This window comes from Methylobacterium sp. 17Sr1-1 (genome assembly GCF_003173775.1).
In the GTDB taxonomy this organism is placed as follows: domain Bacteria; phylum Pseudomonadota; class Alphaproteobacteria; order Rhizobiales; family Beijerinckiaceae; genus Methylobacterium.
The window spans coordinates 1,057,439-1,115,109 of record NZ_CP029552.1 but is presented as its reverse complement, the minus strand read 5'-3'; the positions used below and the strand labels follow the sequence as shown (position 1 = coordinate 1,115,109).

The following is a 57,671-nucleotide window of genomic DNA, read 5'->3' as shown; positions in this document are numbered from 1 at the left end:
GTCCTGTTTCCCGACGCTGGTCTTGGGATCCGTTTCCACGCCTCGTTCGGCGTCCACGTGCACCGGCAGCGTCAGGGGCTGCGCAGCAGGTGCAGGCTGAACACGCCGAGCTCGTCCAGCCACACCGCCTCGGGAATCCAGCCGCTCTCCCGCGCGATCTCACGAAAGGCCTCGGGCGCGTATTTGTAGGAATTGTCGGTGTGGATGCTCTCGCCGGCCGCGAAACGGTAGATCTCGCCGTCGAGGCGGCATTCCGTGTCCCGGGTCGCCACCAGATGAGCCTCGACCCGGAACGGCTCGGGCAGAACCCGCGCCTCGTGCCGGAAGACATCGAGGTCGAAGGTCGCGCCGAGCTCGCGGTTGGCCCGGGCGAGCAGGTTCAGGTGGAGCGCCGCCATCAGGCCGTCGGCACCACCATAGGCTCGCAGCAGCCGGTCGCGGTCGCGGGTCGGATCGACGCCGATCAGGAACCAGCCCGACCCGAGCGTCGCCCGGGCGCGCTCCATGAAGGCGACCGCCTGCGGGCCCGAGAAGTTGCTGATGCTGGTGCCGGGAAAGAAGCCGAGTACCGGCCCGCCCGCGAGGTCGACCGGGAGCGTGATCGGTCGCGAATAGTCGGCATGGACAGGGATCATCTCGACGCCAGGATAATCGAGGCTGAGATGGTCAATGGCGGCCTTGAGGAAGTCCCACGAGATGTCGAGCGCCACGTAGCGGGCAGGCTGCGCGAGCGCGTCGAGGAGGACGCGGATCTTGCGACTCGCGCCGCTGCCGTACTCGACGACGGTGGCACCGGGCCCGATCAGGCCGGCGACCTCCGCCGCGACCGCGGGCAGGAGCGTCATCTCGCGGCCGGTCGGGTAGTAGTCGCGCGTGCCGCAGATCCGGTCGAACAGCGTCGAGCCCTCGACGTCCCACAGGTACTTGCCCGGCAGGGACCGGGCCTGCGCCGACAGGCCGGCGCGGGCATCGCGCAGGAAGGCGGCGGTCTCGGCGATGTCGGTGGCCTTGGGCATCGGCATGGTTGCGCTCCGCATCTCAGGTCGGCCGCATCGCCGTCAGCACCGCGAGGGCGATCCGGTCCGCCGCCCCGTAGGCCGGTCCCGCGAGTTCCTCGCCGTAGACGTCGGGATCGACCTCGTCGTAGGCGCAGGACAGCCCGGCCTCGGCGCACAGGTGTTCAGCCGACTCGCGGAAGGCATCCCGGCCCGCGACGATGACGGTTCCGCTGAACAGGACCAGCGTGCCGCCGGGCGCGAGCCGGCGCGTCGCCGCCGCGACCACCGCGAGGGGCAGGCCAGACCCGTTCTCGCCGCCGCCGTCCCGGTAGGCGCGCCCGGCCGGGTCGACCATGAAGGGAGGGTTCGAGACGATCAGGTCAAAGTCGCCCGCGACGCCCGAGAGCAGGTCGCTGGCTCGCGGCGTGACCGAGGCGACGCCGGCCGCGCGGGCGTTGAGGGCGGCCGCGCGCAGGGCGGCCTCGTTGATGTCGACGAGAATGACCTCGGCCGCGGGCGCCCGTTTGGCCACCACGATGCCGGCGGCACCCGAACCGCAGCCGATATCCACGACACGGCGCGGAGGCGCAGGGCGCTGCCCCAGATGCCCTGATACCGCCCGGACGAACCGGACGGTATCGGGCCCGAAGAACACCGCGTCGGCGGCGAGGGGCGGGAAGGCCGAGTGCAGGAACAGCTCGCCGTCGAGGCTCGACAGGCGGACCGTCGGACGCCACAGCGCGCCGTCGGGCACGGCTGCGCCGGATTCCCGCATCAAGCCGAAGATCTCTCGTGGCAGCAGATCCGGCTGGAACGGCCGGCTCCAGCCAAGGACGTCGCGGAGATCGCGTGCCTCGGCGTTGCCGGATCGGCGGTTCACCGTCTCGTGCGTGGCGGGCGTCACCGTGGTGAAGGCGTATCCGGTCGCGCGCACGGCTTCGACGAGGGCGAGGAGCGCCACCTCGTTTCCCGGAACCAGGAAGGGGTTCGGCACCGTCATCGGCAATCCGCCTTTCCGGCGGGACGGATGCCGCACCCTGCGCAGGGCCGACCGTCCGAGCCGGCCCACCGATCGCGCCTGACGTTGATATCTCCGGCCTGCGGCCCGCGCTGGCACATCACGTCTGGACGACCTCCCTGCTCCGATTCGGCCGAATACTCCAACACAGTATGCTGGAGGATCCACCGCAAACGCCTGAGAAATGCCTTGGTTCGCAGCCCCGGCCCCGGCCATGCACAGCAGCCGGCGTGGCGCGTTCCGCTTACCCCGAACCCATCCCTCTTGCGGCGAGACCCCGGCTTCACCGGCCGGGCTGGCCGCAGTGGGCCGCGCGTCGGCGGGCTGGGTGATCAGCCGCGACCGGCGCCCAAAGATTGCGCCGTCCCAGATCCGGCTCAACGCGACGGCGATGCAGTTGCGGGCTCCGATCAGGAAGTGGACATGCGCAACGCCCCAGAACGCCCAGCAGGGTAAGGGCCTGGGCTGCCTCCAAGCCGGCGAATCGCCCGCCGAGGATGGCGACGCGACAAGTATCCGCCATGACTCGTTCCGGGTCGTCCCGCTCGGACCGGCTCAACGGAAGCTGCCTGAGTTGGTTCCGGCTGCGTCCCGGGCTTTCATCTCGAATATCAACATGCAGCGAATTTTAAAGAAGATGGAAATGGCTGGTCGCACCGATAGCTGGAGAGGGTTTCGACTGGGTATCCCAGTGGCTTCTTGAGTGATGTACGACGGTGTGGGTGGCATCTGCATGTGATTAGGCGTGGAATAAGGACCCCGTTTCCGGGGTGATCGGCGTCCAAACGGGGTTCATCCGCACTTTCGGTGCTTACGGGTGCTTGTCCAGCCAAGCTCTGGGGGACCCGGGTTAGGCGGCATGCAGCACTCGCTGGCGGAGCAGGTCGAACTTGGCTCGACCATACATGCTGCGCTTGATCAGCTTGAGGCGGTTGACCTGCCCTTCAACGTGGCCGTTGCTCCAGGGCTCGGCGATCGCCGCGCGCACGGCATTTTCATCCTGCCGAAGCCCGGTGACGAAGCCACCGAGTTCGCTGGCAGCAGCCTCCAGCCAAGGTGTCAGTCCGGCCGGATCGTCCTGGTGCAGGAGATCGGCAAAGGCGCGTACATCCTCGGCCGCCCGCTTCAAGCGCGGAGCCGCATTGCAGAGTGCCTGGGTGAAGGCCCGATCCACGGGCGATAGCACGGCTGGATCGCCCGTCAGCCACCGGGTGATGCGGCGTGTCGAGGGGATCCGGGCTGAGGGCGGTCGAGCCGGGGCCTCCGACTGCTGCCGTGCGACCCAGCGCCGGACGATGTCGTAGCCGCCCGTGAAGCCCTGCGCGCACAACTCGCGATGGAGACAGGTGGCGCTGCGCTGACCCTCCTGCCAGCGCGCCTCGACGACGGAGATGTAACGGTCGAGCTGGCTCGGACCTGGGGCACGACGGTAGGGCACGAACTGGCCAGCCCGGATCCAGCGACGCACGGCGTTACGAGATGCTCCGAGACGGCGGGCGATCTCCTTGGTCGGTTGACCTTCGCCATGGAGCCGTAAGGCTGCCTCACAGCGATCACGTCGCCGGCTGCTCGTCTCCGGGGCGGGCTCGGTCTTTGCTGGATCAGGAGGGAGAGAAGGCTCGGGCCTGGAGTGGATCGCCACGGCTCTGATCTCGGACTGGTGACGCTCGACGATGCTGCGCAGTGCCTCGGAGGCATTGACGAGCAGGTGCCAGCGATCTGCAACCTGCATCGCCGCCGGGGCGCCTGTGCGCGCAGCCTCGGCGTAGGGTCCGGCGCGGTCACGGCTGACGACGGCGACGCTCGGATGGGCGGCAAGCCAGTCCCGCACCGGTGCCGCAGAGCGACCAGGCAGCAGGTCGATGACGCGCCGCCGTTCCAGGTCGCAGACGATGGTGCCGTAGGACTGACCGCGCCGCCACGCCCAATCATCGATGCCGACCACGCGCGGCGCCGGCGAGGAGGCGATGCCGCGTCGACGGACCAGGCGCAGAACCGTGTCGCCGCTGACCGGCATCGCCAGTCGTCGCGACAAACGAGCACCGGGCTCGCCGCCGAGCACCATGCCGATATCGGTCTGCGCCTCAGCCAATCGTTCGCTTCGACGCGCTTTGCGTGAACCCATCCCCACTGCTGGTTCGGCGAAGATCCGCCCCGGGCAGTGGCCGCAGCGGAAGCGGCGCACGCGCAGGTGCCACGTCACAGTCCGATCTTGCCACGGCAGGTCCTTGAGGGTTCGCCAGTACGTGCTGTGAACGCGAGTCGAGGATCGGCCGCAGCTCGGACAGGTCGCCTGGTGAGCGGTGGTGTGGGCGGTGATCAGCAACCCGGCTGTGTTCAGCGTCAGATCATCGACGTGAAGGCCGTCCGGGACCGACGGCATCGACGGGTTCGAGATCGGCATCGTGCTGCCCTACGGCTGCCATGCGCATCAACGCCCGATCCCCTCCACCAGCACCGAAAGTGCGGATGAACCCCGTTCCGATGCCGTTTGACAGCTAGGAGTGCGCTAGAGTGCTTTCTGACCCCCCAGCAAACCGTTACGGGCGCAGGGCAATTTTTTGGGCTGCGCTAGCACTGCGCTAGGAAATATTGCCGTTCTGGCGCAAGGGCAAGGCAATGAAAAACCCCGCTAACTGCTTAGCGGGGTTGAAAAACTTTGGTAGCGGAGGAGGGATTTGAACCCCCGACACAAGGATTATGATCTGGACGCGAGTGTGTCTAAGTCATTGATGAAACAAGCTGCGCCGGTGAGCTGCGCTAGCACTGCGCTACCTTGCAGCAGCTGGGCTGTCCTTCTCATGCTCCACGCCCACGATGCCGAACGCACTGATACGCTGAAAGCAAATCACCCGGGCGGGTGCTATATGAGCCTGAGACAACTCCAACCCCTGGCGCGAGACGTGCCTTCACCGCTTGTCATAGCAAAGAAGTACCTCGGACGGATTGATCGTTGGTTAAGTCCCATGCCGATGACCTCGAGGGAAGGTTAGTTCATCGCTGGCATCAAGTACGCCACCAGCTTCCTTTTGACGGTCGTACTCTTTGCCGATGTCTTGGCATACCACTCTCTTTTGACCGTGTTCGATTGATTGCCGCCCAGAAGCTCTACCTCAGTATCAGTCCACCGAGTAATAAAGCCGACGTGACCATTTCCGTTCTTCCAGGCGGCGTCGGCAAATGGCGCATCACGGAACACTCCGATACAGCCGTATTGCGGCTTCTCCAATTCTATGAAATGGCGGTCCTTGTTCCAGAAAAAGGATCGGGCTCCGGGGTGCCCAGTGCCCCTGTAGCCTGCTCTCTCAAGACAATAGTTGACGAAAGAGGCGCACCAGTGGACTTCGTCACCTCCGTCCTTCATTGGATCAAACCAGGGTGCGGCCACTCGGATGTAATTCAAGATCCGCGGGTTCTCTCCTGGATCGGCCCACTCAGAACGCTCGATCGGAGGTAGCGATTCCTCTCGGAGTGCGACTCGCATCCAATCTGTTGCAGCAGGGGCGGCCGAGGACGCTGGCCCTGCCGCTCTGGCGGAAATCGACGCCCGCGGCTTGTCGGCAGAGTATTGCTTGCCAGGCGTCCAGCCCTCAATCTTTTGAATAGATTTCGCTACGTTAGACAGATCGGCATCGGTTAGACTCGACAGAACAGTCTTAGTGTCGATACCAGTGCGCTTGGCGACGAAGTCGACGTAATGCGCCGTGTGATTCTCACTGGGGGGTGCATATCGATTGATTGCTTCCGTCAGACTCAGATTCCGATATGAGGGCGCGCGTAGTAGCGACATCACGGCCAGCAGGCCGACCTCCTCACTGGGAAAGATTGCGAACCTCGTGTCGGCACCGATCGCACCATGTTCGATGGCGAACGACCCGCTGACGATGTTGCCTGGATTGTTGTTGCGCCAGGCGCGGGAGCCACCTTCTCTAATGATCTCTGTCGCATCCGCGCGTCGATAGATTACCTGGAGCGGTATCGGCGATCGCGCGGCAACGAAGGTCGCTTCGTCCTTACCAGTGCCCGGACTTCCTTCGCCCGACTGCGAGTCCCCGCTTCCTTTAGAGCCATCCGTGGGCGGTGCGTCGGCTACGACCGTGTAAAGTTCATCTTTCGGTCCTATCGTCACCGGATTGTAGCCCTGTAGGCGCAAATCGGAGAGAAGATCCTCAAGCTCTTCTTCCGTAACGTCGGTAATCGTGTATTTCTTCACTTTCTATTCTCCCTGTACGATCACGGAATGGCGAGCTCCCGGATCATCCTCGACTGAGCCTCAAACATGCCCCTGCTCGGTCGCAGGAAATCCCCGATTGCCATCCCGATGTTATTTGAGGACAACCAATTCTCGACCTGGTTTAGATTCTTAGTGCTCGAGTGCATGAACGCTCGAATCCGGGATGCATGCACAGAAGTGGCAGAAGGTACTATTTCGTGAGCTGGTTGGGGGCGCCCTGCTGACGGGGGCTGAGCAGCCGATGTTGTTCGCGGTATTTGTCGCGGCGGCGCTGTGGCACTCGTAATGCCGAGTTCGGCAGCAATTCGTCGCTGCGCCGCTGCATAGACGTCCGACCGAACGAAGATGCCGACTGGGGCATCAATGCTATTGCGGACAAGCCAACTTTCGACGGCCGCGCGGTTCTCAGGGCTTGAGAGCCAGAAGGCGCGAATCCTCGGCCCCAGCGGTGTCACTCCAAACCGTACCGTGACCGCTTGATCCTCTACGATGGTCGCGTTTCGAAGCCTTACACCAGAATCCTCTGATAGTCCGACAAGTGCTCCGGTTAGGGTGCCAGCGCGGTAGTAGGATTCGATATCGCTAAGCGCGAGTTCAAGCGGGTATACGTCTATACCTAACGCCAATCGCTCGATGATCCGGGCCCTCAAGAGCTTGCGTTGTGTGCGCATCTGCTGCTCCAAAAGGGCTATCGTCCTATCAAGCAGGATATCTCTATCATATGCTTCCCTAACACCAGTCAGCCCAGCTGCCGCCGTCGCGAGAATCGTCTTGAGTTCTGTCGATGCTACTGTCGCTGCGGAGGTCGTCAGTCCGAGAGTAGCGACCGTCGTGAGGAATGGAATTTCCTGTCGCTCTCGGGTAAGTTGCGCTTCATATTCTGAATATTTAAGATCTATTCCGTACATTTTGCTGTGTACGATGGCGTCCCGGAGTTCGCGCTTTCTAACCCCACCCGCAGTTGCATAGGCCAAATAGCTCTCTGGCCCGGACGCAGCCTTGACGAACTCACCCTCAGCTTCAATAGGATAAATCCGCTCAGGCCCCCCTCGCAACGAGGGTGTACAAGCCGCTAATAGGATAGCAAAAAGTGTTAGTAGCACCAAGCGCCGCGGATCTAGTTCGACCACATCAGGAAGCGTTCTCGACATAGCGCAAGCATCTCGAGTGGTATCCATTTCAATACGAATTGAGCACGCTCAGCGCGCCACTTGCAATGGGCAACCGCAGCTTGTTCGAATAGGTTGGTTACTGTTGCGTCGTAAGCACAGCCCACCTCGTTCGACCGATTTCAGGACCGATCCGCCGATGCAAGGAGGGTCTGCTGAGCGTTCCAATGGTCTTTTATTCTCATGAAGCCGATTTTCCCCAGAAGTCTTGCCCAATCATCTTCCGATCTTAATCCTTCGGTGTAGCTGCCATAGCTTTATCAATAAACAATGCTAATCCGGACGAGGTAAAGCGGCTCGTTAGGCAAGGTCACGCCCGGCCTTCACGCCAGCCAATCTTAAGCCGCGTGGCCGGCGCGATCTACGATACCTCAGACATGCTCATATTATCTTCTATGATATAGATCTTTCACCGTCAAATGCCGACAGTGACGCCGGAAATATCTGTCGCGTTTAAGCGCATCCCAAAAAAACAGGAATAAGCCTCACGGCACACCAACCATTTTTCGCGGCGCTACATATTGATGCTTCCTATCGAAGCAGCTACATTCTCTGCTCTACCCAGTCAGAGAAAGCAATTTTTGTTCGCGAAGGAGCAACTAGAGATGGCAACTCCGGCATTTAACTGGGCACTTGCATTTGCTGCGCTGTTATTAGTATTCACTATTATAATTATTACCAAATTTCGATCAAGCCACTTTGTATCATCAGCATTAACTAAATCCAATTTAAGATCAGGATCAAGTGGTGGGTCGAGCGGCGATGGGATCGGAAGCTCGTCTATATGGATAGGTACGTGGGTGCTTGGCTTTGGCATATTTGGCTTTGTAATAATCCTTTCATGGAGTTACGGCCAAGGCGGCGGAGAGGGATTTACGGCTAAGTTCTGGAGTATCTTCGGTACCGACAGCATGGTAGCGATAGCTTCAGCAGGGATAGGCGGATTATTAGGTTTTATATTTGGGATACCAAGAACGCTGGATCCCTCGACACGTGTCGCGGTCGCGGCGGCGGCAAGTTCGGCCAGCCCGGGCGCGGGTTCGCAGGCGGCTCTGGCCGCCAACACCAATCTAGAACGGATTTCTGATTGGTTCACAACACTTCTGATTGGCGCTACACTGGTTCAGGCACAGAATGTGATCGAATGGATAGGAACACTCGGCACTAAATACAAGGCGGGAGATGCTGCTCTAAGCAATGAGGCGATGGTGCCGCTAATTGTATTGTATTTTTCTGCACTATCTTTTCTAGGAATTTATTTAATAACGAGGCTTTATCTTACTTTTGCTTTGCAACAAACGCTTGCGTTACTCACCGGGGTGATCGATACGGCAGCGCCCATAATTCTCACGCAAAGTCTCCCCGATGCGACTTCTGGGTCGATGTATGCAGCGTTTCAACTCCAAGCTACAGGAGGTACTTCGCCTCTTCGATGGTCTTTTATTCCACGACTTCCCGATGGTATAGAGCTCGACGGGAGCACTGGCCTCATTTCTGGTACGCCGTCAAATCCCGTCGCGAAATCGACTTACCAGATCGTGGTTGTTGATAGCGCAATACCCCCAAAATCTGCCGCAACTAATGTCGATCTAATAGTCAAATGATATGTGTCTTCTCGGAGCAGCGCGGTACGATAGTGTCTGTCAAGTTTCTGTCGTTAGCCTCCTAGTGCATTGACGCATTCAGAGGATTCGCGGGGGGGCCTGAACCGTGCGAGTCTGAAGCATGGCTCAGAAAGTAATTTCCCACGGTGTGCGCACGAGGGCGGCGTGACCCACGAGCGGGGCTCCTGAGGGGTGTCCGCCGGGCCTCTTGCCGGGAGCCGATTTCGCTGACTCCGTCGTGAGATGAGCCGCGGCGATCTTGAGCGTTTGAGCAAGGAGGAGCTGATCGAGCTGGTGCTGCGCCTGCAGCGCCCGGAGAAGACCTCGCGCATCTCCTCGAAGCCGCTCTCCACCGACCGCAAGGAGCGACGCGAGCAGGCCAAGCCTGGCGGCGCCAAGCCCGGTCACGAGGGGCATCGCCGCACGCTCAGCCCCGACCCCGACGAGGTCATGGCCCACCGCCCGGGTCAGTGTTCCTGCTGCGGCAGTGCCCTGGCGGCGGATCTGTCGGCCGAGATCGTCAGCGTGTGCGCGCGGATCGAGTTGCCCGAGGTGACGCCCGTCGTCACCCAGCATCAGCGGCTCGCGGTGCGCTGCCCGTCCTGCGGCACCCGAGTTGTCGCCCCGGTGCCGCAGGAAGCGCGCGGCACGCCGTTCGGACCGCGGCTGCACGCGGTGGCGAACTACCTCGAGACTTTCCAGGCTCTGTCCTACGAGCGGCTGCAGGCAGCGCTGTCCGATCTGTTTGGGCTGACCCTCAGCCAAGGCGGGCTGATGAACCTGCTTCGCCGAGCCCAAAGGCCGTTCCGCGCCGGTCGCGAAACTGCGGTCTCGGCGCTGCGCCGGGCCGCGGTGGTCGCATCGGATGAGACTGGCGTGCGCATCGAGGGCAGCAACGCGTACCATTAGGTCTTCCGCTCGGACGAGGCGGTGGTGCATCACGCCGCCTCGACGCGAGCTGCCGCAGTGGTGCACGCGATGATGAACGGGCACCGGACCGCGGTGTGGATCTCGGACCGCTACACCGCCCAGCAGGGGCACGGCGAGCGCCACCAAAACTGCCTGGCGCATGTGGCGCGCGATGTCGCCTATGCGGTCGAGGTCAGCAACGATCCCGTGCCGCTGCGCCTGCAGCTCTGGCTCGGGTCGGTGTTCAGCCTGGCCGAGCGTGTCACCAACCTGGCCGCCTCGACCCTGGCTGGCAAGCGCCGGAGGCTAGAGCGGCGGCTGTCGGAGATCCTCGCCGTCCCGAGCCAGTGCGATCTGACCCACGCGCTGCAAGCCAAGATCGGGCGGGCTCGCCAGCAACTCCTGGTCTTCCTCGACCATCCCGGCCGCGTGGCGGTCACCAATAACGGGTGTGAGCGGGCGCTACGCCCGGCGGTGGTACAGCGGAAGGTGACGATCGGCGATCGGGCCATTTGGGCGGCAGGCGAGGCGGACGTGGGCACCGTTGCCAACATGGCCCGGCTCTCGGGCGCGAACACCTTTGCCACCATCCGCAAGATAGTCAGCGCCTGAGCCCATCGGCATGGACGTCCGTAATTACCCCTGCGGAGCCCTGGCCCTTCGAGCTCATCTGTCAGACCTAAACGAAAGAGCTCAAACGCTTCAAGCTCGATACGCCACACCATATGTCAGAACCAGACATCTGCGTCGTCGCGGAAGTTAGATTTTTAACAGATAGTAGACAGTGATATTTTACGATCTTGCTTCAGTTGCGCCATCCAGCCGATGCACCAGAGACCGGCTGAGCACCTCCCTATTTAAAGAGCAACGAGATGAGCTACCCTCACCCGATATTAGTTGATGCAACTCGCGCCTTGTCAAGCAGTCACCGACGCAGTTGCTTTGGGCGAAGCAGCTGTTGCAGGGGCTGCTTTCGCTTTTCTTGTAATGCATGAGGCGCTCTAGACGTTCGTTGGAAAGCTCGAATCTTCCAGTCTCCTTATTGAAAGTTCCATATAAAAAAAACTCTCCAAGTTTGTGCGACTCCTTGCTCACTTCGTAACAGGACGAAATTGTACCGTCGCTCATAACCACAAAATTTGGCTCTTGACCAGTTGCTCCACAAAAATGCTTATGGGAAGTGGGGTTCACACATCCAGAATATGTAAGATTTAAGCCAATCTCTTTACCAAATTTCTGAGCTTTTATTAGTTCACTAGCGAAATCTAATTCAAAATTTCTATCGATTGCTTGTAATCCAACGCCACGTCCGCTATTAAAGAGAGGCTCAAGTTGAACGTCCTTTACCAAAGTTTCGCTTTTTATATATTCGAGAAATGGAATTATGCCGCCAATAGACGATCTCATTACGGTTAGTCTAACAGCACATTGAACACCGTCAGCTTTAAGACGCTTGAGATTTTTGCTTACAATCCCGAACGAACCCTCTCCAGAACTTGTGGGCCGTTGTGAATTTTGGATAGATTCAAGTCCGTCTAAAGAAATAGAAATACCGTCGAAATGTTTTGTTATAAAATCATATTGAGCTGTGCTCCACATTCCATTCGAGGTTAAGAATAAACCCAAACCGATTGACAGCTCATTTGCAACTTGTTGTGCGTAAATCACAGTATTCTTAAATAGTGACCATTTAAAAGTAGGTTCTCCTTCGCCATGAAAACTTACGCCGAAATTCCCAAAATTTCTGGAACGTGCATTCGATGCTACGAAATCTATCGAAGCCCTCGCAATGTCAAACTCCATCGATCCAGCTTCTTCTCCACCATGAATGTAGCAATATACGCAGCGAAGATTGCATTCTTTGGTTAACGATAAGACAACAGATGTTGGGGCATAGTGTGAAACAGCATCCTTATCCGCGTTCAATGATCTATTATGGCTGGGAGATTGAAAATCATCACTTCGAAGCTCAGTAAGGAACTCTAGCCAGTCCTTTCTTCCATCGAATTCGGTAACTGCATTACCGTTCAGCATTTCTCTGACGGCAGACGCTGTACGCGTATCTAATTCAACTACAATATCTCTAAGCGGGGCGTATAAGAAATGGCGTCCGTCGCGTTCATGAACGAAGACATTATGAGTTGTCGACATGGGGTTCTCCTCACTTATATAGAATTCGTCCTAAGAGAAGTAACATGCCTCGTATATTAGTGTCCAGCATCACTGGTGTCTGATGCGCTATACGACTTTGATATAGGCTACGTAGATCGCAAAAAGGGGAGAGCTCGGAAGGATAAACCGGATTCAAATCACTTCCGATGCTTAATTTTGCCGTTCAAGAGGATCCTTGCGCCGATGGCACTTGTTGTCAAGCGTGCGTGCTCTGAAGGGCCAGTCAGTAGTGTCTAACCTAAGGACATGGGACGAGATCTAGGCTTGCGGGTCGCCCGATTTAATGCTAATATACAGAATAACCGAGACTAAGATATGAAATCATAGGAGTCCTAGATGGACATGAAAAGCGATGAGAGCTTACAGCCACCGATCGATGAAGTGAATGAAAGAAGACGATTGCTCATATGGGCTGGAAAGCTGGCTGGTACCTTGGCCGTAACAACGTTCGGAGGCGAAGCTTACGCTCAAAGGAGCGGCTGTGAGCCTGTAGCTAGTAGTCGCCCTAGCTGCACGTGCGTAGGGAACACGTGTAACAGTAATGCACCTGTAAGATGTAGCTGTATTGGTAATTGCCCGTCATATCAACCACCGAGTAGATAGCGGAGGTTTCAGATTTCGCCTGCACTCAATGTGAAAAGCTCTGCGACTTTGCTGCCGCAGCCTAGATCGTAGTCCCGAAAATTGTCGTCACCGTTCGCGTTCGGGTACTTGTGCAGGAACAGTGTAAACTAGTGCATTGACTCAAACTGATGGTGCAGCGTTGCCGTTGACAGCATCAAGGATGGCGGCGGCCGGCTTGGTCCAGACGAAGGGCTTGGGCCTGTCGTTGTGCTCGGCGATGCAGCGGTTGATTGCAGCCTGAAGGTCGACGATCCCGCTGAAGCCGCCACGTTTCAGCCTGCGCCGGGTCAGGGCGGAGAAGAAATTCTCGACCGCGTTCATCCATGGAGCCGAGGTCGGGGTGAAGTGGAAGATCCAGCGCGGATGCCGGACCAGCCAGGCTCGCACCTTCGGGTGCTTATGCGTGCCGTAGTTGTCGAGGATCACGTGGATCAGTTTGCCCGCCGGCACCGCCGCCTCGATCGCGTTGAGGAAGCGCAGGAACTCCTCGTGGCGGTGACGCTGCATGCAGCCGGCCGATCACGGTGCCCTCCAGTACATCGAGCGCGGCAAACAGCGTCGTGGTGCCGTGGCGGATGTAATCGTGGGTCTGTGTCTCGGGGCGACCTGGTGTGACGGGTCGGCTCGGGCGGGTACGCTCCAGAGCCTGGATCTGGCTCTTCTCGTCGAGCGAGAGCACGACGGCGTGGCGCGGCGGATCCATATAGAGCCCGACGATATCCTCGACCTTCTCGGCGAAGGCCGGATCGTTCGAGCGCTTGAAGCTGCGCACCCGATGCGGCTGCAGGCGGTGCGCGTCCCAGATGCGCTGGACCGACCGTAGGGAGATCCCGACGGCCTGCGCCAGGGCGCGGCCGGTCCAGTGGGTGACTTCACCGGGCGGTTCGGAGCAGGTTAGGGCGAGCACCTCGGCGACGGTGTCGGTGGAGTGAGGCGGCTTGCCGGGCGGACGGGTCTAGTCGCGCAGCAGACCCTCGACGCCTTCTTCGGCGTAGCGCTGTTGCCAGCGCCAAACGGCTGGCCGGCTGACGCCGGCCTGTTGGGCGACGTCGAGGACGGAGAGGCGTTCGGCCGAGAGCAGGACGATGCGGGCGTGCTGGATGTGCTTGAGGGGCCGCCCCCGATCGGCGACGATGGCGGACAGGCGCGCCAGGTCGGCGACGCTGGGGATCACGCAGACAGTCTGAGCCATGCCTCAGACTCGCATGGCTCAGGCCTCACGTGAATCCTCTGAATGCGTCAATGCACTAGGAGACTGGAGCGAGCTGCCAGTTGCCGGTCTGGCCAACTGGAAGCGTATGGCGCAGTTAGAGATTGCGCAGGAGGTGGAAGCGATCGAGGACTTGGTGGGCCTGCGGGGCGCCGAAGCGCGTGCCTTCGACGAAGACCTCAGCGCGGTCATGAGCGACAATGGCGATGTCCGGATGCTCTCGCAGCCAAGACGCGACGCTCTCGACGGCGCGGTCGGGCAGAGGTTCGAGAACAGTGTGCCACTCCAGGTCGATGATTAAGGTGCTGTAGCTGAAGCCGCGCGGCCACACCCACTCATCGACGCCAGCGACGTGCGGTTCGGGATGGCTCGGCAAACCTCCGGCACGGAGGAGGCGAAGGAGCACGTCGCCGCTGACGGCATGGCCAGACGCTGCGCCAGCCTGGCTGCCGGCGCGCCGAGCGCGAGGGGGAGGTGGCGCTGGAGGTCGTGCAGGCGCACCGAGCGGCTGGCGTGCGGCCGGACGACGTCCCCACCCTACTCGCCAAAGGTGCGCCGTAGGCAGGCTGGGTTAGTGCAGAGCAAGCGCCGCACTCCGAAGCGCAGGGAGACGACCGGCCATGCCAGGGCAGATCAGCGGAGGTGCATTGGTAGGAGCCTTGCGGATGGCACGCGAGCCCTCGTCGGCCAGGGCAGCACGTTGGCCTCGAGCGCAATCTGACGTGGATTACAAGGCGATCGGGTGTGGGTTCGATGCCGACCACGCTGAGCCGGGGCGGCACGAGAGATAGAAGGCAGCGAGGCATGCCGCTCTCCGGAGCGCGCCCTGTGGTTATGACACGCCGACCAGCAACCGCCCCCGCGCCACACGAAGTGAGGAAGAACCAGGAAGCGCCCGGCGTCGACAATGACCACCTCGCGAGAAAACCCGCCTGCTCCAGCGCTGTGGACGGCGTGCGGACGGACATCATCGCTACAATCGGGCTGCACCAGGAGGAACACGACCACAGCCCTTGCTTCGATTTCAAACTCGGTACTAATCTGCAGAAGCAGCACGCGTTCGCGCGGAACAGAAGCGGGTTCGGGAGGGATCTTTGAATCGACGCCAGCCTCATGACACCGTGCCGGCGCCAGCGTCGGGGCGTGCGACGACTTTATCCCGACGAGCGCTCATCGCTGGCGGCCTCCTGCTGCCTTCTAGGTCGATGGCCGATTTGTTCGACGATTACCACAACAGCGTTTCGAAGCGCCTGTACGTGTCGTTTCTTGCTAGAAACAGCGAAGGTAGTTTGAGTAAGCCAGGGCACAGCTTCGTAGCCGTTGGGACAGAACTAGACAACGGGCTTCGAGTTTATGAGAAAATATTTGGCTACTATGTAAAAAATGACAATTTTTTTGAAGAGATCAAAGCGGTCTTTAGTAGCACGATTGGTGACATCACCTACAAGTTGTCGGATGTTTCCTGGAGCGTGGAATTGTATGTTCCAACAGATGAAGCTGGTCATATGGCCGTAATAGGCGTCATGAACGAGTGGTCGAAGAATGACCCAAAATATCAACTTTTTGCAAATGGCGGAAAGAACTGCTCAGTCTTTGCAGCTGAAGTCGCAAGAGCACTCGGATTAAAAGTGCCACAAGGGGCCGGTTCAAAATTTCCAGTTCGATTTATCTCTGAGTTACGAGATATGAATGGGGGGTAAGCAACTAAACGATTTCATTTTAGTTAAAACGACCATGATCTGTGCTTCTGGTCGAGCATGCTTTGCAACAGATGAGCCGCGATTTCTCGGCGCGCGTGCAACGTATCTGATTGATATCGACAGGAGAACAATGTGGTCGGGCAAGTCTGGTTTCGGATACTGGCGCTCGTGCGCTGCTGGTGGCAGGAGCCGATCGGGATTGTCGTGCCATTACTAGCGGCAGCCATCGTACTTTTCGCTCCCCAGATGCCGGACATGTGGGTTGCATTACAGAACGAGCAAAGCGGCGTTTGGGCACCGCTGAAGTTCGGTCTTGCGGCAGCCCTGCTCGGATTCACTTCTTGGTATTGGACGCGTGCCGCCCTGTTCGCGCGGATCGATCAGGATGATTACTTCACTGCGGAGCACTGGAGATCACTCGACTCACATGCAACATCAGGCAAGACGATCGATATCTTTGCGGCAAGCTGGGCTAGAAAGTGGGCGCCCCGTCTATCCGTTCTCGTTGTAGGCATTATTGCATTGTTGCCGGCCATCTGGGTTGACCGGAGCTCTGCAGCTGCTATAACGGGCGCACCGCTCCTAGGTATCGCTGGAGGAGCCGTCGGTGTTCTATTCGTTACACTATTGACCACGTTACGAGAGTGGCGCCGCTGGTACTACGGTGTCCGTGCACCGCGATGGATGTGGTGCATCCGGACCTCGTCGATCTTCGCTGCCGCACCCTTCGGTTGGCCAGTGGCCGTCGCTTGTCTGGCAGCCAGCTTAGGAGCCAGCTTTGTTCTCGGGATGTGGCCGCAATGGGTGCAAAAGTTCTTCCCGGCGCCAGTTGCCGCGCTGTGTGCACTCGCATTCGTAGTCGGGCCACTTGTTCTCGTTCTCGGCTTCATCCGCGATGTACTTCACCTTTTGCTGAGATTGATGTTCTGGGCCGAGTGCAAGTTAACGCGGCGAAAGTTCTCCAAGCCACCTCGCCGGATTTTGGAACCGCTTCGCGACGGGCTCGGGCCATTCATTTTGCTGATCTGGCTCTATGCTAATCCGTTCGGTGCAAATTTAACGGCGTATCATGTCCGCCTAGTCGACCATCTTGGCCAAAAGCAGGCATGCGCTGGTCAAGATTCACGCCCGAGCATGATCGTTGATTGCCGCCCTGATCTCTCCGGTGCACTTGAAGCCTGGAGCACTGCGCGATTTCCGGATTGGAAGAGGGACAAGCCCATCCCTGTCGTGATTGTCGCAGCGGAGGGCGGCGCGAGCCGCGCGGCGGCATGGCTTCTCGCTGCGATGCGCTACCTACAAGATCGAACAGACCAGGAATTTGATCGATACCTCTTCGCGATTAGTGGCGTTTCAGGTGGCAGTCTCGGTGCTGCTACCTACTTACAGGCTGCTGTCACATACGGAGAGACGGGCGGAGTTCTAAACTGGCGAAACAATCCGAAGGCTTACAAGGGGGCAACACAACTCGCAGGAGAAGACCTTCTCGCGGAAAGCGTAGCGACCTATTTTATCAACGATGTCTTTGGCCGCCTGATTGGTTCAGTTTGGCCCTTCGATGATCGTGCCGTAGTGCTCGAGCACACCTTCGAGCGGTTCTGGGCGGATCCCAGAGGGCTGGACGTCGGGCGCGAACAGGCTGTTGCCGGATTCCTTGATCTCTACGGGCGCAAGAAGGGCCTGCCCCAACTTATTCTCAACGGAACCGACCGGCAAACAGGCCAGCGGCTGATCACCGCGACGTTCCGGTTCAGCGACGGTGACGACATATTCGCAGGCAGCGATGATTTTCTCTATGTCTTAGGTCACGACGTACCAATCGCTACGGCGGTGACCAACTCCGCACGATTCCCCTATATCTCGCCGGCCGGCCACTTCCGTCGCCTGAGACCGTCGGCGGACTTCGGAGATAACGCCGTGCTCGACGGCGGGTACTTCGACAATTACGGTGCTCGCACGGCGTCGGAGCTTGCGAGAGCCATTGCTAGGAATCCGCTGTATAGACCGATCGTCGTCGTCATCAGTAACGATGCCGATGGAATTCGCAAAACCGATTCTCCCAAGAAGGGGGACAAGGCTCCTTATGTATGGCAATCGGCGATTCACTGCCGAAAATCGATCCCTTTGACGCCAGAACAGGCTGTTCTCAACAATCGTGCTATCGGACACAACGTTTTCGAGTTTTTGGCCCCGATCGTTGGACTAGCGGCAATCCGCGGGTCGCACAGCCGCGACGCCCTCTACATTCTGCAGCGCGAGCTCTGTGACGCCACGTACGATGGACCGACTTCCGACTCGTCGCGGCGGCCAGATCGCTTCTTCCATATCGCACTATCGCGTCCGACGAACGAACGTGAAGCGGCGCCTATGAACTGGGTTCTGAATGATCGCGCTAGGCATTTCCTTACTGAAACAGCGTTTCGACCCGAGCCAGAAGATTTCAATAATCAGCAGATTGCCGGCCTTCTAAAAACTATTAATGAAATAAAGATTAATAAGCTTTTGAAGGAGCCTGATACCAACGGGCGTTGATGATCATAAACGATATATCAAGTCGCGCAGTCTGAGGACCATCTCGATGCCGTTAAGGCAGCCACCAGCCGGCCGGTCCAGATCGCCACACTGGACGCAGACCACGCGATCTCATGACTGTTTGTGCACCGGGAGGCGGGCACCATTGAGTTTAACGGGGCTACCGCTACACGATCGTCAACGACGAGCCCGTGCTCGTGCATCCGCATACGCGCCGGATCGTCGAAGTCATCGAGTAGACGAGTAATGGCGCCTCAAACGTTGAGGCGAAGAACAATGTGTGTTCCGCACATAGCGCCGGGTGAGGGCCGATCCCCTCACCCGGCGCTTTCCTCCACGCCCGGATGAAGCCTACCCGGTCATCTGTCTCGCGTATGAGGTCCGCTGCACCATGGAACGGTTCGGCGCTCCTGATCAGCCCCCACGAGGTGGCCCGAGTGGAATGTTAGTTGAGATTGATCGATCGGCGCCAAGCGCGGGCCGGCGCGCGACGTGCCCCAGATCATTGAGCGCTGGTCGTCCGTCCCCACAAGGCCTTCCCACGTCATAGCTTGTGCCGGCGCGGGAGGGCTTCGTGCCGGAGCCTTCCTCAATCCACGACCTCCAGATCGTTCACATTCACGTCGCCATCCTGGGTGGTGAAGCTCGGTACCCGGCTGTTCGACTGGGAGACGCCGCTGATTCGGTGGTCGCCGCTATCGTAGGTGGCCAGCTTGCCGTCGGTCTCGACGAGGAGCCGCTGCTTATCGGGGAAGAACGCGTAGCGCATCCCGTTCTGGCCACCGCTGGTCGAGGGCTGCCCGAGTTCCTTCGGCCACCAGGGCTCCGAGCCCTTCATTGGCTCCATCGGCTTCATCGGTTCCATGGGCTTCATCGGTTCCATCGCGCTCGGTCCTCTGGCGGGATGTCTGAAGCCAACGCTACGCTCGAAGCGATGAAAGGTTTCCCAAAAAAACTAGGACGACGAGGTCAGCTGTTGAGCTTTTCATTGGGGGAAGTTGAGGTAGGCGCCGGGATCGCTGCGGAAGCGGGTGAGCTGGGTTCGGCCCTGCCTGCGGATATTTTGAGTGACCCGCATTAGCGGAGCTGCTCGTTGCAAGCTTGAAGCTGTCGTGCTGGGCTCAGAATGCCCCAAGACCAGCGGGGCAGCGCGGGAGTATCAGGACCAGCGGGGCAGCGCGGGAGTATGTCGAGCAGCATAACGCCCCTCGAACGCGCTGTATGACGGTCCTAAACGTCTCCGCGCCGGCTGCCCTCCCCTAACATGACCATCAGCAAGGCACATCATACGTGAGGCACTGCCCGCACGGCGCTAAACTTCATCATCTTTGCCGTCTGATTGTTAACTACGCCCAATGCGCTTTACGCTGAGTAACAAATTAGAAATCCGTGTCATGCAGGTATCGATCAGCAACACGGAGGCCCCGCTCGATGTCGAAGTTTTTCGCCACCAACAAGCTGTTTCAATTATGTGTTATGTGGTTGTTCCTTATCACGTCCTTCGCCTACGCGGCGGGTGATAGGGAAGCCGCGACTTGGTCTCTCCTATATGGCATCCCCGCAGGTTACATCTTAGCGGAGTTTTGGATCGCCTGCCTTATTCAGGGGGAAACGAAGAAGTGGATCTTGTTCCCGGCGATCCGTGGTTACCTCCGCCGGCAACCTGCCTGACGCGACGCCTGAAGCCGGGCCTTGGGAGCCTCGAAGCGCATTGGATAGAGGCGGCCATGGCCGTGCGGGCTCCTCTACCCCATGTCATGAACATCGGAGGCACTTTGAAGGTTCGCATGGGATAGCGGTGCTGCTCCATGAGAGGGAAGCTGTCGCGCTGGGCTCAGAATACCTCAGGACCGACGAGGCGAGGCATCAGCTGCCCCACTGCTGGAAGCCCATCGAACGCGCTGTACGACGCTCTCAGCGCTTCAGCGCTGGGTGCCCTCCCCCACGCGGGGCATAGGAGCTAACCAGCCCTAAGGGTGCGGCTCGCTGGAGACCCCCTCGACATCTCCCAGCGCCCGCAGCTCATGGCAGCAGCGAAGCCCCGGAAGGCTCCGCTGCTGCTGCACACATCGATCAGCGCAATAGCTGAAGGATGCCCTGGCTGGCCTGGCTCGCCAGGGACAGCGAGGACACCGCCAGGGACTGCCGGGTCGACAGGGCCTGCGAGTTCGCCGCCTCCTCGTTCATGTCGGCGTTCGTGAGGTTGGCCGCCCCCGTGGTCAGCACGTTGATCATCTCCTTCGTGAAGTTCTGCCGGTTCTGAACCGTCGACAGGTTGGAGCCGAACGTGGAGGAGATGGATTTGAGGTTCGCCAGCGCGTTGCTGAGCGCGTCAGCGGCCTTGGTGAGGTCGGCGTTGTTCTGGATGCCGATATCGGCGCCCGACTGAGCCGTGGCGCTGTCCTTGAACTCGCCGATGCCCAGCGCGGAGGAGGAGAGCGACGTGCCCTGGATGTCCAGCTTGGACTTGGCCGCGCCGGTCTTCTCGTTGAACGCGATGCTCAGGCTGTCGCCGGCCAGCAGGTTGGTGCCGTTGAAACCGGCGTCGCGGGCAGCCTGATCCAGCTGGGTCCGCAGCGCGTTGAACTGACCCACCAGGGCCGAGCGCTGAGCGGACGTGCCGCCGGCCGCCGAGGGCGTGGCGCCACCCGTGAGCTTGGCCGTCTCGGTGCCGTCCACCGCGAAGGCTCCCGACGCGGTCTTGCCCAGGCCCACCGTGAGCGTATCCGATCCGGTGCCGGTGATCTGCAGCTGGCCCTGCACGTCGATCGTCGCGGTGGCGATACCCGATTTGTTGATGTTGCTGACGAGATCGCTCACCGTGTCGGTGGAGCCGATGTCGAACTTGTAGGTGGTGAAGCCCGCGCTGAGCTGCATCTGGTTGGCGTTGCTCGTGTTGATGCCCACCACGCCAGGGGTACTCGAGGTAGCCGCCGCAGCCGTGCCGGCGAGCGTCTTGCCCATGGATACGTCGTAGATGCTCTTGCCCGTAGCGGTGGCCTCGCCGGCCGTGGCGAGAGCCCGGGTGCCTTGCAGCTTGGGCAGGTTGGGAGTGGCATTGGACTGCGCCTGGGTCACCACCGACTGCATCTGCTTGACGACGGTGGTGACCGCATCGACGCCCTTCGCTGCGGCCTGGATCGTCTGGATGCCGCTGGACTGGGCCGAGCGCCTGGCCGAGGGCGACGACGCGCTCCCGGGTAGGCGGATGGGTGTCGGTCGGGTGGGCCTGCTCGGCCTCCAGGTGAAGAGCCGGGTCGTCGAGGTCGCAGGCGACGGCGCGCGCGAGCACGGCGGCCACGAGGTCGGGCGGTGCTGCGTCCGGCGCCTCGGCCGCTGCAGCGAGGGTCTCGGCGATGCGGGGGGCGACCGCGCCACTGCGCAGGAGCGCCCTCGCCGCCGCCTCGGTCGAGGTCACGCCTGCTCCCGCGGCGTTGGCAGCGAACTCTCGCACCCGGCTCCCGTGGCGCACGGCGAGGTGGAAGCGCTCCATCACGAAGCGGCCCAGCCGCAGCGATGGGCCGAGCAGGCCGAGGGCGTGTCGCTCGCGCGCCGCCACCGCGTCGAGCGAGCGCGCGACCCCGGCATAGATCGGCAGGAAGCGCTGGCTGTAGGCGGTGTCGCCGCCGGCGTAATGCGCGAGCTCGTGGGAGATGATCGCCGCGACCTCGTCGCCGCGCATCAGCGCGAGGTGCGGCAGCGGCAGGTAGAGGATGCGGCCCGAGAGCCGCGTGCTGCCAGGCTCCAGCATCACCGGCCCGGCGGTGACGAAGAACCCTCCCGTCAGGCCGACGACCACAGCCTCGGGCTTCAGCGCTCCCATCCGATCGGCGAGCCCCTCAACGAGACGCCACAGGCCCGGTGCCTCAGCAGGCGCGATGAGCCGGCAGAGGATTGGCAGCGGGTCGGGTTCAAAGGCCCCAAGAGCGCGGCGCAGGCCAATGAGCGCACCGCCTGCCGCCAGGATCGTGGCGCCGACCACGACGATGGCGGCACCTAGGAGTTTCATCCCGTCGCCGGAGAGGCCACTCTGGAGCAGCAGCCCCGCCTCGAAGACCACAACGGCGACGAAGCCGACGGTCGCCGCTAGGATCTGGGCCCCAAGGGCTGCCGGGAGGAGCCGGCGCACCAGCGAGAAACCGCGCACCAGCGCGTCGCGCGAGCCGCGCCCGAGCCGCCCAAGCGACGCCCCAACCAGCAGCACGAGGAAGGAGAGCCCGGCGGCGATCCCCCCGCCCGCGATCGCGACCGGCGGCAGCCACCGGCGCCAGTCCATCACCGTAACGAGCGTTCCGGCCCCGTCCCGGGCCTCGCGCGCCTTCGCCACGGCGAGGGGCCCACCGTAGTTCCTGCCGTCGTGGCGGAACTGCAGACGGTAGTCGGGCCGCCCATCGCGCGGCGTGCGCGCCTCGAGATCCGTCACAACCCGGGCGAGGCGATCGTGCTCGGCCGCGAACTCGGCCCAGTCGTCGGCGCCGCGCTGCCGCTCCCACAGGCCCAGGAGCAGGATGATCAGCGGCAGAAGCACGGTGGCGGCGATTAGACCGGCGAGGGCGCGCGGCCGCGAGGGCACGCTCGATATCGTTGGCTCGGGGATGGTCGCCTCCTGAGCACGGGAGATCAGATGCCGATGCGGCACGGGACGCACCAGACGATCGCAAGACGACCGGGCGACGCCGTCAAAGGAGCGCCGATTGAAGGACCGGCAAAACGGCGGGAGATCGGGCGCAGCACGTCCGACGTCTCAACTGGTGGCAGGATTTCTACCGGCTTGGGAGCGTAGGTCAACCAGATGTTTCTAACCGAGCTTGCGAAAGGGGGCGGCAATCTGCAGTGTGGCGACGATCTGGAAGGCGCATGGCCCTACACCTTGGCGCAACGCCAAAGCCGGCCTCGTCACCACCGACCTCGTGCCGCTCGACGACGCGCCCCGGCCATTGTTCGATGCCCTCGACCGGGAGAGACCCGGAGCGTTGATGGCGGCGATTAACGCGCGCTTACGTCATAAAACTGGTTTTACAGATCATTGACATAGATCCAGCCAGAAAGGCGTTCTTTAATAGTTAACAATCAAATAATGGTATGCCGCTTAACGTGTTATGAGAGGCTATATGAGGATTAAAGGTGACCAATAATCTTTTAACTTAAGATATTGTAAATGAATTCAACGCGAATTTTACACACTGTAACTCGAATGGATAAGCGAGTTAGATCGCTTGACCTGAATTCCGCTGGTGGATTATGCGCCTATCAATTAAGTCATGCCTCATCGGCCTGTTCTGCATGACCGCCGCGATCTCTGGTGCTCAGGGTCTTATCGCAATAAGTCAGCTTGGATCTATACAGACGCGGATCGAGGAAGTAGCAACGAATTCCATTCCTTCAGTTGACGCGCTCCACCGCCTTAACACACTCACGCGCGATTACCGCGTCAAGTTTTATCGACTGATAGTCGCCTCAGATGATAAGACCGGCAGCGCAGAGAATATGAAAGTAGTAAAAAATACCTTAAGAGACATCACAGTTCTTAGAAAGGCATATGAGCCGTTGATTTCCTTAGAGGAGGAGCGCTCAATCTATAAACAATATACCGAACGTTGGGACATGTACCTGAGAGAGCTTGAGCCGATTTTCGCCGCTGCTGAACGCGGGCGCAGGGACGAGGCCCTTGCGAAATTGGCAAGCGGGGCGCGCGCTGTTGAGCTCGGCAAAGAGATTGGCGAGCTGTTGCAGAAGGGTGTAATTCTTAACAAGCAGGTTGCCGATGCTGCGGCGCAGAGCAGCCTGGTCAGCATCGGCTGGGCCGTGCACGTCGCGTACGTGTCGATGGGCATTGCCATCGTGACCTCGGTCTGTGCGATGCTGTTCTGCTTGTTGGGCATTTCACGCCCACTCGTACACATATCTGCCGCCATGCGTCGGCTCGCGGGGGGGGACGTTGCCGTCGTGGTGCCGAGCGCGGGGCGGCAGAACGAAATCGGCGCGATGGCATCTGCGGTTCAGGTGTTCAAGGATAACTTGATCCACACCCGCACCCTCGAGGAAGAGACAATCCTCGCCCGCGCTTCAGCCGAGGAGCAGCGCCGCGCTGGCATGCGCCAGATAGCGGACGTCTTTGAGCGAGCCGTTGGCGGCATCGTCCGCCAGGTTTCGGCCTCGGCCACCGAGCTTCAGGCCACCGCTCAGACTATGACCGCCACTGCAACACAGACCGCGGCCCAGTCCACCGCCGTCGCGGCCGCCGCCGAGGAGGCTGCGTCCAACGTCGGGACGGTTGCGGCGGCTGCCGAGGAGCTCGGCACTTCGGTCCAGGAGATCAGTCGCCAGGTCGACGGCTCGGCCCGCCTCTCCCAGACCGCCGTCGCGGAAGCCCGGCAGACGGCGCATCAGGTCCGCGCCCTGACCGAGGCCACCGCCCGCATCGGCGACGTGGTCGGTTTGATTTCGTCGATCGCCGCGCAGACCAACCTCCTGGCGCTGAACGCCACCATCGAGGCGGCCCGTGCCGGTGCCGCGGGCCGCGGCTTCGCGGTGGTCGCCGCTGAGGTAAAGGAACTCGCCGGCCAGACGGCCAAGGCGACTGAGGAGATCACGAGCCAGATCGCGGCGATCCAGGCCTCGACCGGCCAGGCGGCCGGCGCGATCGGCCAGATCACGGCGCGGATCGAACAGATCAGCGAGGTCGCGACCTCGATCGCGGCGGCGGTGGAGGAGCAGGGCGCGGCGACGCAGGAGATCGTCCGCAACGTCTCACAAGCCGCCGCCGGTACTGGCGAGGTGACCGGCAATATCGCGGGCGTGGCGGGCGCGGCCGAAGAAACCGGAGCAGCAGCCAGCCAGGTGCTCGCCTCTGCTTCCGAGCTCTCGCGCCAGTCCGAGTATCTCGGTGCGGAGGTCGCCCGATTCCTCGCTACCGTCAGGGCCGCCTGAGCGGCTACGGGCGCGCTGTTCGTACCGACGGACAGCGCGTAGGACATGGGCCGGCTACCGCGCGCCCGACAAACCACTCGCGGTCTGGACCACGGCCGTGGGCAGCAGCGCGCGCTCGAGGCACGCCTGCATGTCCCGCTCCTCGAACGCCGGCCATGACACGTCCCAGCCGATAACGAGGATCACCCGCCGCTCACCTGCTCCGCGCAGTACTCAGACACCTCCCCGAACTGCCCAAGGATCGCGACGCTCCCAAGCTCGCCGGTCTCGTCGTCCGCCCCGTCGCTCAGCCGCCGCGCCGGACGTCCATCCCGGCACCGCGCCACGCCTTCGAGCGCAGGCCCTTGTTCTGGAAGACTAGCGTGACGGTGGCGCCACTGCCGTGGTCCGGCCAGAAATACGTCTCGAAGGTGCCGACCCCGGAAATTGTCACGGTGCCGTCGATGGTGCCGCGGCAACCGAGCAGGCCCTCAACCTCCGAGAGACGCATCTCAGACTGGAGCAGCTCGAAGGCACCGCGGCTGACAGAGCAGTGCGTCCGCTCGGTCGGCAACTGGGGTGTGGCGACAGGCGTCAGCGCAGAGTGCCGCAGGACAGGCAATGCTGGATCGGCGGGCGACGACTGCGTGTGCCGGGCTTGGGCGGGCGGCGCGTCATCCCACTCATTGGGGGAGGCTGACTGCACGGCGACTGCTTGTGGCCCTTCTGCGTGCGGGGTGTCGCCGGGTGCCATGACGGGTCGCGCGCCTTCGGCTGCGACGCCGCCGCGCGATGCGGGAGTGAAGGCTGGCCCCTGCCGCAGCCGAACGGCACCCGCCATAACGCTACCGCGGTCGGACCCGTGATGCGCCTGATCTTTGGTCGGCTCAATGGGGGCGCGGGCGTGCCCAACGACGATGGCCCGGCGCAGGGCTATGTCTAGGCCGCGTAGATCGCGGGCAAGGCGCTCGCTCTGCCTAATGTCAGCCGGCCCAGAGCGGATCTCGCAGGTTTTGAAGGCGGAAAGGGCATCGCGAACCTCGCCCTCGGTCCACTGTCCGGCCGGCTTACCGAACAGGTCGGCCTCGCCCTGCGGCACGGCGGATACCGAAGCAGCGCTGAGCTGGCCGAGCCTCTCTTCCACAAGGGTGCGGTGCGCGCCGCAGCCGCCGGCCGCTGCGAGGGCAGCGCGGAACGGGGAGGATCCGGCAGCGAGAGAGGTGCAGCACGCGGCTGCGAGCAGGGCCAGTGCGAGAAGGACGCGCATGAGGTTGGCTGCCTAGGGCTGTTAATGCTACCTAAGCGAGTACTTTTGAGTAAATGTACTCTTACCTTCTGGATCCAGCAGCCGGGTTCTGGCTATCATGCCTTACCGTCTGTTGACGGCGTTGGTCGGAGTGATTGCACCCGGCTTCCACTACCGGCATGCAACCGCGAGCTCCTAGTGGGCTCGATCGTCACTGTCACCGTGGCGCCGCTCGCCAGTTCGCCCTCCCCGCTCCGCACAGGCCTCAAGCGCGGCCTTGACCGGGAACCCGAAGGCTGTTTGTTCTCTTTCCGTTCTAGCACGACGGAGGGCAGCGGGTGGGTCTTTTCCGGGTCGGCGATCAGGCGGCGGACAGTAGTGGGCTCGTGCGGATCCCGTTCATGCTCCCCACCCTGTGCGCCGGCTTTCCGTCGCCTGCCGAGGACTTCATCGAGGGCGCGCTGGAACTGCCGCGCTGGCTCGTCCCGAACCCGCCCGCCACCTTCATCTGGCGCGTCCGCGGCTGGTGCATGAAGGGTGCCGGGATCCACGACGAGGACTTAGCCGTAGTCGATCGCTCGCTCTCGCCCACCTCCGGCGCCGTCGTGGTCGCGGTGGTCGGCGGCGAGATGAGCCTGAAGCGCCTGGTGATGACCGGCAACCGCCTGGCCCTCACGTTCGACAACCCGGAGATGGACGAAGAATTCGCCGTCGAGGATCTGGAGGAAGGCCTGCTCTGGGGCGTGCTGCTGTTCTCGGTGCGCTGGCACCACGTGAAGGCCCGCGCGAGCCTCGTGCGATGAGCCGCGCCATCGCGCTTATCGACGGCAACTCCTTCTACTGCTCCTGCGAGCGCGTGTTCGACCCGAAGCTTACCGGCGTGCCGGTGATCGTGCTCTCCAACAACGACGGCTGCGCTATCGCCCGCACCGCCGAGGCCAAGGCGCTCGGGATCCGCATGGGCGAGCCATTCTTCAAAATCCGCGACCTGTGCCGCCAGAAGAACGTGCGGGTGTTCTCCTCGAACTATGCCCTCTACGGGGACATGAGCGCCCGGGCGAACACGGTCTATCGGCAGTTCGCGCTAGACGTGGAGATCTACTCCATCGACGAGAGCTTCCTGGACCTGTCCGACGTCCGCGAGCGCGACCGGGTGGCTTTGGCGCGCGACCTGCGCTCGACCGTCCGGCAGTGGACCGGCCTACCCACCTGCGTCGGGATCGGACCGACGAAGACCCTCGCGAAGCTCGCCAACCACATCGCCAAGACCGTGCCCGAGCTCGGGGGTGTGTGCGACCTGTCCGACGAGGTGGAGCGCGCTGCCTGGATGGTCGGGATCTCGGTCGGCGAAGTCTGGGGCATCGGGCGTGCCTCGCTCGCCCGCCTGGAGGCCATGGGCGTCGACACGGTAGCAGACCTGCGCGACCTCGATCCCCGGCCGGCGCGCCAGTCGCTGACGGTGGTGGGCGAGCGCATCATCCACGAGCTGCGCGGTCGGGCCTGCCTGCCGCTCGAGATCGTGCCGGCCCGGCGCAAGGGCTGCGCGGTGACGCGCTCGTTCTCGGCGCGGATCACCGAGCGAGCGGTGCTCGAGCAGGCTGTGGCGGCGCACGCGACAAGGCTCGGCGAGAAGCTGCGGCGCGACGGGCTCGCCGTCTCGGCCGTCACCGTCTTCTATCACACGAGTGAGCACGACCGGGGCGACCCGATGCGCTCAATCTCGAAGGTGGTGCACCTGCCTGAGGCGACGAACGACACACGCCACCTGATCGACGCTGCAATCCGCGGCGTGGCGATGACCTGGCGGGAGCAGGGTCCGACGCCCTGGCGCTACAGCAAGGCCGGGCTGGTGACGACCGACCTCGTGCCGCTCGACGAGGCGCCCCGCCCGCTGTTCGATGCCCATGATCGGCAGAGGTCCGGGAAGCTGATGGCGGCGATGGACGCCTGCAACAGCCGGTTCGGACGCGGCGCCGTGGTGCCCGCGCGGGCGGGGTTGGTCGAGAAGCGCACCTGGTCGACGAAGTTCGAGATGCGCTCGCCGCGCTACACCACCAGGCTTCACGAGATCCCGGCGGTGAGCGCGATCGGTGAAGCGGCCATTAGGCGGCCAGCGTCTTAGCTATCAGCCTTCTGGCCGCTGGTTTCGCGGCTGAGATAGGTCTTCGTGACCGGCTCGATGAGACGATCGATCGCCTCCGCCGCCTTCTTCTCCTCCTCGATCGAGGTCCGAAAGCCGGAAGCCTGCGCACCCTGGCCAGCGGCTTCTGCAATCACGATCAGGGAGCGGTAGGCAGCGATTTGGTCGTATTGGTAGGCATAGCCAGCATAGAGGTTCTTCAGCGTCTCGTCGCCCGCCACTGCATGAACGGCGGCACCGACCGTGCCAACGATACCAGCGACAGTCTCCTTGAGAGAGGAGGCACTTTCACCGACAGCGCTCAGGGCAGCGTCGAGACGAGCGAGTTGGCTCTTGGTCGTCGGAATGTGTGCTCTCAAGACGGCCGCGTACTCGGGATAGTTCTCGAGCCCTGATACCTGCCGCTCCATCTGCTCAAGTCCCTGCTTCTCCAGAGCGCGGGTGTTACGCAGAGCGGTCACGTAGATGCTGTTGATGTCGGAAGTCATGCCTTCGTCTCGTTCGTTTGATGATGCAATCGCGCATCAACCACAAAGGGGCAGGCTGGTTCGCTGAGGAATGGTGCGACTTCCTGACCCTCGGGTGAGCTCTCAAGGAGACGCCTATGACGTTTTGGCCTTCGTGCGGCTCGGCATCTCATCGGCGACGACAAGGGCTCGCGCGATCGCAACAGTGTGTCGCCCTTGGTGACGCGCAGCATTGAGGTCTTCCTGCCGCGGCTTCCCTTTCTTGGCGCCGACGATCGTCGAGGCGCCATAGGGCGAGCCCGCCTCCAGCATGGCCTCGTCGGTGTAGCCCGTCGGCAGGATCACCATGCCGAGGTGCGCCATTGGAGCGTAGAGGGCCAGCGTCACCACCTCCGAGCCACCATGCGGCCAGGATGCAGCGGCGAACGCCCCTCCGACCTTGCCCGATAGGGTGCCGCGCTTCCACTGGGGGCCAAGGCGGTCGAGGAAGTTCTTCAGCTCGGTCGCCGGCGCCCCGAAGTAGGATGGGGTGCCGAACAGGATCGCGTCGGCCCACTCTGCATCCTCGTGCGTCGGCTCCGGGTAGAGGGCGTTCTGGCGGTCAGCCTCCTCACGCCACCCCTCGACCTTGGCCATGTCCTCGTCGGATGCGACCTCACGCGCGCGCCGCAAGCGCACCTCGGCACCAGCTGCACGCGCTGCTTCCCCAGCAGCTACCGCCAAGGCCTCGACGGAGCCTGTACGGGAATAGAAGACGACCAGCATACGAATCTGAGGTTCGACCATTGTCCTGCCTGCTCGTGGAGAGAGAGAATTGTGCCGGACAACAGAATTGAGCCCTTACAGCTCCCGCGCTGTTTGCGCACACCGCAACCGATGCATGGTCGAGCCTGGCTGATCGGCGAAAGCCTGAGGGTCGACGATAAGCTGCCTGCATGGGCACGGACGTAGGCGGCTTAGTCGTTAGCCCGGGCGTCCGCGCAGCAAAGGGACGAGTAAGTCTTGATCGGCTACGATCCCGGCCATGTGCAACCTCTACAGCTCAGCCCGCTCCCAGGACGAGATCCGGCGCACCTTCGCGGTCGACCGCGACGAGACCGGCAACCTGCCGCCGCTGCCGGGCATCTTCCCTGACCAAATGGCGCCCGTCGTTCATGTCGCTGGCGATGAGCGTGTGCTGACGATGATGCGGTGGGGCTTCCCACCGCCGCCGAAGCTCAGCACTCAGCCGGTCACCAACGTGCGCAACGTCGCATCGTCCTACTGGCGACCCTGGCTCAAGCCTGCGTTGCGCTGCCTGGTGCCGGTCACCTCGTTCAGCGAGTACGCCGACACGAAGCCGCGCAAGACCCAAGTGTGGTTCGCCCTCGACGAGACCCGGTCCCTGTTCGCCTTCGCGGGGATCTGGCGGCCATGGACGGGCTTACGCGGGCCGAAGCGGGACGAGCTCGTGTCGGGGGAGAACCGCCTGTTCTCGAGTTGATGGCTTTGCGCAGCTGATGCCGGTCAGCCGCCACGGCATCGCGACGCGGACTGCGCGGCGGTGGCCGGGTGAGATCGGGCAGAGATTGGAGCCGGCGTAAGCTGACACTCAGGGTATATATTGTCCATGGAACGCAAACAACTTCTTTGCATCGTCATAATATCCTCTCCATATAATGGATGATCTACGGTGTGATTGCCGAAATTAATTTGCGCAGAGCGAGATCGGTAGTTGCTTGACGTTCTCCAACTAGGATGAAAAGCGCCGTCGCATCGATCGCGGTATTCGGAGCGGGATTGCTATGTGGATTGCCCTCCCCGTCAGCGTAGCCGATAGGGATGCCGTAATTAGCGCCGAGCACCGCCTGCACGACACGCTCCCACGCAAGGCCACTGAATTGCACATCGAACCGTAAGCACTCGTCCCCTTCGCTGGAGAAAAGGCGCTCAATGACCCATTCAGTGCCAGGGGCAACGATCGCGCGGACGATCATTTCAGGATAGCCGCGCAGGGGGCGCACGATTGCCGACGCGCCGGCCTTCTTTAATCGCTCGCGGTTGAGATCATCGACACATTCCGCGACAATCCGTGCTGTGATCCCGCGCTCCCGGAGCCGATGGATAATGTCGAAGGTGCGGCTGTCGGACAGCCGGTCCCCTTCGTGCTCTGCGAGGATGACGAGTACCTGGGCATGGTCGACGCCGGCCGCCTCTAGCGCTGCCGGATCATCGAATCGTCCCTTCAGCTGCACAATCAAGGGATCGTCTTCGAGGTCCGGAGGAAGGCCATCGGCGAACGCCTCCGTTAGGATCAGAGAGGGGACGGTCGCGTAGTTGGCATGCGAACGGTGCAACTGGTCGAGCAAGCGCCGCAGGTAATCGCCTGGCTCGTCCGCAGGAGCGTTCACGAAAACGATGTGATCGCGCATGTTCCACCTCCACTCGCCGCGCCGCTTGCGATCGCGCCGCAGGATCCTGAACTCGAAGAAGGCGCTTCCGGCCTGGGTCAGCAGGAAGATGCCACTGAGATAAATCAGCACGATGGTGGAGGCGCGCCCTGCTGTGGTCTTAGCTGAGAAGTCGCCATAGCCCGTCGTCGTAATCGTGGTGAATGTCAGCCAGATCGCCTCGCCGAGCGCCAGATGCTCGAAGGCAATCATGGAGACGACATGAAGGCCAATCAGTACGAGTAGGCCGACAACGGCGAAGCGGATGCGGTTCTGCAGGTCGCGGACGACGCTGCGCCGAAACTTGAGCGGCCTCCGTCGAGTGGCCCTGAGACGTGTCATCGTTCCTAGTCCTGCTCTCTGGTGCAGCCCCCCCTGCACGCAGCCCCGCCAGAAGGTCATCTATTGCTCGAACCGAAAATCGTTTGAAACTGTCAGGGCTTTCGCTGTTCGTTCGTAGGGCTAGTCACGCACCTGACATCGATGGGAATTCTGAGCAAGGTGGCCAAGCCGAAGCGAATCGTCGGGTTGGGCACGTGCGGCCAAGCCCGCTACGCCAGAATGGCCGACGGAGAGACGATTTGGTGGGGTCAGTGGAGGATGTGCCTGACGCCGTAGCATTCGCCGCAGCGGCCCTGGCGGGCAAGGACAGCTTAGGGCAGCCGTCGTCCCTGGGGGTCGGCGGCGTTATAGCTCATACCCACCATCTGACTACGCCGAAACTAAAATAGTCGCGCGGCACGACTTGTAGAGTTCAGCCGCTGGCTCCCGCTGTTTCTCTGTCGACCGGGTACTCACGTTCTGGAACAGAGCAGTTGGGCGCAGCGCCCGCTGCGAGCGAGCCTGAGAATTCCGGTCAACAGTTGACGCTGCTTTCAGGCCCCACCGATAGGTTCTGTCACCTTCCCGGTTCCAGCGCATTCCGGACAAGGCTCATTGTGGATCTTGCCAGTGCCGTTGCAGCTTCGGCACAGGTTCTCACCCGTGCCTGGCGTGCCGGGTGCTGCCTTATCTCCGGGTTTGGCGGGATCAGCCGTCGTCATCGTATCTGCCTCTTGAATGCTGCGGGAAGATCAAAGGCTAGGATCGGGCACTACTCCTTGCTCCTTTTCGGATGACGGAGTCGGTCCAGCCTCCGAGAGCGCGCCCTCACCCTGTTTGTGGGTGTCATGCTCTGGTTTCTTGTTACCGGATCGGGCGGTGGCCTTTGGGCCTCCGCTCACGTCCGGCTGGTGCCCTCCTGATCTCCGGGTAGTTGCCTCGTCCGCCATGGCGCTCTCCCGTTCTCTAGTGCATTGACGCATTCAGAGGATTCACGGCAGGCGTGAGGTATGCGAGTCTGAGGTATGGCTCAGACTGTCTGCGTGATCCCCAGCGCCGCCGACTTGGCGGACCTGTCCGCCATCGTCGCCGATCGGGCGCGGCCCCTCAAGCATATTCAGCGCGCCCGCATCGTCCTGCTCTCGGCCGAACGCCTCTCCGTCCTCGACGTCGCCCAGCAGGCCGGCGTCAGCCGACCCGCGGTGTGGCGCTGGCAACAGCGCTACGCCGAAGAAGGCGTCGAGGGACTGTTGCGCGACAAGACCCGTCCGCCCGGCAAGCCGCCCCACTCCACCGACACCGTCGCCGAGGTGCTGGCGCTGACCTGCTCCGAGCCGCCCGGTGAGGTCACCCACTGGACCGGCCGCGCCCTGGCGCAAGCCGTCGGGATCTCGCTGCGGTCCGTCCAGCGTATCTGGGATGCCCATCGCCTCCAGCCGCATCGGGTGCGCAGCTTCAAGCGCTCGAACGATCCGGCCTTCGCCGAGAAGGTCGAGGACATCGTCGGCCTGTACATGGACCCGCCGCGCCACGCCGTCGTGCTCTCGCTCGACGAGAAGAGCCAGATCCAGGCCCTGGAGCGCACCCGTCCGAGCCGATCGCTCATGCCAGGTCGCCCCGAGACCCAGACCCACGACTACGTCCGTCACGGCACTACGACGCTGTTTGCCGCGCTCAACGTGCTGGAGGGTACCGTGATCGGCCGCTGCATGCAGCGTCACCGCCACGACGAGTTCCTGCGCTTCCTCAACACCATCGAGGCCGCGGTGCCGGCCGGCAAACTGATCCATGTGATCCTGGACAACTATGCCACCCACAAGCACCCGAAGGTGCGAGCCTGGCTGGCCCGGCATCCGCGCTGGATCTTCCACTTCACCCCGACCTCGGCCTCGTGGATGAACGCGGTCGAGGGCTTCTTCTCCGCCCTGACCCGGCGAAGGCTGAAACGGGGCAGCTTCAGCGGGATCGTCGACCTGCAAGCAGCGATCAACCGCTACATCGCCGAGCACAACGACAGGCCGAAGCCCTTCGTCTGGACCAAGCCGGCCACGGCCATCCTCGATGCCGTCAATGGCAAAGCTGCACTATCCGAATGAGTCAATGCACTAGCAATTACGAATGCCGTCCACACCACCAACTCGCCGGCGGTTCGACAGTTCGGGATGTCCCTTGGGTCCTCCAGCCATCAAACGCACGTCAGCTAATGCGTGCGTCAGGGCGCGTAAGCTCGAGAGAGCGTCGAATGTCTCGCGGAAGTGGCGTTCGTTGAGCCTGATGGGTGCTCGATACCATTGGTGCACCGGTGGCCGGACGTGGTTGGGGAGCTGAGCAATCCGGATGCCGGTGGGCCGGTCACCAACTGACATGCATTTCCGGTGTACGATGACTGAATATTTGATCGGAGCGAATTGTAGGGGCGGCCAGGATGCGCGTACATGAGCTCTATGGCGCTGAGTTCGTCGACATAGCCGACGCCATTCCGTTCTGAACATAGGTTAAACGGAGAGGTTCAATGAACGATAATGCCGACGCCCTCCCGCATGATGTCACGCTTACCGCCGACATCGTGTCCGCTTACGTGGCCAACAACAGCGTGACGGCCCACGATCTGCCGACGCTCATCGCATCGACGCACGCGGCACTGACACGGCTCGGAGCACCGGCTGAACCCGAGCCCGTGAAGCTTGAGCCACCGGTACCGATCCGGAGGACTGTCACTCCCGACCACATCATCAGCCTCGAGGACGGGCGACCCTATAAGACGCTCAAGCGCCACCTCGCCGGCCGCGGGCTCACCCCTGAGCAGTACCGTCAGAAGTGGGGCCTACCGCCGACATACCCCATGGTCGCCGAGCGGTACGCGGCGCAGCGCTCCGAGCTCGCCAAGAACTCGGGCCTCGGCCAGTCGCGCGCCCGAGCCGCAGCCGCCAGTGCCTCGCGCGACGCTACGGTCAGCAACAAGCCAGCCCGACGGCGCAAGGCCAGCGCGAGCGAGTAGAGATACAGGAGGCTCACCGCCCGTGCCGCGCCAGGATCTCGATCCCGGGTGCGGCACATGCGGCTGAATGATCGCTGAAGCACATCGTGGCGGAGATCATCGACCTCACCTTTCGCCGAGTGCCTGAAGCCGACGTGCGGGCCTTCCAGAGCTAAGCCGTGCCCAGGATGCATATCCCGGGTTTGCCGTGGCACAGACGATCGCGAGCGACGAACCGGTAATGCAGTAGCGCTGCGGCAACTACTCCTGCGCAAGCCCTTCAGCCCTTCAGCGCTGCACGGCGCGCTGATGCGAACGCGCATGCGCCAGCCGAAACTGGCATGTAGGGAAGTCGGCGGCCTTCAACGAACCGAGGACCTGCTTATCAACCCTACCGCCAGCGCGGCCGCCCTCCACATAGGCAGCACCACAGAGCTGACGGCATTCCTTCCGCGCGGCCTCGGCCCGCTGATCAATCCATCTGGCGGGGTCGACCAGATGTACGCCCTTCGCCGCCTTCTGGCTCGCCTCGATCCGGACCAGCGGCAAGGCGATCCCGCCGACGGAGATCTTCCGGATCAGCATCTCGGGCGTCAGGTGCGAGCAATAATCCCGGCACACGAGGCTGATCGAGATCACGGCCGCGCCGCCGTACTGAGCCAGCAGAAGGAATGCCGTGACCATGGGCTCGGGTCTTGCGGCTGGGTGGACGTCGGTTGCGGACTTGCGGGCACGCGGCATCGGTTAGATCCGGCGCCGCTCAGGAGACCCTCCGAGACCGTGTTGATGCCTCTGAGCCTAGTCCGCATGCTGGGCCGCCCACTCCTCGAACGGCTGACCGGCAGCCTCCACGAGGCCGGAGTGGCGATCAAGGGCCCGATCGATCGCCATGCGGTCCCACCGGTGGGTGCCCGGCATCGCTACCGGCAGGATACCGCGCCGGACCCAATCATCGAAGACCTCGACGGTCTCGCAGCCGGTAGAACACGCCACGGTCCAGATCGAAGTAGGAGCGGCCGGCCGCGGCCTCCCAGCTGGCCGTCAGCACCGCGCCGGGCCTGCTCGCCGTCGAATAGGCGAGCAGGATGAAGCGGGCGAGGTGGCGCATGGTGTAGCGGCCGACGGTCGTGTTGCCGGCCTTGCCGCCCTCTGCTGCTGGGCGATCACCCTCCCGGGCCCGCCAGGCGGCCCAGACCAGCCGAGCGACCTCCGAGCGCGACAGCCAGCGCTCGCGCGCCTCGCCCTTCTTGGGCAGGGCCACCTTCACGAGCTCGCGGTGGTAGCCCTCCCGGTGGTGGTGCCCGATCGCGGCCGAGAGATCCTGCAGGTCCCGCCGAGCGCCGCCTGGGGATGGCCGAGATGCCACGTAGGCCCTGCAGGTTGCCCCGGTGACCTGGGCCAGGGTCTTCGAGCTCCACCATGCGGAGAGACGGGCGATCCTCTTGGCGATCCGTTGCTGGTCGGGATGAGGCGTCACGACGTCGTCGACATAGATGCTCAAGACGTCGGCGAGCGAGATGGCATCGAGATCACGTTGCGTGCGCGCCGGCTGCTGGGCCTCTCTGAGATAGTCGGCGAGGGCTTGATGAGCTTCTGCAACTTCGCCTGCAGCGCATCCTGTGGGGTGCATTTTGGCACCATCTCGGATGACCCGTCGGGCGGCGCGAGTGACGCGACCGGCGGCGTCGCGGCGCGCGGGGACGAGGTAGAGGCGGGGGCTTTCGGCGGGACGCGACACAGTTCGCGCATCCGCTCGATCGCGGCGAGCGTGGTGAAATCCTTCCCGGCGATCCGTTCGATGGTAAGGCGCCCCTTGGCGGCCTCTCGGCGAAGGCTTGCGGCCGTCATCCCGCCTGCTGGAAAGGCGAGGCGAGCGGCATCGGCCAGCCGGAGCGGCGTATCGTCGGAGATCTGAGACCTTGCCAGAGGCTCCTTGGCGGGAGGCTTGGTCATGTCACGCTCCAAGCTTGGCGAAGAGGCTGTGGCCGGGCTGCGCGCCGAGGAAGATGATCCACCCGGCGCGCCCTGCTGAGCCCATTTTCGTGTTGCGCTGGTGTTGCGTGGAGCAGCCTACGCCACGCCGTAACCCGTTGTAAAACCCGCACCCGTGTTGCAGGCAATTGCAACACGCATCGACAGACTAACGGGCATGAAAAAGCCCGCTAAGTCATTGACCAAGCGGGCTAAACGGGTGGTAGCGGAGGAGGGATTTGAACCCCCGACACAAGGATTATGATCTGAGCTGAAAGCCCCCTACCCTTTTGATCGGATAGAGCTTTTTTCCGGCTGCGCTAGGCGTGCGCTAAATCGCTGTTCCATGGCAAGAAGGTTGGTGGGCGGATACGCCAACGTCACGGAAGCTGCCGACTTCTGTCGAGCGGTAGCGTTTATACCGAACGGCGGCGATCACGCCCCCCAGTGCCAAAGCGATTACGCAAGCGTCCAAGAGTTACGCCATTATCCCGCTCACACTCAGATTACCCTTCTGTCGCATCCGACTAAATGTGCATGGGGAAGTAAGTGCGCGGAACTTGTGTCATGTTAATATGAATTAAAAATGCTTACGTGTTAAATTTATAAATCTATTTCCAAGATATTTTACTTCAATTTTGATTACAACAGAGGCTGATCAACGGTCCGATGCGTTACAGCGGACCGCTGCAAAAAATGACAATTTTAGATTTAACACGACAACTGTATCTTATTCGGCCAAAGACCTAAGCACCATCATTCTTCGGTCAACAGTAGGATATAGATCAGACGACGGAACTTCGTTAATGCTGCCGCGAATTTTCGTGAGCAATTTATTATCAGCGTCCGAAAGAGAGCTTGCAAGTGCGTCTCTCATATTTGTATCATTTCTAACGATTTCGACACTCCGCCTATATTCAGCAATCGATATCGTCTCCCCAGGTAAATTTTGAACATCATCAATGCATGATCTGTAAACCTCATTGGGAGGAGCTTCGTAACCGAGCAAGAGCTGCTCGACGAGAAGATGCTTCAAAAAAACAATTCTTTGAGAAATTTCAATTAATTCGGCGTCTTTTATAATCAATGAGCCTAGCAGTTCACGTATCGTCCCAAAAACGATCACACTCAAATTTGTTGATTTTTCCTGATCTAGATACTCAGCCTGCAGCTGCATTCTCGCATTTTCAATAGTCGTATTTTGTGTAAATGCAAACCGCGTATCGGGCCACTGCTTAACTGATGCCAGGACGTCTTGTTTCAAATACATGTCGTTGTCTTTATTGGTGAAAACGCTTGGTCCACACACCGTTCCAGTTTCGTATTTTATAGATTTATCTTTGTTTGGGCCAAGCGACATCTTAACTGAGCGATCGATCACACCACAAACTCTGAATACTGAAGAATGATTGTTTACCTGCTCGATATATTCACGCCTAGCCATATCAAGAGTTGTTACATTCAGATCCACCTTTGATGTTTCAACAAATACTCTCGAAATCAAGATTTTATTCAAACGATCAATCTCTTTACCATAGAGATCTACGATATTGCTAGCCCCAAGAGATCTTAAAATCTTTATATCGCGCTTGATGGATTTTCCGGCCTCGATCAAATCATCAATACGAGGACGATCTTGCTTGATTATTTCTTCTTTGACATGTTTTTTGTGGATACTGAATATTTTATCGAACCGACTGAGTAGATTTAAGTATGCATCAACGCCTTTTGCCCACTCTCCTGGATTAGGAGAAATTTTGCTATTCCAATTACCGGCCGTGCTATTGTAGAATGATAATAAATAGCTATAGTTTTGACCGCCGTCGATCGTGAGATACAACCTGCGTGTGACATCATTGAGCGGGTCCTCGCCCAGCGCTCCACTTCCAGCTACAATATCGAGCTTAGCAACTTCCGTTGCATATCTCTTAAAACTAGCCAGACATGAAGTATAGCTTTCGATTGAAAGGTGCATAGATGAAGCTCCGACTAAACATCTATCTGCGTCAATTGTTAATGGGGATTTGACCAAATAAGCTAAAGCTGTATTATTAAGCCTCTGATTTATCCACGCAGATCCAGAGTTCAGCTTAATTAATTCAATAATAGATGAGAGTTTTTCGTCAAATCCATCAAACCTTCCAGTGACATAAGTTGAGAATTCATTCAAAAAAGAGAATAAAGTCGAAAAACTTCGTTGATTAAATTGGCCGATTGTCTTAACTTCCTCTCGCAACTGACCGATTTGCTCCAATATTATTTGCTCTTCAGACGGTCCTATTTTTCCAAATGACTGTATCAAGCTGTTTATGACACCTACAGCGCTTAGTGCGGCAAGCACGACAACAGTTGTAGATCCAGCGGCCATCAATATGCCTAAGTTAGCTAGCTTTGCAAAACTTTGAACCGCATTTGACAGATTGCGAACAGCAACGGGGTCATTAGCAAAAGCAATTTCGATAACTGCAACAAGAGCTTGTTGTGACAGATTGATTTTCTCTGATGCTTCTTGTCTAGACCGTTGTACATTTTGATTTTTTTTGACCTCTTCAAAATAATTTTTGAAATCATTCCTAATTAAAGAAAGTCGTTCATCCAACAGCTTCTGCACCGCTTCCTTCGTCATAATTGATTTGGTAATATTATTTAGATCTTTTGTTAATGAAGATTTTAATGATAATTCAAAGCCTAATATAGCAGTATTCAAATCAGATATCCTACCTCCAAACTCGCCCAAGGTCTTGTGAATACCTCCATATTGTAGCCTTAAGTCCGAAACGTCTCCCTCCAGCTGGGCATCACCGAGAGCGTCACGAAGGTGTGTCCCATATGCTGCCATGCAGTCGTCCGTCGCGATTTTGAAGCGACCCATGCTTGCAAGGCCATTTGTGCTCATTGCAATAACGTCAATACCTGTTCCACCGCTTACATCAAAACCAAAGTTAGCAATCGCTGTCTTCATACAGCCCGCATATTGAGGATCATCCCCCGGAGTTATGACAAATTGCCCGTCAGGGTTTTTCCTCTCGTTAAACCCTGTCAGAGGCAGCATCCCCTTCGGCAATACTATAATCGGCCCTTTTTCTGATTGTGATGCCATTAATTCTTTGACCTGAGTTTGCAGTTGGTTATACTTCTCTTTTGAAATTGGGTCAGCCCAAGACTGAGTAGTGTTCGCAAATATAACGACTAATCCTATGGCGCGAAACACAATCCTACGCATCTTCCCCCCCTCGCAAATCTAGCAGCAAGAGTGTTCAGCATATTGTAGATTGTCAAGATTATTTTCGGTAATTGCTCACCCCCGGTGTCCGGGGGTGTTAGGCAGTCTCTGGGAGCGTGGGCGTATTGAGGGCTTCGCGGGTGGCGTCGATGGCCCTGGCGGCGTGTCGTCGCGCGGTCTCGATGACGGAGCGGATGTCGGGGCGGGCCTTGCGGATCATGGGCTTGAGCTTTGATCCCGGCTGGATGCATCGGATCGGGGACCAAAAGGCCTTTGAGGCGACGCTCCAAGGCGGCCTCGTAGGTTCTCAGGGTGGTGTGCTTGAGCCTCGGCCGTCGTCCCCCGATGGAGCAGGCGCGCTTGAGCTGGCCCTTCAGGCCGGGCGCCAGCACCATGTCGCCGGCCTCGCGGGCGTACTGGACGTCGCGGATCAGGTGGGCGAGGCAGACCTGATGTCCCCTGCTGGCCCCACCTCCTTGCGCGCCGAAGCGGTCGGAGGTCTAGAACGCGGGCCGGCGCGCGACGTGCCTTAGATAATCGAGCGCTGGTCGTCCGTCCCCACAGGGCCTTACCGCGCCGTGGCTTAAGTTGGCGCGGGAGGGCCTCGTGCCGGAACCTCCCTCAGTCCACGACCTTGAGGTCGTTCACATTGACGTCGCCATCCCGGGTGGTGAAGCTTTGTGCCCGGCCATTCGACTGGGAGACCCCGCTGATGCGGTGGTCGCCGCTATCGTAGGTAGCCAGCTTGCCGTCGGTCTCGACAAGGAGCCGCTGCTTATCGGGGAAGAACGCGTAGCGCATGCCGTTCTGGCCACCGCTGGTCGAGGGCTGGCCCAGCTCCTGCGGCCACCAGGGCTCCGAGCCCTTCATCGGCTCCATCGGCTTCATGGGTTCCATGGGCTTCATCGGTTCCATCGCACTCGGTCCTCTGGCGGGATGTCTGAAGCCAACGCTACGCTCGAAGCGCCGGAAGGTTTCCCTTAAAAACAGCGCTGCGAAGTCTGCTGTTGAGCTGGTCGTTCGAGGCCGTTGAGATACGAACCGTGACCCCTGCGGAAGCGGGTAAGATGGTTCGGGCCTGCCTGCGGATGTTGAATGACCCGCATTAGCGGAGCTGCTCGTTGCAAGCTTGAAGCTGTCGTGCTGGGCTCAGGATGCCCCAGGACCAACGAGGCAGCGCGGGAGCATGCGAGCAGCAGGACACCCTCGAACTCCCTGTATGCCCCCCTAAACGTCTCCGCGCAGGCCGCCCTCCCCTACCCTGGCCATCGGCAGGGCACGTCACACGTGAGGCGGTGCATGTACAGCGTTGATCTTCATCATCTTTGCCGTCCGATTGTTAACTACACTCCAGGCGTATTCCGCCGAGTAATATATTGGAAAGCCGTGCTGTGCAGATATCAATTAGCAACACGGGGAACATGCTCGATGTCGAAATTTTTTGCCACCAACAAGATTTTTCAGTTTAGCGTGATGTGGTTGTTCGTTATCGCGTCCTTCGCCTACGCGGCGGGTGAGAGCGGGAAAGCCGTGGCGTGGTCTCTCCTGTATGGCATCCCATTTGGCTACATCGCGGCGGAGATATGGGTTGCATCCCTCCTCCAAAGGGAAATGAAGAAGTGGGTCTGGTTTCCGGCGATCCGTGGATACCTGCGCCGACAGGTTGCTTAATACAACAGCGTACCTATTCAATCGCTAAACAGAGCATTTCCAGGACGGCCCTTCTACTGCCACCGCGATTTTTACACCGCTGTTAGCCAGCTAGAGCAGCCGGGGTTGCGCGGTTGGATACATCACCAACGACGAGATGTAAATCTGGTGACAACAAGCTTCGTTCCGGTAACGTAAGGCTCAAACATCATTTGTCCGTTGACGGCAAAGAAAGACGAGATCCATGCACTTAGTAATCGACGATACATATGGACCTAAAACCAACGGGCAGTCGCGCTACGTGACAGGGAACCGAAGGACTTGTGTCGCATTGCGTTTCAAAGATGACGAGGTCGAATATGTACGAAATCAGTTAAAAGAATGCCTTGCGCATGTTTCATCTATCATCGGAAAGCCCTTGACGGAGTTTCATTTCACCGAAATTTTCAATCGACGTGGCCAATGGGCACAGACTGAGGATGGATTAAATCTAAAGATATTCGGATTTTTTGCAGAACTGTATAGCATTAAGCGCTGGCCCGTAATGCTCCAGACGGTGGATGACAGGACTTTCGTAGGGCATAACGTTAGTAACTGGGCAGGAAAGATCGATGGACTTGATCTAACTGATCGTTATACTCAGAGCTTGGTACTGCTCTGCATGCGATTTCAGAGGGAATTCCCCGAATGCGAAGAGCCGCTCACGGTATTAGTGGATCAAGGCCTAGGAAAGCCAGGCGCCCCATTCGGGAAAACTCTGTTCCGAAAGTGGAAAGGCCAATTCCGAGGCGAGTACGTTGCCTCGACCGAACCTCTTATGCAGTTGACTGACTTTGTTGCCTATTGCATCAATCGATCTACTATCCTTCAAATCAAATCAAATAGGAGCAAAACAGATTTATATTTTCTAAAGATGATCGAAATGATGAACTTAAACACAACAGATCTACAGTTTCACAAACTACCAGCGTCCTTTGATGCTCAAGATATCGATGAGCTTCATCGACTAGACCGTGTGGCGAAGGGGCTTGAACCAGCAAAAGACGACGATGAGGAGTTAGATTGAGAAATATTAGTGATTAACGCATCCGAAGGACGCTCAAGTTCACGCCATAGGCCGTGCGTTCTTCTATTGGAAGCGTTTAGCTAACCTCAGTTAGCTATCTCCTGCTTCGCCTGAGAGGCCTGTCACCAGTAGAGATGCCTCTTCGGAGCTGAAGCTGTCATGCTGGGCTCAAGATGCCCCAGGACCGACAGGGGAACGCAGCAGCTGCCCAGCACCAGGACGCCCCCCGAACGCGCTGTACGATGCTCCTGGCGCATCAGCGCTGACTGCCCTTACCTTCGCGGGGTATAGGGGCGAACCGGCCCTTGGGATGCTGCTTGCTGAGGGCGATCTCGACATCTCGGTGCGCCCGTCGCTCATGGCAGCAGCGAAGCCCCGTGAGGCTCCGCTGCTGCTGCACACATCGATCAGCGCAGCAGCTGAAGGATGCCCTGGCTGGCCTGGCTTGCCAGGGACAGCGACGACACCGCCAGGGACTGCCGGGTCGCCAGCGCCTGTGAGTTCGCCGCCTCCTCGTTCATGTCGGCATTCGTGAGGTTGGCCGCCCCCGTGGTGAGCACGTTGATCATCTCCTTCGTGAAGTTCTGACGGTTCTGAACCGTCGACAGGTTGGAGCCGAACGTGGAGGAGATGGATTTCAGGTTCGCCAGCGCGTTGCTCAGCGCATCAGCGGCCTTGGTGAGGTCCGCGTTGTTCTGGATGCCGATGTCGGCGCCCGACTGAGCCGTGGCGCTGTCCTTGAACTCGCCGATGCCCAGCGCGGACGCGGACAGCGACGTACCCTGGATGTCCAGTTTGGATTTGGCCGCGCCGGTCTTCTCGTTAAACGCGATGCTCAGGCTATCGCCGGCCAGCAGGTTGGTGCCGTTGAAGCCGGCATCCCGGGCGGCCTGATCCAACTGTGTGCGCAGCGCGTTGAACTGACCCACCAGGGCCGAGCGCTGAGCGGACGTGCCGCCGGCCGCCGATGGGGTTGCACCGCCCGTGAGCTTGGCTGTCTCCGTGGCATCCACCGCGAAGGCTCCCGAGGTGGTCTTGCCCAGGCCCACCGAGAGGGTGTCCGAGCCGGTGCCGGTGATCTGCAGCTGGCCCTGCACGTCGATCGTCGCGGTGGCGATGCCCGACTTGTTGATGTTGCTGACGAGGTCGCTCACCGTGTCGGTGGAGCCGATGTCGAACTTGTAGGTGGTAAAGCCCGCGCTGAGCTGCATCTGGTTGGCGTTGGCCGTGTTGATGCCCACCACGCCGGGGGTGCTCGAGGTGGCCGCCGCGGCCGTGCCGGCGAGCGTCTTGCCCATCGATACGTCGTAGATGCTCTTGCCCGTAGCGGTGGCCTCACCGGCCGTCGCGAGCGCTCGGGTACCCTGCAGCTTGGGCAGGTTGGCGGTGGCGTTGGACTGCGCTTGGGTCACCACCGACTGCATCTGCTTGACGACGGTAGTGACCGCATCGACGCCCTTAGCGGCAGCCTGGATCGTCTGGATGCCGTTGGAAACGCCATCGAGGAGATCCGACAGCGCGGACGCACGATCGCTGAGGCCCACCGCCGTGAAATAGTTGACGGGGTTGTCGAGGGCGGAATTCACCTTCTTGCCCGTGGAGAGCCGGCCCTGATTGGTGGCTGCCAGCGCGGCAGTGTCCTGCAGAGACAGCAGGTTTTGGCGAGTAGCAGCGGAGAGCGTGATGGAAGACGACATGAGCTGATCCCTCGGAATGGCCTCGCGTGGATCGCGAAGACTTCGGGGATTATTGCTGTCCGTGCTCAGTTGGGCGGTAAATAATTTGCGGCAAGCGCACTAACATTCAGATGAAGCGTACTATTCTGCCGACGATGCGTACTTGGCGGCGTGATGGCGATTGTTCCGATGCCGCCTGGACCCAATGGGTAAAGGCCGACTTGGCATTTGCTGTCGGCCTAGATAACGCCGGAATGCTATAACGACTTACGGAGATAGAGGTGACGAGTTTTTCTGGGTATTAAATCAAATATATTTTCGATAACTTTTACATCGAGGCTGTTTCGAAGCGGTACCAAATTTTTTGGAAGCCCGCCCCCAAGGACTAGACAAACTGCAACCCCCTCACCAAGACCGGCGAAGCTAGCGTGAGCTTCTAAGACGGCGCGGTACTTAACGCATTGAAACAGGCCCCTGATTAAATCCTGTGCCGGTGCATTTTTGGGTTTCACCTCGACAGCGCATATTCGCTGCCTATTATGAAAAATAACGTCGATCCTATCGCCGGACGGGATGCCTCTTTCAATCTGACCCTTTGGATGATTGACCGCAAGCCCGACGATAGCTGGATTTTCACTGATGAATTCTTTCAATAATTTGTGTTCCGGCCCTTCACCCTGACCTTTGCAGCCAGATGCTAGCTCAATCAAATCGGCCACATAATTTGGGGCAGGGATCAGATTTAGCTCTGATAGGACATCGTTCCAGTATGGATATTCGTAAATTTTTGTTCTGTATTGCTCAATTGCAGATCTTCTTTCCGAGCTATCACTCCATGTATAACCCTCGTCATTTAGAAACCCGTCAAAACCAGATCCCGGCAAGCCTGTTTGTTTATTAACAACAAGTGATTGAATATGTGGTATGGTCCCGCCCCAGCTTTCTGCTAGCTCGATCAGGGCCCTTCCAACACATCCTAGCGGATAATTCAACACGCGGGGGTTCGTCATGCTTAGCTCATCGGCGAGGGCTTCGTATGATAGAGGCCGCTTCGAAGCCGCTTGCCTTACCAAAATAGGCAATATCCTTCGTGCCCGCTCTTGGTACAGTTTCTTGCCGTGCAGATCCTGGGCGATCTCGTAGGTTTTGGACATTGTTTCTGCACTCGCCGTTTCTAAAGCCGATAAGTCAATATCGCGCTCGGCAATAACGAATGGAAGATCTAAATTTCGCGTAAGGCGGATCCCGTCTTGACCTGCCCGTTGCCAGCATCGAAGTGGCAACGCCGCTACAATCTTATCAGCCAGGTCAGCGGCAATGCTAAGCGCGCTAAAGCTCTCTCAGCCATCCCAACAATGGGGCATCAGCAGGCTGTGGTGCTCGTACCTGGGGACCGGGCTGCACCTCGCTGGGGTTCATTCCATACTTACGCCGGAAGGCCCGGCTGAACACGAGATCGTTGTGGAAGCCGCATTCGTGAGCGAGCCGCGCGATCTTGGGCCGCCGGCCCTCGCTGTGCCGCAGCCGCCGCATGGCCTCAGCCAGCCGGCGGTCCCGGATATACGCGTAAACGCCGCCATCAGGGGCAAACAGCTGGTACAGCGGCGTTCGGGAGAGCCCGAACTGGGCGCTCAGCATGGGCAGGTCTACCTGCGCCAGATGCTGCTCTATGAACTGCTGCACGGCGAACCGCAGCTGGGTTTCCTCCGGGGGCGCTGCCATGGCGCTGCCGCTGACCTCCCAGGCCAATGCCCGGCACAGGTCCACCGTAGCCGGCACCAGATGGTGCGTGAGCCCGGGTGTCGCCGACACGGCGCATTCGTTGAAATGCCGCAGGAAGTCCGACAGCAGCTGGGCCAAGGGGTAGGCAGACCCGGGGAGAACGCCGCCGTGCCGGAAGGCGAGTTCGTCGGCGCGATCCCCGAAAATGCGTCGCGGTAGGAACAGCGTTGCTCCCCGGCCCTGCCCCGTTTCCATGCGGATGGGCCTAGCCAAATCCAGCACGAGGAGATCGCCGGGAGCGGCCTCGACGGGACTGCCACCCACATCGACCCGGATGCTGCCGCTGACCGTCGTCCTCAGCACCAGATGATCCAGACCCTGATCGCGTATGCGTTCCGGGCCTCGCCTCACCGATTGGGCTGGCACCTCATCCGCGGCGAGCACCATCTGGCCGAGGTGCTGGTAGCGCTGAAATGCCGTGATCGGCACTTCGGCCTCCGTGGGAACCGTGGCATCGAAGATGGGGGCGAGGCTGGTGATCCAGGCCCGGCGGCGTCGACCGGGTTCGGCGATATGCTCGAAGCGATGTTCGAGGATCACGGCGTGGCTGCCGTGGTGAGCTGCCGGCCGCAGCGGGTGCCCTGCGGCTCAAGCTGCACCTGGGAATGCCGGGCGCTCACGCACACGCGCGAGAGTGCATCTCGGCATGGCGATGCCGAAATCTGGCCAATCTGGCTCATTTTTCAGAAGATCACTCTGTCTTGGCGGTGTCGCGAGGACGAGTGGAGTTTGCGTTGAGCGTGTTGCTGCGCCCGTTATCGATCAGAAGGCATGCAATGCATTTGCATATGCTGCGTACTAGAATGCCTACGTTACGTACTTGCGCCGGCTGTACGTGTGGGCCGCCGTAGATCGCGCTGCGGCAGTCTGCATCTGATGCTGCCGGCTATCTGCGACCAAAACCCGATTTCGCGCACTTGCTGTGCTGGGTGAGCCGACGCGCGCCTAAGCTGTTGTGGGATCGCTCGTTTTTTCTGCGGGATCGGCGGTTTTGACGACACTGCGCCACGCGGAGATCACCGCATCTCGGGGTGACGGCGCCGCCCCCATGTACGTGCGCCGTCACCGCAACGGGGTCACGCCGCCTTCTTCTTGCGGCGCTCCGCCATCATGAGACCCCGGGCCACCGCAGCCTCCTTGATCTGGGCGTCCAGCTCCCCTGCCCTCACCGCGTTGATCAGGGCGTCGATGATCGCCGGTAGCTTGTCGAGGGTGCCGATGCCGATTGCGGCCTTGCCCGGCTGCAGCGGCATGGGCTTGCCACCGACCCGGAGGATGAAGTGCGTGGTACCGGCTTCGTCCTGGAACCAACCGCGCCGCACACGCCGGTTGACCTCCATGCGTACCCGCTGGCCCTGGGCGTCCTTGCGCATGCCAAGGGTCTTGGGGGGCTGGTACACCCGGCCTTCGAGGGTGGCCGTCACCATCTCCTTCTGCTCGGCGAGCTGGCCCAGCAGCTTCTCCCGCGCCCGCGCGAGGGGGTCGTTGGCCGACACGGCGGGAGCAGCAGCGCTGAGCTTGAGGGTCTTGAGCACCGACATGTGTGTGTCCTTTGCTTGAGCACGACCAGTTCTCATGTCCAGAACATTACTGCCGTTGTCCTGCTGTTCAACCTGAGATTAGAACGTGATGATCTAGGACGCCGCTCCATCCGTGATTGATCGCAAAATGCACCAGAACGCACAAGGACACTGTCCAGTCAGGATCCAATTCTTAAGTAGTTGATTTTGCGCTCTAATTTTTCGCAATTTCGGGCTCTTTAGTGCCACTGCGGTGCATGCTCGCCCGCGGCACCCTCTCCCAAAGCCATTACGACCCAAAACCAGATGGGTAGACTGGAAGTCCGCGAGTGGCGCTCTCCACGGAGCGTCAGCGAAGTGGCGCCGCGAGCAGCCCTCGTCTGGCAAGACGAGGTGCGACAGCGCCTAACCGGCGAAGTTCCCGCGAGTGGGTTGCGAGCAGCGCGAGCAAACACGCCGCGAGAACTCGCAGGTAAGGACGGTGATATTTGTGCTAGTTTGGGTGGTAGTGGGTTGTGTCTATCTTCTACTTCGTAGAAGATGGATCCAATCTATTACTTCCATCTAGTGCGAATGTTACCTCCTCTAAATATACATACAACTAACCTATTATTGCAACGCTCGGCGCAGCCTACTGTGACAACGCCATCAGATCCTCGACGGAAAAGAAAATATCGCAAACTGGCGTGGTGCGCCGCTAAAAGGGTATATCGTCTAACAAGGAGAGCCAAATGACACAATTCAAATCGGAACGCGATCAGGAGTTGGAGAAATTTCTTCGAGGTCGCTATGAAAGCAGCAAGGCATATCAGGAAAGCGAGGGTCGAGTTTTTGATATTTCATGGGATGAGTACCTCGTCTTGTGGAAGCGTCAACGGTATTTTTACAACGTGCTCAAGCAGAAAATGCTGTTTGGAGATCCCATGGGTTTCATGCTTAGCGATGATGGCTACGTCCTAAGCTGGAAAAACAAAAATGCTTTCATGGACGGCATCTGCAGCGTCCATACGATGGAAATCAAAACAAAGGAGATGAGCAAGCGCGTGTGCCACATGCAAAGCGGCGACACTCACAGCCAAGAAAGCAAGGACAAAATTAGGGATGCGCGAACCGGTACCAAGCAGTCAGACGCCACCAAGCAGGCCATCAGCGCTTCCCTCTCGGGCGCTCCAAAAAGCGCTGAAACAAGAAAGAATATGAGTGAGGCGGCTAGTAGGCGCTGGGCGAAGGTGAGGGAAGACAAAGCAACAGCAATGGCTGCAATGCTTGGTAGTCACCCTCTTCCGCAAAATGTTGTGGTTTCAAATTTGTAAGCCGATCTTCTAAGCACGACCATATCCCAAATTGGAGACAAACAATTGAATGGCCCGGCTTGCATTTTTGCTCCGGGCCACTGTCATCCTCAGACCCCGGTCGTCAACTCAGTGGAAAGGCTCACTGATATCGTTTCCTTACCAATCTAGCTACTATCTGCTCAGATGGGAGGTTTCGACATGGATACGACTATTAAGCTATTGGACGAGGTGGATGCCATGCAGAAGCTAGGCATGCGCAGTCATGGCCGGTACGTTTATGCGGTGCAAGGCGACAAAACGCAGGAGGTAATCGATTGGGTGACCGCCGAGCCACTTCGAATTTGCATGTGCGCGGTGTGGGATGTCGGTGTTTTGCTGGCTGCTTATGTGATGTTCGATCGAGAGGCCCAGACAGAACGGAGAATGAAGGAAATCAATCACGCGCTGGAGATGTTCGTTATGACATTCCACGGCGCGGATGAATTTAATTGGCAGGTCCCCAAGAATGTCCCTCGGGCAACAAGGCGACCATAAACGAAATATTTGATATAATTCGCCTTCCGTTATCTTCTGACTGATCTATGCGGTCGCAATTCGGTGGCAGCAGCGCAAGGGTGCATCCGAATAGCCACCGCGTAAGTTTCTTGCGATGTGAGCCGGGAGCGGAGCACCGGCATTTGATCGGATGACCCGTTATCGGCCGGATTGCGTCGCAGTTCTGGCGAAAGAACGAACCAAGAAATATATTCTCGTTCATGGCACCAGCGCTGCCCTGGATCGGCGGTAACCGCCTTGCCAAGCTATGGCAGCGGCAACGGGTCGAGAACCCGAGAGGAAGCGTGAGCGTAATGGGCCCACCGAGGCAGGTCGACAGAGCCAATCCTGTCGAGGCTCTCGCGGGCACGGTCGAGCGTGTCACCTTCCACTCGCCAGAGACCGGGTTCTGCGTGCTCAAGGTGCAGGCCCGAGGCAAGCGCGACCTCGTACCGGTGATTGGCCACGCCCCTGCCATCGGCGCTGGAGAGTGGATCACCGCCACCGGTGTCTGGATCTCCGATCGCACTCACGGTTTGCAGTTCAAGGCCGAGACGCTGAAGGCCACGCCCCCTACGGGAGCAGCAGGCATCGAGAAGTACCTCGCCTCCGGCCACATGCGAGGGATCGGCCCTGCCATGGCCAAGCGCATCGTGGCCGTCTTCGGCGAGAACACCTTCGAGATCATCGAGGCCGAGCCTGATCGGCTCAAGGAGGTCACCGGCATCGGCCCTTGGAGGGCCGCGAAGATCATCGCGGGCTGGGCCGAGCAGAAGGCCGTGCGTGAGATCATGATCTTCCTGCACGCCCACGGTGTTGGCACGGCCAGGGCCGTGCGCATCTTCAAGACCTATGGCCATCAATCCATTCAGGTGATGACCGAGGACCCCTATCGGCTCGCCCGCGATATACGCGGCATCGGCTTCCGCACCGCCGACGCGATCGCCATGAGGCTCGGCATGCAGCGGGATGCCTCTCCCCGGCTGCGAGCGGGTGTCTCCTTCGCCTTGCAGACGGCCATGGATGAAGGGCATTGCGCGTTACCGGCTGAACGCCTCACGGTGCTGGCTCAGAAGCTGCTGGAGGTCGAACCCCAGCTGATCCGCGCGGCCATCGCCGAAGAGTTGCTACGCGGGGAAGAGGTGATCGCCGACACGATCGGCGACGAACCCTGCGTATTCCTGAAGGGCCTGCATGCGGCGGAGCGCAGCATCGCCGAGCGCTTGATCGCGAGAGCCGCGGGATCGGCTCCCTGGCCTCAGATCGACCTGGAGAAGGCGCGGCCATGGGTGGAGCAGAAGACCGGCAAGGTGCTCTCTCCCTCCCAGGCCGAGGCGGTGCGCGTGATGCTGGCGTCCAAGCTCTCGGTGATCACCGGCGGACCGGGTGTGGGCAAGACGAGCACGCTGGACACCGTGCTGCGCATTCTCATCGCCAAAGGGGTTCGCGTGGTCCTCGCCGCCCCCACTGGCCGCGCAGCTAAGCGGATGACGGAGCAGACCCGGTTGGAGGCCAAGACCATCCACCGACTGCTGGAGATCGACCCCAAGCACGGCGGCTTCTCGCGCAACGAGGAGACCCCTCTGGATTGCGACCTGCTGGTGATCGATGAAACGTCAATGGTGGACGTGCCGCTGATGAACGCGCTGCTCAAGGCCGTTCCGGAACGGTCAGGGCTACTGCTGGTGGGCGATGTCGATCAGCTGCCATCGGTGGGCCCAGGGCAGGTGCTGGCCGATGTGATCGCATCCGGGCGTATTCCCGTGGCACGTCTCACGGAGGTATTTCGGCAGGCCGCCGAGAGCCGGATCGTGGTGAATGCCCATCGGATCAACGCTGGGAAGATGCCCCAACCGGCCGGGGCCGGCGAGCAGACGGATTTCTACCTCATCGAGATTGCCGAGCCTGAAGAGGGAGTGGCCAAGCTCATCGAGGTGGTGACGCGGCGTATACCCAAGCGGTTTGGCTTCGATCCCGTTCGGGATGTCCAGGTGCTCACGCCGATGAACCGTGGCGTGCTCGGCGCCCGCAACCTCAACCACGAACTCCAGGCGGTCCTGAACCCCAATCCGCCTGCCATGGTGGAGCGGTTCGGTTGGAAATTCGCCCCTGGCGATCGGGTGATGGAGACGCAGAACGACTACGACCGCGAGGTGTTCAACGGCGACCTCGGCGCCGTGCTGCGCATCGACGATGATGAGGGGGCGCTCGTGGTGGAGTTCGACGGGCGGGAGGTGGTGTATCCCTATGGGGAACTCGACACGCTGGTGCCCGCCTACGCGACGACGATCCACAAGAGCCAGGGATCGGAGTACCCGGCGGTGGTGATCCCGATCGCCACGCAGCACTGGACCATGCTGGCGCGCAACCTGCTCTACACGGGCGTGACGCGCGGCAAGCGCCTGGTGGTGCTGATCGGACAGCGCAAGGCGATCGGCATGGCTGTGCGCGGGGGCGCTGCAAAGCGCCGGTACACGAAGCTGCGCGAGTGGTTATCCATCGCGGTCGTGGAACATCAACGGCGGTGACGCTGCCGCCGGCAGCAGCTCTCCGGCGCGGGCTACGCGCGCCATCGAGTACCCATAGCGGAGCGGTTGCGGCGTTCGTCGCGGACCCTCGACATGACGTCAGGCCAAAGGGTCCATCGCTCGGCACCGCCCGCGGGTATGAGGATGCCGGCATGTGCCGCAGCGCTCATCCAGGCCTTGATGGCCTCTGCGGGTAGAGCGAAGGAGGGATCGACCTGCTTCAAAGCCTGGGCGTCAGCCGTCGTGAGCCGTGCGAAGCGCGACCGAAGCCAACCTCTCTGTTTGAGTTGCCGGAGGGCATCTGCCGGGGTGATGACAGGTCGTCCCCCCGCGAGGGCTCGGTCGATCATTTGCTCCAAGATCGCGGCCTGCCAATCGGAGGGCGAGACCGTAAAGCAGCCAATGCCCGGGACGGCCATGCCGATCGCCTGAGGGAAATCGGTGGCGAGGCGACTAGCCGCCATCGTGATCGATCGGCTTGTTCGCGCCTCCGCGTGAGCTGCGCGGTATGTTCGAGCCAACGACACAGCATTTACCGCGGCAGACGGCTTGAGCAGGTCCACACTCGCTGGCCGGAGCGCGTTGGATAGCAGCAGCCTGGGGTTGTGTAGCCAGCGCCGCGGTGCCTCTTTGAGGATTGCTTCCTCCAACCCACTACGGCTCACATCTCGCGGGGCCCACGACAGGTCAATCTCAACCGCCGCCACGTTCAGCTTGACGAACTTCGCGATTTTGGTCGCATCGCAGGGGTGTGTGACGCGAAACTCCACCAGCAGGTCGCGGCCACCTCGGCGAGCGATCACGTCCGGAACGATGCCGCTCAGCCGGTGCTCCAAGGCCACTTCATCGAGACGAAGGGCTCCACCGGGGTAGCCCTTGCCACCTGCGCCTTCCGTCTCCTGCCAGCCGGGCAGGACCAGCTCCAAACGTCGAGCGAGACATGCCTTAGCGAATTTATGAAGGGCTGTCTCGGGCCCGGTCGCGCAGCCACTGCCGTCTGCCCAGCCGTAGTGGCCGAAATGGTGATCGAGGTGTTCGCCCCGGCGAGCAACCAAAGGTGCGCCACAGCCGGGACACCGACATCCGCAGGCCAGCCCAGAGGCGACCTCAGTGATGTGGACGATGGCACCGTCCGGCGTCTCACCGAAGACGAGGCTGCTGTCACCATGGGCTTTCATAGGGCCTGGAGTTCCGCTCCTTCGATCCAGCGCGGCCTTCTTGCCACCCTACCCTATCATGCCTGCCTTCCAAATGGATCGACGGCACGGTCGGCGACCGTGCCGTCGAAGGAGCACGTTGGTATCCGTCTCGATCTCACGCGGCGAGCACGCGATCGTAGAGGGCTTCTCCGGAGAAGAAACGCGAGAGTTGCTGCTCGCATGCTGTCAGGCTGTACCCACCGCTGACCACGCGATCCAGCACGGCCGAGAGATGCGCCACCAATGCCGGCTTGTGCCGCTGGTACGCCGCCCAGCTGGCTGTCCACTCCGCGGGGTACCGGAACTCCTCGGGGTACATCTCGCGGTAGCTGAGACGATCCGGCACCATCGGCACTGCCCCCGCCAGCATCCCCTCATAGCAGCCGATGCCCAGGGTCTCCTGCAGGCTGCACGAGAACACCACCCGGCTCCGAGCGAGCAGGTCGTGGTAATCCCCTTTGGTGAGAGCCATCTCCTGGCACGTCAGGAACCGCCAGCCGGGGAACGACCCCGCCAGATCCTTGAAGATCTCCAGCTGTTTCTCGGGTGCCAGCCGGTGGGGGAACAGCACGATGTTCTCCTTGGGCTGCCCGAGGTGCGGCTGTAGCTCCGCCGCCAGGTACTCCATGGGCCACCCACACACGGCCACTCGCGGATCATCCGCCGCCACGCTCACCCCTGCGCGGAACAGCTCGGCATGGGCTTGCGTCGCGAACATGCTGACATCGTAGGCCTCGAACAGCGCGCGTTCCATTGCCTTCGCCCATGCGACGTCCCGGGGTGCGATCCGGCCGAGGAAGTCGTTGGGGTCATAATGACCGGCGTGGAACAGTCCGATCAGGCGCACTGGTTTCTGGAGCAGCGCGCTCATGTACCGGATCTGATGCACGCCGGGATGCCATGCGTCGGTGATCAGGAACGTGTCGCCCGGCTGCACCTCCCCCCGCTGGAACCGCCGAGCGACCTCGGCGATCTGCGTGCTCTTGAAGATGTTGGTGCCGGCGAAATCGAGGAAGGCGCCCGCCAGGGGCACCGGCGGGGGCATTTCACCCTCGATCTGGATCACGCTCGCCGGCACGCCGCGTGCCGCGGCTGCCTGCGCCAGCTGCACGGGGAGATGGTGCAGCCACTGCCCCGTGTAACGCTGCTCATGGCCCTCGATGGGCAAAATCCAAATGGTCACTTGCGTTGCTCGCTGGCCGAGTACTGCGAGTAGCTACCGCACTCTCCGTCCTCGCTTACCTCGATCCAAACATCGCGGCCGGGGTAGTTAGCGGCAATGTTTTCGTACAGCTCGTCACTAATTGTCTCGCAGCTCTTTCCATCCAGCTGGAGTATACTGCTTTGATATAGCCCCTCCAGCCATTCGAGAAACGTATGGAATTCTACTTCACGATCACCGTGCCATACCTGTATCCACACACGGAATTTGAACAGGTGGCGGTGGGTGGCGGAAAGGTACGCGCGGTCCCCAGATGCCTCGGGCCAACGATGGAAGCCGGCGCGCTGGAACGTCACCCAGATCATTCGAAGCGGGGTAGCGGATGCGATTGTTGCAGCAGCGGTCATGTTCATTCAGCCGGGGCTAGAGAGCTACGCTTGTTGTGCAGATGCCAGAGAACCAGCCAGATCACGAATGTGGCCAGCATTTTTCCTGCGTAGTGTGAGATATAATTGGGCCAGGTGAGCTCATTAAGCCCATACAGTATGAGGGCCCCGTCGAACAACGTTGCGACGGCGGACGACCAAAGGATGCGATCTTTGAGATCCTCTTTTTTGAGGAAATGGAAGGCTATCTGGTCGATCCCCTCACTTACGAGAAACGCCAGTGCACTATAGTAGGCCAGGTCTCGATCTACGCAGAAATATACGATGATGGTCGCTATGAGCATGAACGCTGCGACCCAATCGCCGATGAGCCTTTGCGTGTAGTCGCGCATTACAAATATCAGGCCCACCAGCAGCGTGCCGGGAATGAGCGGAAACGACACCGGCGGGTTGCCGCTGAATGGAACTTTTACGGGGTATACGGGCAGATATTTCGCGAATGCATTGACCGCCACACCAGATGCAACATACATCACAATGAGCATGATCGTAAGATCGATATTATCATTCCATCGAGGCTTGTAATCGCCTCGAAAAAATCCAGTAAGCTCTCTTCGTCTAATCATCTCGATAATTCCGCGGCTATTAGGCTTGCGACCGATCACGGGCGGCTTAAGGCAGGCTTGCATTCGCAGCGGATCTGGCACTGCTGGGGCCGTGTCGTTCGGATTTGAGTGCTCTACAAAACGAGCGCGTCCAAACGCTGTCGATTTTGTTCGATGAAATCATGCGCCTTGTAGGGCGAGACACTTGCTATCGGCGACGGGAACTCCGCCGTTGGATAGTCCACCTCCAGCGGCGGCTGTTCGTTCAGCTCATCCATAAGGCCGAGCACGCGGTTGGGTGCAAAAATTATTTCGATAAGGCTGCGGATCACCAGGAGATCGACGGGGAAATTATTCCGTGTCTCGCCATCGTCGCTGAGCCAGTTGGCAGTCACTTGTTCAAGCGCCCGCGTTGCGGCATCCACATTGTGCGCGCACATGAGCAGTGAAGTCTTACTATCTGGCTTGACGATAAAGTTGCGGGGATCTGGGTCCTGGCGATCATGCCGCACCACCGCAATATCATTCACCGCAAGGTGCTGGCCGATGATGCTGATACCGGCATTAGGCGTAGCCCGGCCATGCATGGCGGGATATGAGCCCTGCGCGTCTTTGATTAGCCTGTGTGCTTCAGCCTGCGCGCGGGCGTGACACCAATCGTTGATAGCGAACGTCAGCTCGCTATGATGCCGAAACTCGCTGAGTTCAGCGTCGGATGGGCGATTATATTCGATCGAAAGTGATTTGTTATCAGCCACATAATAGGCGAGCAGGCTGTAGCGCTCGTTCGCCTCTTGAAATGGCGTAGCCGTATCAAAAGTGATCTGAAGGTCTGGATTGATGCTTGCTCGAATGCATCGCTGGATCGTCGTCAGCACACATGCGCTTGCAAGCGTACCCCTTCCAAGAACATGAATGTGCTTGATGCGCGCGAGCGTGCCGTCGTCGCGCATATCGACGAGGCGGCGCAGCATCAGTCGGTAGCTGATATTGCTGGTACCAGCGAACGCGATGCCCTCGGCGGCATCAATGAGCGGCTGGTGGACACGATACCACTCGCGGCTCTCGGGCTCACTCGTGCCCTGCAGCACCACGAGAAAACCTCGCTCGGGCTGCCGGTGGATCAGCATGGTCTCCGTGTTGATGTAAGTCTGCCGAAGGCATCCGTTGAATGCCACGCTCAATCCGTTGGCTCGGCTCATGGCCTCGAGGTTTTCGCCGTCCACATGGATGAGCCGATGAATGTGCGCGGCCATTTTGCCCGTGGCGATCCCCCCGGTCGGGAAGTCGAGGGCCATCACGAAATCGCCGTGCTCCTCCTGCCAGCGGAGTGATTGCAACACGGTGTGCGTGTAGCGCCAGGGTCCCAGCGTGCCCTGCTGGATCTGAAAACCTCCACTATCCGCGACCACGAACGAGGTTTTGCGATTGCGCTCGGTGATGTTCGTGCGCGCCGTGCTGAGGCTGCCGCTCTCCTGCATCACTTGCCCGGCACTCGCGAGAGTTGCTGGGTAGTGAAACATACTACCTGACCGCAGATAGTTAAGCATTGGACCTAGCAGGCCCTCCGCCTGCCACGTCACATCATTCGCGGATTTGGCATACCCGTGGCTAATCGCCGGCAGGTAGCGAGCCACATTGGTTTGGTGAGGGAAAAGGGTATCCAACATGTAGACATGTGTCGGCGCGTGCCTATTAACATGCCGCTAATGCCGCAGCGATACCCAGGGTCTCCAAAAAAATTTTAGATATCTAAAAAGTTGCAGGCCCAGGATGAGCGCAAGCCATAACACCCAGCAACCCTCCCTGAAGAAGGAGCTGGACGATATTGATAGCCGGCTGAGCGCCGCTCAACGTCACGCGGGCAAGGCTCGCAAGCACGAGGACGCGTTTTGGTCGCGCGTGTATGCGGCGCTGCATGACATCTATGAGGTCTGGCAGCCCCTGATCAATAACGACGATCTAATTAGAGCCTATTGCGATCGTCATGGGCTCAAATGCAATAGTATTAAGCTAAACAACCGATTTTATGCGCCCGTCCAGCTGTGTTTCAAGAACGCGCGAAGCGCTACAGCTGTAACGCAGTATGCCACCACGCTTCTTGAAGCAGATCGACTGGGGAAAGCACCAGTCGATCTAGTCGGATGGATCAAAAGCATCGGCAGCCCATCAGATGTTTATGATAGCGTAAGGAGCGCCACTAAGGGGCCTGCACTCGGTTCCGGTCACGTTCCCATTACAGCGCCGCAACCTGCAATGAATATCACAGCCTCAAGTGGAGGTGCGTCGCCAACTGCTAGTGCCAATCTGCCAGCTTCCACACATGCGCCTGCCGCCGTCTTGCTGCCGCCGCAAACCATTATCTCTAACATCCTTCAGGGCTGGGTCACGATCAAGCGGCTCGTTGACGGAAAA

The 57,671-nt window shown here is 60.2% G+C and carries 41 protein-coding genes and 6 pseudogenes (1 of these 47 cut by a window edge); 19 read left to right on the top strand and 28 right to left on the bottom strand.

Annotated elements, in window-relative coordinates:
* Positions 1 to 71: 71 nt before the first annotated feature.
* From egtD to DK412_RS30035, 5 genes are all read right to left on the bottom strand, one after another.
* Positions 72 to 1,022 (bottom strand): L-histidine N(alpha)-methyltransferase, encoded by a 951-nt coding sequence (gene egtD / locus DK412_RS04965; RefSeq protein WP_245447435.1) that lies wholly within the window; start codon positions 1,020 to 1,022, stop codon positions 72 to 74.
* Positions 1,023 to 1,038: 16 nt separating this feature from the next.
* Entirely contained in the window at positions 1,039 to 1,998 is a 960-nt protein-coding gene (locus DK412_RS04960; protein ID WP_109971042.1) for a class I SAM-dependent methyltransferase, read from the bottom strand.
* A gap of 868 nt (positions 1,999 to 2,866) precedes the next feature.
* Entirely contained in the window at positions 2,867 to 4,399 is a 1,533-nt protein-coding gene (locus tag DK412_RS04955) for an ISL3 family transposase (RefSeq protein WP_109971041.1), read from the bottom strand.
* 606 nt (positions 4,400 to 5,005) lie between these two features.
* The gene (locus tag DK412_RS04950) at positions 5,006 to 6,229 is read right to left on the bottom strand and encodes a TIGR02594 family protein (RefSeq protein WP_162596120.1); all 1,224 of its coding nucleotides are present in this window, start codon (positions 6,227 to 6,229) and stop codon (positions 5,006 to 5,008) included.
* A gap of 20 nt (positions 6,230 to 6,249) precedes the next feature.
* Positions 6,250 to 7,401: a hypothetical protein gene (locus DK412_RS30035; protein ID WP_162596119.1), complete on the bottom strand. Its 1,152-nt coding sequence runs from the start codon at positions 7,399 to 7,401 to the stop codon at positions 6,250 to 6,252.
* 623 nt (positions 7,402 to 8,024) lie between these two features.
* Here DK412_RS30035 and DK412_RS04945 point away from each other — a divergent pair.
* Positions 8,025 to 9,023 carry an Ig domain-containing protein gene (locus DK412_RS04945; protein WP_162596118.1) on the top strand — a complete coding sequence of 333 codons (999 nt, stop codon included), beginning with the start codon at positions 8,025 to 8,027 and terminating at the stop codon, positions 9,021 to 9,023.
* Between the two features lie 243 nt (positions 9,024 to 9,266).
* Positions 9,267 to 10,544, top strand: a pseudogene (locus DK412_RS04940) (IS66 family transposase).
* 180 nt (positions 10,545 to 10,724) lie between these two features.
* Here DK412_RS04940 and DK412_RS04935 read toward each other — a convergent pair.
* Together DK412_RS04935 and DK412_RS04930 are read right to left on the bottom strand one after the other, a co-directional pair.
* Entirely contained in the window at positions 10,725 to 12,083 is a 1,359-nt protein-coding gene (locus tag DK412_RS04935; RefSeq protein WP_109975066.1) for a radical SAM protein, read from the bottom strand.
* A 765-nt stretch (positions 12,084 to 12,848) separates the two neighbouring features.
* Positions 12,849 to 13,920, bottom strand: a pseudogene (locus tag DK412_RS04930) (IS630 family transposase).
* Between the two features lie 13 nt (positions 13,921 to 13,933).
* On the opposite strand from DK412_RS04930, the gene DK412_RS30870 reads away from it, so the two are divergent.
* The 4 genes and pseudogenes from DK412_RS30870 to DK412_RS04915 form a co-directional block, all read left to right on the top strand.
* Positions 13,934 to 14,239: a hypothetical protein gene (locus tag DK412_RS30870; RefSeq protein ID WP_245447434.1), complete on the top strand. Its 306-nt coding sequence runs from the start codon at positions 13,934 to 13,936 to the stop codon at positions 14,237 to 14,239.
* 793 nt (positions 14,240 to 15,032) lie between these two features.
* On the top strand, positions 15,033 to 15,638 hold the full coding sequence (locus tag DK412_RS30030; RefSeq protein ID WP_162596116.1) for a hypothetical protein: 606 nt from the start codon (positions 15,033 to 15,035) through the stop codon (positions 15,636 to 15,638).
* Positions 15,639 to 15,770: 132 nt separating this feature from the next.
* On the top strand, positions 15,771 to 18,170 hold the full coding sequence (locus tag DK412_RS04920; protein ID WP_109971037.1) for a patatin-like phospholipase family protein: 2,400 nt from the start codon (positions 15,771 to 15,773) through the stop codon (positions 18,168 to 18,170).
* 155 nt (positions 18,171 to 18,325) lie between these two features.
* A pseudogene (locus tag DK412_RS04915) lies at positions 18,326 to 18,409 on the top strand (DUF1236 domain-containing protein); the annotation flags it as partial.
* 350 nt (positions 18,410 to 18,759) lie between these two features.
* On the opposite strand, the gene DK412_RS04910 reads toward DK412_RS04915, so the two are convergent.
* From DK412_RS04910 to DK412_RS30860, 3 genes and pseudogenes are all read right to left on the bottom strand, one after another.
* Positions 18,760 to 19,053, bottom strand: a complete 294-nt coding sequence (locus tag DK412_RS04910) for a hypothetical protein (RefSeq protein ID WP_109971036.1) — start codon at positions 19,051 to 19,053, stop codon at positions 18,760 to 18,762.
* 1,190 nt (positions 19,054 to 20,243) lie between these two features.
* Complete coding sequence (locus tag DK412_RS30865) at positions 20,244 to 21,248, bottom strand: flagellin (RefSeq protein ID WP_162596115.1); 1,005 nt, start codon at positions 21,246 to 21,248, stop codon at positions 20,244 to 20,246.
* An 88-nt stretch (positions 21,249 to 21,336) separates the two neighbouring features.
* Positions 21,337 to 22,593: pseudogene (locus DK412_RS30860) on the bottom strand (M48 family metallopeptidase); the annotation flags it as partial.
* On the opposite strand from DK412_RS30860, the gene DK412_RS30855 reads away from it, so the two are divergent.
* From DK412_RS30855 to DK412_RS04885, 3 genes are all read left to right on the top strand, one after another.
* On the top strand, positions 22,528 to 22,713 hold the full coding sequence (locus tag DK412_RS30855; RefSeq protein WP_245447433.1) for a hypothetical protein: 186 nt from the start codon (positions 22,528 to 22,530) through the stop codon (positions 22,711 to 22,713). The pseudogene DK412_RS30860 and the gene DK412_RS30855 overlap by 66 nt on opposite strands.
* A 292-nt stretch (positions 22,714 to 23,005) precedes the next feature.
* The gene (locus DK412_RS30545; RefSeq protein ID WP_204165501.1) at positions 23,006 to 23,200 is read left to right on the top strand and encodes a hypothetical protein; all 195 of its coding nucleotides are present in this window, start codon (positions 23,006 to 23,008) and stop codon (positions 23,198 to 23,200) included.
* Positions 23,201 to 23,411: 211 nt separating this feature from the next.
* On the top strand, positions 23,412 to 25,100 hold the full coding sequence (locus DK412_RS04885; RefSeq protein WP_109971033.1) for a methyl-accepting chemotaxis protein: 1,689 nt from the start codon (positions 23,412 to 23,414) through the stop codon (positions 25,098 to 25,100).
* A 286-nt stretch (positions 25,101 to 25,386) separates the two neighbouring features.
* Here the strand turns inward: DK412_RS04885 and DK412_RS04880 are convergent, their stop codons facing one another.
* Positions 25,387 to 26,346, bottom strand: a complete 960-nt coding sequence (locus DK412_RS04880) for a hypothetical protein (protein ID WP_109971032.1) — start codon at positions 26,344 to 26,346, stop codon at positions 25,387 to 25,389.
* A gap of 380 nt (positions 26,347 to 26,726) precedes the next feature.
* Here DK412_RS04880 and DK412_RS04875 point away from each other — a divergent pair, with 380 nt between their 5' ends.
* A complete protein-coding gene (locus DK412_RS04875; protein WP_109971031.1) occupies positions 26,727 to 27,128 on the top strand; it encodes a S24 family peptidase in 402 nt (133 codons plus the stop codon).
* Positions 27,125 to 28,447, top strand: a complete 1,323-nt coding sequence (locus DK412_RS04870; RefSeq protein WP_109971030.1) for a Y-family DNA polymerase — start codon at positions 27,125 to 27,127, stop codon at positions 28,445 to 28,447. The genes DK412_RS04875 and DK412_RS04870 overlap by 4 nt, the downstream gene beginning before the upstream one ends.
* On the opposite strand, the gene DK412_RS04865 is transcribed toward DK412_RS04870, so the two are convergent.
* Together DK412_RS04865 and wrbA are read right to left on the bottom strand one after the other, a co-directional pair.
* Positions 28,444 to 28,953, bottom strand: a complete 510-nt coding sequence (locus DK412_RS04865) for a DUF892 family protein (RefSeq protein WP_109971029.1) — start codon at positions 28,951 to 28,953, stop codon at positions 28,444 to 28,446. The genes DK412_RS04870 and DK412_RS04865 overlap by 4 nt on opposite strands.
* Before the next feature lie 114 nt (positions 28,954 to 29,067).
* A complete protein-coding gene (wrbA, locus tag DK412_RS04860; RefSeq protein ID WP_109971028.1) occupies positions 29,068 to 29,718 on the bottom strand; it encodes an NAD(P)H:quinone oxidoreductase in 651 nt (216 codons plus the stop codon).
* 238 nt (positions 29,719 to 29,956) lie between these two features.
* On the opposite strand from wrbA, the pseudogene DK412_RS04855 reads away from it, so the two are divergent.
* Positions 29,957 to 30,409 (top strand): annotated as a pseudogene (locus tag DK412_RS04855) (SOS response-associated peptidase family protein); the annotation flags it as partial.
* Between the two features lie 190 nt (positions 30,410 to 30,599).
* Here the strand turns inward: DK412_RS04855 and DK412_RS04850 are convergent.
* On the bottom strand, positions 30,600 to 31,703 hold the full coding sequence (locus tag DK412_RS04850) for an ion channel (RefSeq protein ID WP_109971026.1): 1,104 nt from the start codon (positions 31,701 to 31,703) through the stop codon (positions 30,600 to 30,602).
* A gap of 1,004 nt (positions 31,704 to 32,707) precedes the next feature.
* Between DK412_RS04850 and DK412_RS04845 the strand changes: the two genes are divergently transcribed.
* A complete protein-coding gene (locus tag DK412_RS04845; protein WP_204165432.1) occupies positions 32,708 to 33,778 on the top strand; it encodes an IS630 family transposase in 1,071 nt (356 codons plus the stop codon).
* Positions 33,779 to 34,194: 416 nt separating this feature from the next.
* Complete coding sequence (locus DK412_RS04840) at positions 34,195 to 34,680, top strand: MucR family transcriptional regulator (protein WP_109971025.1); 486 nt, start codon at positions 34,195 to 34,197, stop codon at positions 34,678 to 34,680.
* A 411-nt stretch (positions 34,681 to 35,091) separates the two neighbouring features.
* On the opposite strand, the pseudogene DK412_RS30850 reads toward DK412_RS04840, so the two are convergent.
* From DK412_RS30850 to DK412_RS04810, 5 genes and pseudogenes are all read right to left on the bottom strand, one after another.
* A pseudogene (locus DK412_RS30850) lies at positions 35,092 to 35,343 on the bottom strand (pyocin activator PrtN family protein); the annotation flags it as partial.
* Positions 35,344 to 35,608: 265 nt separating this feature from the next.
* Positions 35,609 to 36,160 carry a hypothetical protein gene (locus tag DK412_RS04825; protein WP_109971022.1) on the bottom strand — a complete coding sequence of 184 codons (552 nt, stop codon included), beginning with the start codon at positions 36,158 to 36,160 and terminating at the stop codon, positions 35,609 to 35,611.
* Positions 36,157 to 36,612, bottom strand: coding sequence for an excisionase (locus DK412_RS30845; protein WP_245447432.1), 456 nt, complete (start codon positions 36,610 to 36,612; stop codon positions 36,157 to 36,159). Before DK412_RS30845 ends, DK412_RS04825 begins: the two co-directional genes overlap by 4 nt.
* Before the next feature lie 748 nt (positions 36,613 to 37,360).
* The gene (locus DK412_RS30025) at positions 37,361 to 39,853 is read right to left on the bottom strand and encodes a hypothetical protein (protein ID WP_162596114.1); all 2,493 of its coding nucleotides are present in this window, start codon (positions 39,851 to 39,853) and stop codon (positions 37,361 to 37,363) included.
* A 621-nt stretch (positions 39,854 to 40,474) separates the two neighbouring features.
* Positions 40,475 to 40,768, bottom strand: coding sequence for a hypothetical protein (locus DK412_RS04810; RefSeq protein WP_109971020.1), 294 nt, complete (start codon positions 40,766 to 40,768; stop codon positions 40,475 to 40,477).
* A gap of 1,066 nt (positions 40,769 to 41,834) precedes the next feature.
* Between DK412_RS04810 and DK412_RS30020 the strand changes: the two genes are divergently transcribed.
* Positions 41,835 to 42,569, top strand: coding sequence for a DUF3800 domain-containing protein (locus DK412_RS30020; RefSeq protein WP_162596113.1), 735 nt, complete (start codon positions 41,835 to 41,837; stop codon positions 42,567 to 42,569).
* Positions 42,570 to 42,976: 407 nt separating this feature from the next.
* Here DK412_RS30020 and DK412_RS04800 read toward each other — a convergent pair whose 3' ends face one another.
* From DK412_RS04800 to DK412_RS04790, 4 genes are all read right to left on the bottom strand, one after another.
* Positions 42,977 to 44,266 (bottom strand): flagellin, encoded by a 1,290-nt coding sequence (locus tag DK412_RS04800; protein WP_109971018.1) that lies wholly within the window; start codon positions 44,264 to 44,266, stop codon positions 42,977 to 42,979.
* Positions 44,267 to 44,502: 236 nt separating this feature from the next.
* A complete protein-coding gene (locus DK412_RS30015) occupies positions 44,503 to 45,399 on the bottom strand; it encodes a hypothetical protein (protein WP_162596112.1) in 897 nt (298 codons plus the stop codon).
* 175 nt (positions 45,400 to 45,574) lie between these two features.
* On the bottom strand, positions 45,575 to 46,567 hold the full coding sequence (locus DK412_RS04795) for an AraC family transcriptional regulator (RefSeq protein ID WP_109971017.1): 993 nt from the start codon (positions 46,565 to 46,567) through the stop codon (positions 45,575 to 45,577).
* A 536-nt stretch (positions 46,568 to 47,103) separates the two neighbouring features.
* Entirely contained in the window at positions 47,104 to 47,568 is a 465-nt protein-coding gene (locus DK412_RS04790) for a hypothetical protein (RefSeq protein WP_109971016.1), read from the bottom strand.
* Positions 47,569 to 48,278: 710 nt separating this feature from the next.
* Between DK412_RS04790 and DK412_RS04785 the strand changes: the two genes are divergently transcribed.
* The 3 genes from DK412_RS04785 (at position 48,279) to DK412_RS04775 (ending at position 51,904) form a co-directional block, all read left to right on the top strand.
* The gene (locus DK412_RS04785; RefSeq protein ID WP_109971015.1) at positions 48,279 to 48,860 is read left to right on the top strand and encodes an NUMOD3 domain-containing DNA-binding protein; all 582 of its coding nucleotides are present in this window, start codon (positions 48,279 to 48,281) and stop codon (positions 48,858 to 48,860) included.
* A gap of 180 nt (positions 48,861 to 49,040) precedes the next feature.
* Positions 49,041 to 49,376 (top strand): hypothetical protein, encoded by a 336-nt coding sequence (locus tag DK412_RS04780; protein WP_109971014.1) that lies wholly within the window; start codon positions 49,041 to 49,043, stop codon positions 49,374 to 49,376.
* A gap of 314 nt (positions 49,377 to 49,690) precedes the next feature.
* Positions 49,691 to 51,904, top strand: coding sequence for an ATP-dependent RecD-like DNA helicase (locus DK412_RS04775; RefSeq protein ID WP_109971013.1), 2,214 nt, complete (start codon positions 49,691 to 49,693; stop codon positions 51,902 to 51,904).
* A 32-nt stretch (positions 51,905 to 51,936) separates the two neighbouring features.
* Here DK412_RS04775 and DK412_RS30010 read toward each other — a convergent pair whose 3' ends face one another.
* From DK412_RS30010 to DK412_RS04750, 5 genes are all read right to left on the bottom strand, one after another.
* Positions 51,937 to 53,082 (bottom strand): hypothetical protein, encoded by a 1,146-nt coding sequence (locus DK412_RS30010; protein WP_162596111.1) that lies wholly within the window; start codon positions 53,080 to 53,082, stop codon positions 51,937 to 51,939.
* 136 nt (positions 53,083 to 53,218) lie between these two features.
* Complete coding sequence (locus tag DK412_RS04765; RefSeq protein ID WP_109971012.1) at positions 53,219 to 54,286, bottom strand: hypothetical protein; 1,068 nt, start codon at positions 54,284 to 54,286, stop codon at positions 53,219 to 53,221.
* Positions 54,283 to 54,672, bottom strand: coding sequence for a hypothetical protein (locus DK412_RS04760; protein ID WP_162596110.1), 390 nt, complete (start codon positions 54,670 to 54,672; stop codon positions 54,283 to 54,285). Before DK412_RS04760 ends, DK412_RS04765 begins: the two co-directional genes overlap by 4 nt.
* 2 nt (positions 54,673 to 54,674) lie before the next feature.
* Complete coding sequence (locus DK412_RS30005) at positions 54,675 to 55,316, bottom strand: hypothetical protein (RefSeq protein WP_162596109.1); 642 nt, start codon at positions 55,314 to 55,316, stop codon at positions 54,675 to 54,677.
* 74 nt (positions 55,317 to 55,390) lie between these two features.
* The gene (locus tag DK412_RS04750) at positions 55,391 to 56,740 is read right to left on the bottom strand and encodes a hypothetical protein (RefSeq protein WP_204165499.1); all 1,350 of its coding nucleotides are present in this window, start codon (positions 56,738 to 56,740) and stop codon (positions 55,391 to 55,393) included.
* A 289-nt stretch (positions 56,741 to 57,029) separates the two neighbouring features.
* On the opposite strand from DK412_RS04750, the gene DK412_RS30000 reads away from it, so the two are divergent.
* Positions 57,030 to 57,671: the 5' portion of a hypothetical protein gene (locus tag DK412_RS30000; protein ID WP_162596107.1), read on the top strand. Its footprint extends 1,962 nt past the window's final position; the window shows 642 of its 2,604 coding nt (coding positions 1-642); the start codon lies at positions 57,030 to 57,032; its stop codon lies off the right edge, out of view.

Coding starts and splice junctions, on each gene's coding strand:
- egtD (WP_245447435.1), bottom strand. CDS start 1,022: ATGCCGATGCCCAAGGCCACCGACATCGCCGAGACCGCCGCCTTCCTG.
- DK412_RS04960 (WP_109971042.1), bottom strand. CDS start 1,998: ATGACGGTGCCGAACCCCTTCCTGGTTCCGGGAAACGAGGTGGCGCTC.
- DK412_RS04955 (WP_109971041.1), bottom strand. CDS start 4,399: ATGCCGTCGGTCCCGGACGGCCTTCACGTCGATGATCTGACGCTGAAC.
- DK412_RS30035 (WP_162596119.1), bottom strand. CDS start 7,401: ATGTCGAGAACGCTTCCTGATGTGGTCGAACTAGATCCGCGGCGCTTG.
- DK412_RS04945 (WP_162596118.1), top strand. CDS start 8,025: ATGGCAACTCCGGCATTTAACTGGGCACTTGCATTTGCTGCGCTGTTA.
- DK412_RS04935 (WP_109975066.1), bottom strand. CDS start 12,083: ATGTCGACAACTCATAATGTCTTCGTTCATGAACGCGACGGACGCCAT.
- DK412_RS30870 (WP_245447434.1), top strand. CDS start 13,934: ATGGCTCAGGCCTCACGTGAATCCTCTGAATGCGTCAATGCACTAGGA.
- DK412_RS04910 (WP_109971036.1), bottom strand. CDS start 19,053: ATGGAACCGATGAAGCCCATGGAACCGATGAAGCCGATGGAGCCAATG.
- DK412_RS04885 (WP_109971033.1), top strand. CDS start 23,412: ATGCGCCTATCAATTAAGTCATGCCTCATCGGCCTGTTCTGCATGACC.
- DK412_RS04880 (WP_109971032.1), bottom strand. CDS start 26,346: ATGCGCGTCCTTCTCGCACTGGCCCTGCTCGCAGCCGCGTGCTGCACC.
- DK412_RS04875 (WP_109971031.1), top strand. CDS start 26,727: ATGCTCCCCACCCTGTGCGCCGGCTTTCCGTCGCCTGCCGAGGACTTC.
- DK412_RS04870 (WP_109971030.1), top strand. CDS start 27,125: ATGAGCCGCGCCATCGCGCTTATCGACGGCAACTCCTTCTACTGCTCC.
- DK412_RS04865 (WP_109971029.1), bottom strand. CDS start 28,953: ATGACTTCCGACATCAACAGCATCTACGTGACCGCTCTGCGTAACACC.
- wrbA (WP_109971028.1), bottom strand. CDS start 29,718: ATGGTCGAACCTCAGATTCGTATGCTGGTCGTCTTCTATTCCCGTACA.
- DK412_RS04850 (WP_109971026.1), bottom strand. CDS start 31,703: ATGACACGTCTCAGGGCCACTCGACGGAGGCCGCTCAAGTTTCGGCGC.
- DK412_RS04845 (WP_204165432.1), top strand. CDS start 32,708: ATGGCTCAGACTGTCTGCGTGATCCCCAGCGCCGCCGACTTGGCGGAC.
- DK412_RS04840 (WP_109971025.1), top strand. CDS start 34,195: ATGAACGATAATGCCGACGCCCTCCCGCATGATGTCACGCTTACCGCC.
- DK412_RS30845 (WP_245447432.1), bottom strand. CDS start 36,612: ATGACCAAGCCTCCCGCCAAGGAGCCTCTGGCAAGGTCTCAGATCTCC.
- DK412_RS30025 (WP_162596114.1), bottom strand. CDS start 39,853: ATGCGTAGGATTGTGTTTCGCGCCATAGGATTAGTCGTTATATTTGCG.
- DK412_RS04810 (WP_109971020.1), bottom strand. CDS start 40,768: ATGGAACCGATGAAGCCCATGGAACCCATGAAGCCGATGGAGCCGATG.
- DK412_RS04800 (WP_109971018.1), bottom strand. CDS start 44,266: ATGTCGTCTTCCATCACGCTCTCCGCTGCTACTCGCCAAAACCTGCTG.
- DK412_RS30015 (WP_162596112.1), bottom strand. CDS start 45,399: ATGTCCAAAACCTACGAGATCGCCCAGGATCTGCACGGCAAGAAACTG.
- DK412_RS04790 (WP_109971016.1), bottom strand. CDS start 47,568: ATGTCGGTGCTCAAGACCCTCAAGCTCAGCGCTGCTGCTCCCGCCGTG.
- DK412_RS04785 (WP_109971015.1), top strand. CDS start 48,279: ATGACACAATTCAAATCGGAACGCGATCAGGAGTTGGAGAAATTTCTT.
- DK412_RS04780 (WP_109971014.1), top strand. CDS start 49,041: ATGGATACGACTATTAAGCTATTGGACGAGGTGGATGCCATGCAGAAG.
- DK412_RS04775 (WP_109971013.1), top strand. CDS start 49,691: ATGGGCCCACCGAGGCAGGTCGACAGAGCCAATCCTGTCGAGGCTCTC.
- DK412_RS30010 (WP_162596111.1), bottom strand. CDS start 53,082: ATGAAAGCCCATGGTGACAGCAGCCTCGTCTTCGGTGAGACGCCGGAC.
- DK412_RS04760 (WP_162596110.1), bottom strand. CDS start 54,672: ATGACCGCTGCTGCAACAATCGCATCCGCTACCCCGCTTCGAATGATC.